Below are 57,671 nucleotides of genomic sequence, written 5' to 3'. Positions count from 1 at the left end.
GCCATCGTCATCGGCGTGATCGTGCTGGCCGTGGTGCTGCGCGCGCTGTACCGCCGCTGGCGCGCACGCCGCGCGAGCCGGCACCTGACCGACGGCCTCATGAAGGCCCCGGCCGCCAAGGCCGATGCGCCTGTCAACGGCGAACAGAAGATCCTCGACACGCGCTTCAGCGAAGCCGTCGCCACGCTGAAGCAGATGCGCATGCACGCCGCCGGCAAGAAGCCGGGCTGGCGCGACTGGATGTCCATCTCGGGCGGCAGCTACCTCTACGACCTGCCGTGGTACGTGTTCATCGGCGCACCGGGCGCGGGCAAGACCACGGCGCTGGTCAACTCGGGCCTGAGCTTTCCGCTCGCCGAGAAGTTCGGCCCCGGCGCCATCCGCGGCGTGGGCGGCACGCGCAACTGCGACTGGTGGTTCACCGACGAGGCCGTGCTGATCGACACGGCCGGGCGCTACACCACGCAGGACAGCCACCAGTCGGAAGACAAGAGCGCGTGGGAAGGCTTCCTGGGCCTGCTCAAGAAGGCGCGCCCGCGCCGCCCGCTCAATGGCGTGTTCCTTACCGTCAGCGTGGCCGACCTGCTGAGCCAGGGGCCGGAGGCGCGCACGCAGCTTGCGGCCTCGATCCGCGCGCGCCTGCTCGAACTCGACGGCAAGCTCACCACGCGCCTGCCGGTGTACGTGCTCGTCACCAAGAGCGACCTGCTCTACGGCTTCACCGACTACTTCGACGACCTCGGCAAGGAGCAGCGCGCGCAGGTCTTCGGCTTCACGCTGCCGGCCGACGAGAACGTGCAACTCGAAGAAAAGGGCCTCTCCACGGCCTTCCACCGCGAGTTCGCGCTGCTGCACAACCGCGTGAACGACGGCCTCATCGCGCGCATGCAGCGCGAGACCGATGGCACGCGCCGCGCGGCGATCTTCGGCTTTCCGGCGCAGTTCGGCTCCATCGGCTCGCTGCTGTCCGACCTGCTGGAACAGGTGTTCACCGGCTCGCGCTTCGCGCAGCCGCCGTGGGTGCGCGGCGTGTACTTCACCAGCGGGACGCAGGAAGGCAGCCCGATCGACCGCGTGATGGGCAGCCTCGCGCGCAGCTTCGGCATCGAGCGCGCGATGCTCGCGCCGCAAAAGTCGAGCGGGCGCAGCTACTTCCTCACCTCGCTGCTGCGCGAAGTGGTGTTCCCCGAGCAGCGCCTGGCCGGCGCCGACGTGAAGCTGGAGCGCCGCCGCCACACGCTGCGCGTGATCGGCGTGACCGCGATGACGCTGGTCACCGTCGGCCTGCTCGCCGCCTGGGGTTACAGCACGCTGCAGAACATGAACTACCTGAAGTCGGTCGAGGCCCGCGTCGAGCCGGCCCGGCAGAACCTCGCGGCGCTGCCCGCTCGCGTGCAGAACCTGGTCGAGGTCGCGCCCGTGCTGCAGGGCCTGCGCGACATCTGGAAGACGCCCGACAACCGACAGGGCGACGAGCCGCTGTCGATGACGCTGGGCCTCTACCAGGGCGACAAGCTCGATGCCGCCGCCATGCTCACGCACCAGCGCGCTCTCAACGACGCCTTCCTGCCGCAGATCGCCAAGCGCATCGAGGACCAGCTGCGAACCGCGCAGAAGGACAACCTCGAGTTCACCTACGAAGCCCTCAAGAGCTACCTGATGCTCTACCAGCCCGAGCACTTCGACGCCGAGGCGCTCAAGGCCTGGATCACGCTCGACTGGTCGCGCAACCTCGACCGCGGCATTCCCGAAGACCAGCGCAGGCAGCTCGAAGACCAGCTCGACGTGCTGATCGCACAAGGTCCGCCGCGCTCGCCGCTCAAGATGGACGAGAACCTCGTGCGCAGCGTGCGCGCCGTGCTCGCAAGCTACCCGCTGGAGCAGCGCGTGTTCAGCCGCCTGAAGCGCCAGCGCGCGACCAAGGACATTCCGGCCTTCAGCGTGGCGACAGCCACCGGCCCCTCGGGTCCGCTGGTGTTCGAGCGCATCAGCGGCAAGCCGCTCTCCGATGGCGTGCCGGGCATGTTCACCTACGACGGCTATCACAAGCGCTTCCAGAACGAAGTGACAGTGCTCACCGGCCTGCTCGCCAACGAAGACCCGTGGGTGCTGGGCCAGGACCGCAACGCCGCCGACCGCCTGCGCGACGTGGCCGCGCTCGGCGCGCTGACCGACCGCGTGCGGCGCCTGTACCTGGAGGAATACGTCAAGCAGTGGGAAGCGCTGCTCGCCGACGTGCGCCTGATCCGCGTGAGCGGCCTGGAGAAGAACATCGAGACCGCGCGCATCCTCTCGGGCGTCGACTCGCCGCTCGCGAACTTCCTGCGCGCCGTGGTCAAGCAGACCACGCTGATCCCCGCGGCCGACGCCAACAAGGACGTGGTCAGCAAGGCCACCGAGACGGTGCGCAACACCCGCAAGGGCCTGGAGGACCTGTTCGGCAGCGACCCCGGCCGCCAGGTGGCGCCGGGCAAGCGCATCGAGAGCATCGTGGACGACCGCTTCGAGTCGCTGCGCCGGCTCGTCACCGCGGGCGGCCCGAACCAGCCCGCGCCCATCGACGACGCGCTGAAGCTCTTCAACGAGGTGTACGTGTACCTCAACGCGGTCGACACGGCCGTGAAGGGCCGTACCTCGCCACCGCCCGGCGACGTGGCCGGCAAACTCAAGTCCGACGCGGGCCGACTGCCCGAGCCGGTGCGCTCGATGGTCGAGAACCTGAGCCAGGCCGGCGCCGCGCAGGCCCAGGTGGCCGAGCGCGGCAACCTGAGCCAGGACCTGCGCCCGGTGGCCGAGTTCTGCGCGCGCGCCATCGCTGGCCGCTACCCCTTCGTGCAGAGTAGCAAGCGCGACGTGCTGCCCGAGGACTTCGGCCAGATGTTCGGCCCTGGCGGCCTGATGGACGACTTCTTCCAGAAGCGCCTGGCCGCGCTGGTCGACACCAGTACGCGCCCGTGGCGCTACAAGCCCGTGGCCGAGCGCGGCGCCATTACCACGCAGGCGATCGCGCAGTTCGAGCGCGCCGCGCGCATCAAGGAGATCTTCTTCCGCGGTGGCGGCCGGGGCCCGTCGATGCGGCTGGACTTCAAGCCGGTGGAAATGGATGCGGGCATCACCCAGTTCATCCTCGACGTCGACGGCCAGCTCGTGAAGTACGCGCACGGCCCCGTGGTGCCGATGGCTGTGCAGTGGCCGGGGCCGAAGGGCAGCAACCAGGTGCGCATCCAGGTCAGCCCGCCGTCGACCACGGGCAGCTCGGGCGCGGCGGTCGATGGGCCGTGGGCGCTGTTCCGTGCGCTCGACGACGGCCAGCTCGAAGCCGGCGATGCGCCGGAGAAGTTCTTCATCACCTTCCAGATCGGCGCGCGCAAGACGCGGTTCGAAGTGACGACGAACAGCGTGCAGCACCCGATCCGCTTGCGCGAGCTGCGCGAGTTTTCTTGTCCGGAGGGGTTGTGAGCGTCGAGTCTTCTTCATCGTCGTCTTCGCTCTTTGCCTCGACTGCGCTGCCGGGGTGGTTCGGCAAGCTGCCGGGCATGGGGGATTTTGCGCACCGGCGTCTGCCCGAGCCGTTCCGCGCCGTGTGGGACCAGTGGCTGCAGCGCGGCATGGCGCGGCTGCGGGATCGGCATGCGGACTGGACCGAACGGTATCTGGAAGCGCCGATCTGGTGCTTTGCGCTGGGGCGGCAGGTGGCGGGAGAGCAGGCGTGGATCGGGGTGTTGATGCCTTCGGTCGATGGGGTGGGGCGGTACTTTCCGTTTGCTTTGGCGATGGAGCTCGATGAGGCGGTGCCTGAACAGCTTCAAGGGGCGGCGCTGGCTGCGGCGCTGCAGTGGTGGGCGCATGCGACTCAGGCTGCGCTCGAGGGGCTGGATGGGGATCTGGATGCGCTGCGGTTCGATGCTGTGCTGCAGAGGTTGTTTGCTGCTGCTGATGCTGCTGCCTCGGTTCGCGAGAACACGGTGGAGTCGTTGATGCTGCCTGTTGCTGGGGCCTCGCTTTGGCTGGGGGATCCTGCTGCTGAGCAGGGGATTCGGATGTTGAGTACCGGGTTGCCTCGGGATGAGCAGTTTGAAGCGCTGTTTCTCGGCTTTGCGGAGGAGGGGTGACGTGAACTTCTCTTCTTGTTTTGCTTTCCGAGGCCGGGTCTCGCCCCGGCGGGCGACTTACTTTCTTTGCTTCGCCAAAGAAAGTAAGCAAAGAAAGGCGACCCCACTGTCTGCGTCCCTACGCTTCGCTTCGGGCAACCTGCGGTGCTCGCGTTTCGCGGGGTCCGCAGAACTCGCTTCGCTCAAACAGCTGCGGCCCTTATCCGCGAAACGCTCCGCTCCTCGGCGCAGCCAGAGGGGAGGGGAACCCTCCCGGGCCTTTGCTTCGCTCGACCCCCATGCGGCTGCAGGCGCGCAGCGCCTGCAGCCGCCCCACGCCGAGCGCAGCGACGGCGCGTTTGGTTTTTCAATCCCTTCTGGCTGCGCCGAGGAGCGCTGCGGTTCGCGGATCAGGGCCCGCCCTTGTTTGAGCGAAGCGAGTTTGGGCGAGACCCCGCGAACCGCGAGCACCGCAGGGACGCAGACAGCAGGGTCGCCTTTCTTTTGCCTACGTTTCTTTGGCGAAGCAAAGAAAAGTAGGTCGGCCGCCGGGCCGAGACCCGGCCCCGGGAAGCAAACTCAAAGCCCAGTCAAAACAGGAGCCAGTCGATGACCGACTCTCCATCAGAAGACGACCGCACTCGCGTAGTGCCCAAGCTTGTCCAGCCGACAACCACCGGCGACACATCAGCCACCGTCATCACAGCCGGCGCAGCCACGAACATCCCCGTCACCAGCCCTGCCACGGGCAGCACCGAAGCCGGCCTCCTCCCCGTAGGCAGCCGCCTCGCAGAATTCGAAGTCACCAGAGTCATAGGCCAGGGCGGCTTCGGCGTCGTCTACGAGGCCTGGGACCACACCCTCGAACGCGTGGTGGCCATCAAGGAGTACCTGCCAACGTCGCTATCGACAAGACAGCAGGACGGCACAGTGGTCCCCCTGTCGGAGCGCCACAGGGAAACCTTCGACCTCGGCATGCGCAGCTTCATCAACGAAGCCCGCCTGCTGGCCCAGTTCGACCATCCGTCGCTGCTCAAGGTCTACCGCTTCTGGCAGGAAAAGGGCACCACCTACATGGTCATGCCCTTCTACCGGGGCGACACGCTGAGAGAGGCCCTGGTGGCCATCCCCGCCGGTGTCGACGAGGCATGGCTGATCCGCATCATGGACGGCGTCACGCAGGCACTGGCCGTGATGCACAGCGCGAACTGCTACCACCGCGACATCGCCCCCGACAACATCATCCTGCTCGAAGGGTCCGGGCGCCCGGTGGTGCTCGACTTCGGCGCCGCGCGCCGCGTGATCACCGACAAGACGCAGGCGATCACCGTCATCCTCAAGCCCGGCTACGCGCCGATCGAGCAGTACGCCGAGATGCCCGACATGTCGCAGGGTGCATGGACCGACGTTTACGCGCTCGCGGCCGTGATGCACGTGGCCGTGTGCGGTCGCGCGCCGCCGCCGTCGGTGGCGCGGCTCTTGTCCGACAGCTACGTGCCGCTCGCGGGCAACGAGATCCTGCGCCAGCGCTACAGCACGCGGCTGCTGGAGGCCATCGATGCGGGCCTCGGCGTGCGGCCCGAGCAGCGGCCGCAGTCGATGGCCGAGCTGCGCGCCGCGCTCGATCTCGAAGTGGGGCACAGCATCGCGCCGACGCCGCGCACGCAGCCGCCATCGGGCGCGCGGGCCACCACGAATGCCGATGCGGCGACGGTCATTGCCAGCGGCAACAAGACCAGCAACGGCAAGGTGCCTTCGCCCGCGCCCGCTCCCGCCAGCGGCGGAAAGGGCGGCAACAAGACTGTCGCCGCACTCGCATCGGTCGCGCTCCTCGCGGCCGCAGCCGGTGGCAGCTGGTGGTGGTTCCAGGGCCGCACCGGTGGTGATGCAGACAGCGGCGGCAAGCAGATCGTCGCCACCACACCGGCCCCGCCGACCGACACGAAGGTTGCAGAGGCACCACCTCCTGCGCCCCCACCACCGCCACCTCCTCCGGCTCCGCGCACGCCCGCCGAGTCGCTGCAATCGCTTGCGGCCGGTGCCGCCCCGGGCTTCGACGTGACGGCCACTCCGAAGAAGGCCGAGGTCGCCATCGGCAAGGACCGCCTGGCCTTCGAGGTGCGCAGCAAGCGCGAAGGCTTCGTCTACGTGTTCCTGCTGTCCAGCGGCGGCGAGATGTTCCTGCTGTTCCCGAACCTGCTCGACAAATACAACAAGATCACCGCCGGCGGCTCGCTTGCGCTGCCGCGCGCCTCGTGGCCGATGGACGCGGGCGGTCCGGCCGGCACCGACCGGTTCGCGGTGCTCGTGAGCGAGCACGAGCGCGACTTCAGCGCCGCCGGCGTGCAGAACGACGGCGTGTTCCCGGTGTTTCCGCTGCCGGTGCTCGCCGCGCTCGAAGCCACGCGCGGCACCGGTCCGTCGCCGCTGCTGGGCAAGCCCGTGTGCGCGCCCAACACCCCGTGCAACGACGTCTATGGCGTCGCGAATTTCAAAATCGTCGAGAAGTAATCGTCTGTAGGGCGTTGGCCTCTTCGGCTGCCACTTTCCGGACAAGGAGACTTTCATGACCGCTTCACAACCGCACTGGCAGCCCGAAGAGCGCCTCGCCTGCGCGCTCCGATGGGCCGTTGCCGCCGCCATCGCCTCGCTGGCGGGCTGCGCCGTACCACCGCCGGCCGCCACGAACACCGGTGCGGCCGCGACTGACACGGCAAGCACGACGACCGCCCCGCGCACGCCGCCGCCTGTTGGCACCAGCGTGGCCGGCCAGGCGCGCACTTTCTCGACGCAACTCGCCACCTACACCTCGGTCGGCTTCGACTCGGTGCCGGGCTGGGCGCGCGACGACTTCTCCGAAAGCTGGCCCGCCTTTCTCGGCAGCTGCAAGGTGCTGACCGGGCGCGGTGCGGAGTGGAAGGATGTGTGCGCCCGCGCGCTGAAGGTCGATGGCAAGAGCAACAACGCCATCCGTGGCTTCTTCGAGGGCGAGTTCTCGGCCTACCAGATCCGCGACGACGACCGCAGGCCCGACGGCGTGGTCACCGGCTACTTCGAGCCCGAGATCGCCGGCGCCCGCCAGTACGGCGCACCCTTCATCTACCCCGTCTACGGCCAGCCCGAGGACATGCTGTTCGCCGACGCGCGCAGGCTGCCCGCCGGCAACGGCACGGTGGCGGCGCGGGTCGATGGTCGCAACGTGGTGGTGCAGACCGGCCTCAGCACGCGCGACATGGGCGCGCCGGGCCTCTATGCGCTCGATCTCTCGGGCATTTCGCGCGACACCCTCGACCGCAAGGTGCGCCTGCGGGTCGAGGGCAAGCAGCTGCTGCCGTACTACACGCGCGAAGAAATCGAGACCAAGGGCGCACCCAACGCCAAGGTGCTGGCCTTCGTGAGCAGTGCCACCGCGCTGTACGAAATGCAGATCCAGGGCTCTGGCCGCATCAGGATGGCCAATGGCGACATCGTGCGCGTCGCCTACGCCGAGCAGAACGGCCAGCCCTTCCGCCCGACGCTGGCGCAGGCCTCCAACGGCAAGCCGCGCAGCCCGGTGAAGGTGCGCGGCTCGTCCATCGAACTTCAGCTGGACGACGGCGATGAGGACGACGTCGGCGCCGTCGACAGCGGCACCATCCGCACGCGCGGCTTCACGCTCGTGCGGCCGGTGGCCAGCGGCCCGGTCGTTGTGCCGGGGCGGCGCGCGGCCGGCGCGGTGAGCGGCTCGGGCATCAAGGACCCGAGCTATGTGTTCTTCAAGGAATCGGCCTCGCCAGTGGGCGGGCCGGTGGGCGCCTTCGGCGTGCCGCTGTCGGCGGGGCGCTCGATTGCGGTCGATCCGCGCAGCACGCCGCTGGGCTACCCGGTGTTCGTGTCGACGCGCACGCCGGGCAGCGGCGCGCCGATGCAGCGCCTGACCATCGCGCAGGACACCGGCGGCGCCATCCGCGGCGCGGTGCGGGCCGACTATTTCTTCGGCAACGGCCAGCAGGCCGCGACCAACGCGCGCCGCATGAAGGAGCGCGGGCAGCTGTGGATTCTTCTGCCGCGCGGCCTCGCGGTGGCGCAGGCCGCGGTGTCGTCGACCATCCGCACGCGCGGCGGGCCGGTGGGTGCCGACTTGCCGCAATGCCTGGTGCCTTCGGAAGGCAGCTGCGTCGACGACTGATCGATCGATCGATCGCGTGCCTTGATTCTTCATGCAGGAAACCCTCTCGTCCGCGGAAAGCGCTGAACTCGTCCGCCTCTGGCGGCGGCGGCAGACGCTGTCCCCGAACGACATGGGCGCCATGTACCGCATCGTGGGCGATGCGCTGGTGGCCTGCAATCCGCCCGAGCTGCAGGTGCTGGGCGAGGGCCGGCAGGAGCTGGTGGCGCAGTTCATCTACGTGAAGGTGCTGCGGCTCGATGCCGATCCCGACGAGGCCGACGAGCGCGCGGGCCACAGCGCGCCGTCCACGGCTTTCGCGCTGTGCGCGTACTTCCGCCGCTATCTGATCGACTGCACGCGCGCCAGTTCGTTTCGCCGCAAGCTGTCCATCGGCGACCAGATCACAGAGGCGCAGCTCGAGGACGAGATCGGCGCTGGCGAAGACCTCGACGGTTGCCTGGCCGAACATGGCCTGAGCGCGCAGGCCGTGCAGCTTGCCGCGCGCGCCTTCATCGCCGGGCTGCCCGAGCCCGAGCGCCTGCTGCTGTGCGAGGGCTTCGGCAAGGAGGCCGAGGGCGGACTGTCGGGCATCGCGTCGCGCCATGCCATTGCGTCGTACCACTACCGTGCGGGGCGGCTGGGCCTCGTGCACAAGCGCGAGGGGCTGACCGCGGACTACGCCAAGACCCGGCTCGGCGGCTGGCTCCAGCAGACGCTGGGCATCGCCATCGAGCCCGGCAACATGGCCGCGATCCTGCAGGTCTTCAAAATCCTCGGTGCTGAAGCGTCTTATGCCTGAAGACATAGCCATTCAGGAACAGACGCCATGACCCACGACCTCTGGCCCCCGCTCAGCGTGATCCGCCACGCGTTCGAAACGGGCGCGGCCGTGCCTGACGATGTGTCGCCGCCGGGCACGGCCACCGTGGCCATGCCGGGTACGGCCACCGGAACGGGCGCCGAACCCCTTGCTGCAGCAGCCGCCGCATCCGACCTGCTGCTGCCCCTCACCGAATTGGCCCGGCGCCGCGAGGCTGTCGCCCAGCGAGCCTTCCCGGCCCGCTGGGCGCCGGGCCGCCTCATCAGCGTGGTGCATGAAGGGCGGCTGCTGGGCGTGCTGCTCGACCGCTGCATCCACGGCGAACTCTGGCAAGGCTGGATGGCCGCCGGCGAGGCCGACTGGGCATCTGCCTTCGACGTGCTGCTGGAGCCCGACGACGAGCCCTTCGAGCCGATGTTCGGCGTGGTCCAGGCCTGGAACATGCTCACGCTCGAGCCGAGCCCGCAGCTGTGCGCGCGCGTGCAGGGCGAGGTGTCGGCCACGCGGCTCGCCGCGATCCGCGCAGTGCATGACGAGTGGGCCGCGCACGCCTCGCTGGCCATTGCGCCCGAACCGGGGCGCATCGCGCTGCGCAGCGTCGGCGGGGTGTTCTCGGTGCTGTCGGGCACGCCGCTCGGTCCGCAGGACCCGCGGGCCGACTACCAGGCGCTGTACCGCGACGCGGGCCTGCGGCTGGGGGCGGCGCTGGCGCGGCCGCAGGGCGATGCATCGGCTTCTTCGCCTTCTTCTTCCTCTTCGCGTGCGCAACCGCAGTCCCGGCCGGAAGACGGCTGGTGGGGCAGCATCCGCCGCTGGTTCGGCGCGGAAGGCTGGGCGCGCCCGGCCTTCGCGGTGCTGGCGCTGTTCGTGGTGATCCAGAACGTCGGGGTGCTGGGCGGCCGCGATGCGTCCGAGGAAGACGAGGTGCGATTCCGCGCCGTCCCCGCCGCACCTGCGCCAACGCGGGCCGACCTCGTGGTGCGCTGGAAATCCGGCGTGCGCATGGACGAGGCCGATCGGCTGTTGCAGTCGATCTCGGCCGACGTGGTGGGCGGGCCGGGCGGCGAGGGCGCGTGGCGCCTTCGGGTGCCGGAGCCCGTCGATGCGCTGGCGGTGCTCGCGGCTTCGCCGCTGGTCGAGTCGGCCGGGCCGGCCACGGGGCAACGGCCATGACCCGCGCCGTGCATTTCTCTTTCTCCCTCCCCTTCCGGGGGAGGGCAGGGGTGGGGGCACGCGGCGTATCCAATGGGCGCTCTGCCCGCCCCCATCCCAGCCCTCCCCCAAAGAGGGAAGGAGCAACACAACTTCGCGTTCTGCAGGTGCTGCTCGTGCTGTGGCTGATCGCCTGCTGCACCCTTGCTTTCGCCACCCCGCGCGCGCTGCTCGTCGGCGTCTCCGAACTCGCCAACCAGCCGCAGGCGCTGTGGCTGCAGGCGCCGCGCAACGACGTGATGCTGATGCGCGATGCGCTGCTCAAGCAGGGCTTCGCGGCGTCCGACATCGCCATGCTCGCCGATGGCGTGAATGGCGCCGCATTGCCCGAATCGCAGGCCATCCACGAGGCACTCGCCAAGCTGCTCGCGCAGTCGAGAAGCGGCGACTTCGTGCTGCTGTATTTCTCCGGCCACGGCACCCGGCTGCGCGACATCGCCAAGCGCTACCAGGAGCCCGATGGCCTCTCCGAGAACTTCCTCGCGCGCGACGTGCGCGGCACGCTGGGCAGCGACAACGTGCTCACGGGTGACCTGCGCGACGCCGACTTCGATGCATGGATCCAGTCCTTCCTCGCGAAGAACGTGTTCGTCGCCTCGGTGTTCGACACCTGCTCTGCCAACTCCATGACGCGCGGCACCGCCGATGCACCCGTCACCGCCGAAGGCCCGAGCGACGACGAGGTGCGCTGGCGCGGCCTGCGCGCAACCCAACTGACTGGCGGTGCAGCGCCGGTGCGGCCCCTGACGCCGCCCACACCGGCCGAAGCCGTGCCGCGCGCCCGCTACGTCGCCTTCTTCGCCTCCGAGAGCCACCAGATCACGCCTGAGCTGCGCCTGCCCCGCAAGGTGCGCAACGCCCGGCCGCAGGGCCTGCTGACCTGGGCCATGGTCGAGGCGCTGTCGCGCAAGCCCGCCACCTGGCGCGACCTGTTCGACGGCGTGCTCGCGCTGTACCCGCCGGTCATCGACGAACTCGCACAGCGCTTTCCCACGCGCGAGCTGCCGTCGCCGGTGGCCGAAGGCAACCTCGATGCGCCGCTGTTCGCCAACAGCGGCGCGCCCGCGTCCACGCGCCCCGTGTGGCGCGCGCAGCGCAGCGGCGACAGCCTGGCCATCAAGGCAGGCCTGCTCGACGGCCTTGCGCAGCAGCAGGAGCTGCGTGTGATCGCGACGCTCGACGACGGCGCCGTGCGCAGCGCGCCGGCCACGGTGGCGCAGATCAAGCTCGGCGGCGCGTGGCTCGCTGTGCCCGCGGCGTTGAAGGACGTGTCGGGCAGCGCATTCTGGAGCGTCACGCCCATGACCGAGCCGGCCGCCACCGCCTTGCGCGTGCGCGCCGACAAGCCCTTGCCCACCGGCCTCAGCCTCGACTATCCGGCGGCGATCCGCCTGGCCGACGACGCAGCCACCGCCGACGTGCGCTGGACCGATCTCGGCTCCTCGGGACAGCGCCTCGAGCTGCTCGCGCCGATGTTCGGCGCGACGGTCTCCACCGTGGTGCTGCCCGACACCGCTGCCCTGCGCCGCCGCCTGCAGGCCCTGGCGCAGCTCAAGTGGCTCGCGCAGCTGCAGGCCTATGGCAAGGACGGCCAGCTCGACGGCTTCGATGCGACGCTCGAAGTCTGGAGCGCCGATCGGCTGCTGCGCAGCGTGCCCGTCGTTCAGGCTGCAGCCATGCTGCCCTCGCTGCGCGCCGGGGAGCGCGTGCGCCTGACCGTGCGCAACACCAGCGGCCGCTCGCTCGACCTCGTCATCGCCGGCATCGATGCGCGCGGCAACCTGCAGTCGGTCTACCCCGACGAGCTCGGCGAAACCAACCGCTTCAAGCGCGGCACGACCGAGCAGCCCTCGGTCAAGCGCTTCGACCTGCCCTGGCTCGACGCCGCCGGCGATGCGCGCCTGCTGGTCATGGCCGTGCCCGCCACGCCCTACAGCGCGCCGCGCCTGTTCGGCGTGGCCTACGCGCAGGCCGAGGTGTCGGAAGTGCGCGTGCGCGGCGGCCAGCCGCCGGCCGAGAGTGGCGAGCGGCAGGTGTTCGCGGCCCTGCTGCGCAGAAGCGGCGTGACAGACAGCGGAGCCCGGCCATGAAGCCGGCGCATGCGATTTCGATTCATCCTTTTTCTTTCGCACCTCGGAGGTGATATGGCATTTCTCGACGACGGCTCCTGGAGCCCTGAAGACGCCCGGCAGTTCTACGACCTGATCGGCACCGGCTCCGCGGAAACCGACCTTGTCATGCTGATCGAGAACAAGGGCGCGCCCGTCGAAGCCGAACTCGACCGCTCCTTCGACGACGGCAAGGCGAGGCTGAACATCGGCGGCTACTACTGGTCGGTGCAGGTGCCCGAGTCGTCCAGCCAGAACCAGGTCGTGCCCAACAACCTGATCGTCGCGCGCCGCAGCGACGCGGCCACCGCCACGCTCGCCAGCCTGCTGCGCACGCAGGAGAAAGACCTGAAGGTCGTCATCAGCGCCTTCAAGGCCGGCGGCGACGAGCGCGCGCCCGATGCGCAGGCTACCTTCGAGCTGGTGCTGGAGAACGCGCGCATCTGCCGGCTGGTGCTCAACTCCGGCGGCCACTGGGGCGTGCCCTCGGAGCTGGTCTCCATCAGCTACCGCACGGTGAAGGTCAAGTCGGCGCCGCAGAAGACCACCGGCCTGCGCGGCGCGGTGCGCGAATGCCAGTTCACCCGCGCCTGAACGCCGCCACATCCAGGAGCCTCACACCATGACGACCGCCGCCGAACTCCTCAAGGCCGCCGACCCGGCCGCCGCCCTCAAGGCCCTGAGCGACGACGTGCGCGCCAGGCCCGCAGACAGCAAGCACCGTGTCTTCATGGCGCAGCTGCTGTGCGTGCTCGGCCAATGGGAGCGCGCGCTGAATCAGCTCAGCGTGGCGGCCGAACTCGACGCGCTCGCCGTGCCCATGAAGCAGGTCTATGGCGAGGCCGTGCGCTGCGAGGGCCTGCGCGCCGAGGTGTTCGCCGGCACGCGCACGCCGATGATCTTCGGCCAGCCCGACGAATGGCTGGCGCTGCTCATCGAGTCGCTGCTGCGCCAGGGCCGCGGAGAAAGCGAGCTGGCCGAGGACCTGCGCCAGCGCGCCTTCGACGGTGCGCCCGCCATCAGCGGCACCATCGACGGCACGCCCTTCGAGTGGCTCGCCGATGCCGACATGCGCCTGGGGCCGGTGCTCGAAGCCTTCGTCAACGGCAAGTACTACTGGATTCCGTACGCGCGCCTCGCGCACATCAAGATCGAGCCGCCCGAGGACCTGCGCGACTGCGTGTGGATGCCCGCCCACCTGCAGTTCGAGAACGGCGGCGAAACGCTCGCGCTGATTCCCACGCGCTACGAAGGCACCGAGAAGACCGAGGACGGCGAGCTGCTTCTTGCGCGCAAGACCGAGTGGCGCGAGCTGCGCCCCGAGGTCTGGGCCGGCCATGGCCAGCGCGTGCTCGGCAGCGACGCGGGCGAGTACGCGCTGATGGACGTGCGCGAGATCCTGTTCACGCCCGAGGGCGGCGAAAGCGGCGCCGGTGGCTGAACTCACCGCGCAGGAGCGGCTGCAGCCTTCGCTGCTCGACCGCCTCGTCGACAACGCGCCCGACGAGAAGCGCGAGAGCGACGAGAAGCGCACGCTGACCAAGCAGGCGCTGCGCCAGGCCGTGCTGCGCGACCTCGGCTGGCTGTTCAACGCCACCGGCTACGGCCTTGCGATGGACGACAGGCAGTACCCGAACGCCGCACGCTCGGTCATCAACTACGGATTGCCTATGCTGTCTGGCCAGTTCACCTCGTCGGTGCAGCGTGTCAGCATGGAACAGGCTTTGAAGAACGCAATCCTGCAGTTCGAGCCGCGCATTTTGTCCCGCACACTCGAAGTGGAACTCGTCATGGAAGGCCCGGCACTGGACTCCCACAACAGCATCGGCCTGCAGATCCGCGGCATGCTGTGGGCGCAGCCGGTACCGCTCGAGTTCCTGATGCGAAGCCGCGTAGATCTTGAAGAGGGCCGCATAGAGATCGTGGACATGGCGCAAAACCCAAGGTAAGTCCGACATGGACCCTCGGCTGCTGAGCCTGTACGAACAGGAACTGCGCTACTTCCGCGAAAGCTCTGCCGAGTTTGCGCGCGCGTTCCCGAAGATCGCGCACCGCCTGGGCATCGAGGGCCAGGAAGTGGCCGACCCGTATGTGGAGCGGCTCATCGAGGCCACGGCGTTCCTGTCGGCGCGCGTGGGCCTGAAGCTCGACGCCGAGTACCCGCGCTTCACAGGGCACCTGCTCGACATCGTCTATCCGCACTTCCTCGCGCCGACGCCGGCGATGGTGGTCGTGTCCTTCGTGCCCGACCCCGACGACGCGAACCTCGCGACCGGCCCGAGCCTGCCGCGCGGCAGCGGCCTGCGTGCGCGGCAGGCCGTGGGGCAGAACACGCATTGCGAGTTCCGCACGGCCAGCGCGCTGCGCGTGTGGCCCATCGAGGTGCAGCGCGCGCAGTACTTCACCTACGCCCCCGACCTGCCGCTCAACACGCATCCGCAGTCGCGCGCCATCCGCGGCGGCCTGCGCATCGCGCTGCGCGCCACGGCCGGCCTGAACTTCAGCCAGATCGCGCTCGACGACCTCGTGCTGCACTTCGGAGGCGCCGAAGACGTGGCCTGGCAGCTGCACGAATGCGCGCTGGGCCAGCCCGTCGGCGTGCTGGTGCGGCCGCTGGCACCGAGCGGTGCCTTGCAAGGCGCGGCGCAGAGCCTGCCCGCCAGCGCCATCGGCGCGGTCGGCTTCGAGGACGACGAGGCGCTGCTGCCCGCCACCGCCACCGGCTTCTCGGGCTTTCGGCTGCTGCAGGAGTACTTCGCGTTTGCGCAGCGTTTCCAGTTCGTGCGCATCGGCGGGCTCGAGGCGCTGCTGGCCACGATGCCGGTGACCGATGTCGAGATCGTGCTGCTGTTCTCGCGCGGCGACGCGGCGCTCGAAAAGCTCGTGAGTGCCGAGAACGTGCAGCTGCACTGCGTGCCCGCCGTCAACCTGTTCACCAAGCGGCTCGACCGCGTGGCCATGACCGAGGGCGTGAGCCAGTTCCACCTGGTGCCCGACCGCACGCGGCCGCAGGACTTCGAGGTGCACACCGTCACCGAAGTCATCGGCCATGGCGCGCCCGGTGCCGATGCGGCGGCGGTCGAGCAGCCGTTCCGGCCCTTCTACTCGGCCTTCCACGGCAGCCGCACGAGCCACCCGGCCTACTTCACCACCACGCGCGAGCCGCGCATGCTGTCGGTGCGCCAGCGCACCGAGGGCAACCGCAGCAGCCACATCGGCTCCGAGGTCTACATGCAGATCGTCGATCCGCAGCAGGCGCCGTATGCGGCCACGCTGCGGCAGCTGGCGGTGACCGCGCTGTGCACCAACCGCGACCTGCCGCTGCTCATGCCGCTGGGCCGCGAGAACGACTTCGACTGCGTCGATTCCTTCCCCGTGCAGCGCGTGCGCATGGTGCGCGGGCCGTCGCGGCCGGTGTCGCCGGTGGTGAGCCAGGGGCTGGGGTGGCGCGTGGTCGATCACCTCGCGCTCAACTACCTGTCGCTGTCCGACAGCACGCCGGAGCAGGGCGCCGCCGCATTGCGCGAGACGCTGATGCTCTATGCCGTGCATGCCGACGAGATGCGCCAGGGCCAGGTGCGCGGGCTGCTGTCGGTGAAGTGCAAGCCCGTCGCGCGCAGGCTGCCGCTTAAGGGGCCGATCGCCTTCGGGCGCGGGCTCGAAGTGACGCTCGAAGTCGACAAGGACGCCTTCCACGGCCACAGCGCGTTCCTGTTCGGTGCCGTGCTCGCGCGCTTCCTGTCGCGCCACGTGGAGGTCAATCATTTCGTCGAGACCGTGCTGCGCATCGCGGGCAAGGGCGAGACCATGCGCTGGAGGCCGCTGTGCGGGACGCGCCAGATTTTGTGAATGCGCGGGTCGATGCCGCACTGCGCGAGTGGTCGGCGCAGCCGTGGGCCTTCGACTACTTTGCCGTGATGCGCCGGCTCGAGTCGGTCGCGAAGACCACGCCGCGCTGGGGCCGCGCCCTGCTGCCCAGCGCCGAGCCTGTGCGCGTGGGGCAGGAGCCTTCGCTGTCGTTCGCGCCCGCGAGCTTCAGCCGCTTCGAGCCCGCCACCGCGCATTCGCCGCCGCGCCTGCGCCAGCAGTTCTTCGGCTACATCGGCCCCAACGGGCCGCTGCCGGTGCACCTGAGCGACTTCATCCGCGAACGCAGCCTGAATCACGGCGACCCGACGTGGCTGGCTTTTCTCGACAGCTTTTCGCACCGCTTCTCGCTGCACTTCTACCGCGCGTGGGCGCAGTCGCGGCCGGCCGTGGCGCTCGACCGGCCAGGCGAGGACCGCTTCCGCCTGCAGATCGGCGCGCTGGTCGGCATCGGCACGCCGGGCCGCGTGGACCGCGACGAGATCCATGACGACGCACGCCTTCATTTCTCGGGCTGGCTCGCGCGCCGCGTGCACAACGTGGAGAGCGTGGAGTCGGTGCTGTGCAGCTACTTCGGCGTGCCCGTGAAGCTGGAGCGCTGGGTCGGCCACTGGATGAGCCTGCCGTCCGCGGAACTCACGCGGCTGGGGCAGGGCGAGAGTTCGCGCTCGATGGGCATGGGCGCCATGCTCGGCACGCGCGCCTGGGACCGCCAGCACCGCGTGCGCCTGCACCTGGGGCCGCTCACGCTCGATCAGTACCGCATGTTCCTGCCGATCGGCAATGCAAGGCCCGTGCTGCAGCGCTGGATGCAGCAGCTGCTGGGCGACGAGCTGGAGTGGGACGCCGAACTCGTGCTCGAAAAGGCGCAGGTGCCGCCCACGCGCCTCGGCGATGCGAAGGGCAACGGACCGCGCCTGGGCTGGGTCTCGTGGCTCGGGCAGCGCACACGCTCGCGCGATGCGGCGGACGTGCGCATCGGCAGCCAGCCTTTCAATCAACCCATCTTCATTCGTTCAGAAGAGATACGGAGTCCCTCATGAGTGAAATCAGCCGCACCGCCCTTTTCGGCAAGCTCAATTCGCTGGCCTACAAGGCCATCGAGGGCGCCACCGTGTTCTGCAAGATGCGGGGCAATCCGTACGTGGAGCTGGAGCACTGGTTCGCCCAGCTGCTGCAGGCGCAGGACTCCGACCTGCACCGCGTGATCCAGCACTACGGGCTCGACGTGTCGGTCATCGCGAAAGACATGACCGCCGCGCTCGACCGCCTGCCGCGCGGCGCCACCGCGATCAGCGACTTTTCGCCGCACATCGAGAACGCCATCGAGCGCGCCTGGACCTACGCCACGCTGCAGTTCGGCGAGGCGCAGGTGCGCACCGGCTACATCCTGATTGGCATGCTCAAGACGCAGAGCCTGCGCAATCCGCTGTTCGGCTTTTCGAAGCAGTTCGAGAAGGTGAAGGTCGAGGACCTGGCCGACAACTTCGCCAAGATCTGCGACGCCTCGCCCGAGGCGCAGATGCGCGCGCAGGACGGCACCGGCATGGGCAGCGGCGCACCGGGCGAAGACTCGGGCGCGATGGCGCCGGCCGCGATGGGCAAGGGCGATGCGCTGAAGAAGTTCGCGGTCGACCTCACGGAGAAGGCCAAGAAGGGCGAGATGGACCCGATCACCGGCCGCGACGAGGAGATCCGCCAGATCGTCGACATCCTCATGCGCCGCCGCCAGAACAACCCGCTGCTCACGGGCGAGGCCGGCGTCGGCAAGACGGCCGTGGTCGAAGGCTTCGCGCAGCGCCTCGCGCGCGGCGACGTGCCGCCGCAGCTGAAGGACGTGAAGCTGCTCACGCTCGACATCGGCCTGCTGCAGGCCGGCGCCAGCATGAAGGGCGAGTTCGAGCAGCGGCTGCGCCAGGTGATCGACGAGGTGCAGAGCTCGCCCACGCCCATCATCCTGTTCATCGACGAGATCCACACGCTGGTGGGCGCGGGCGGCGCGGCCGGCACCGGCGACGCGGCCAATCTGCTGAAGCCGGCGCTCGCGCGCGGCAACCTGCGCACCATCGGCGCCACGACGTGGGCCGAGTACAAGAAGTACATCGAGAAAGACCCGGCGCTCACCCGCCGTTTCCAGGTCGTGCAGGTGCCCGAGCCCGACGAGACCAAGGCGATCCTGATGCTGCGTGGCGTGGCCAGCGTGCTCGAGAAGCACCACCGCGTGCAGCTTCTCGACGAGGCCATCGAGGCGGCGGTGAAGCTGAGCCACCGCTACATTCCCGCGCGCCAGCTGCCGGACAAGGCGGTGAGCCTGCTCGACACAGCCTGCGCGCGCGTGGCCGTGTCGCAGCACGCGACGCCGCCCGAGGTGGAAGACTGCATGCGCCGCATCGAGGGGCTCACGGTCGAGCAGGAAATCATCGGGCGCGAGGAGGCCATCGGCATCGATGTGACCAAGCGCGCGGCGCAGGTGTCTGCGCTGCTCGACGAATCGAAGACGCAGCTCGAAGGGCTCGATGCGCGGTGGAAGGAAGAGAAGGGGCTGGTCGACCGGTTGCTCGAGTTACGGGCGAAGTTGCGGGCGGGAAACAAGCCGGTGGACTCCGCATCGCTCCCTCTCCCTCCGGGGGAGGGCAGGGGTGGGGGCAGCGGCGCATCAAGGGCCAGCAGTGATGTCCACGCCGTCGTGCCCCCACCCCAACCCTCCCCCAGCGGGGGAGGGAGCGAAGACAGGGCGGGGCTGTTGGAAGAACTGCACACGCTGCAGGCCAAGATCCATGCGGTGCAGGGCGAGTCACCGCTGATCCTGCCTTCGGTCGACGAACAGGCCGTGGCCTCGGTCGTCGCCGACTGGACCGGCATTCCCGTCGGCCGCATGGTCAAGAACGAAGTCGAAGCGGTGCTCAAGCTCGCCGACACGCTCAACCAGCGCGTCATCGGCCAGAAGCACGGCCTGGAAATGATCGCGCGGCGCATCCAGACCTCGCGCGCGCGGCTCGACAACCCGCAGAAGCCCATCGGCGTGTTCATGCTCTGCGGCACTTCGGGCGTCGGCAAGACCGAGACCGCGCTCGCGCTGGCCGAGGCGCTGTACGGCGGCGAGCAGAACATCATCACCATCAACATGAGCGAGTTCCAGGAGGCGCACACGGTCTCCACCCTCAAGGGCGCGCCGCCGGGCTACGTGGGTTACGGCGAGGGCGGCATCCTGACCGAGGCGGTGCGCCGCCGGCCCTACAGCGTGGTGCTGCTCGACGAAGTGGAGAAGGCGCATCCCGACGTGCACGAGATCTTCTTCCAGGTGTTCGACAAGGGATGGATGGAAGACGGCGAGGGCCGCATGATCGACTTCAAGAACACGATCATCCTGCTGACCACCAACGCCGGCAGCGAACTCGTGATGAGCATGTGCCGCGACCCCGAGCTGCTGCCCGATTCCAACGCATTGGCCGACGCGCTGAAGGCACCACTGATGAAGGTGTTCCCGCCCGCGCTGCTGGGCCGCATCGTCACCATTCCCTACTACCCGCTGTCGCCCGAGATGATGAAGAAGATCGTGCGGCTGCAGCTCGGCCGCATCAAGAAGCGCGTGGAGACCAACCACGGCGTGCCCTTCGAGTACAGCGAGGCGGTGGTCGAGCAGGTGGTCGCGCGCTGCCAGGACCCGGAGTCGGGCGGGCGTGTGATCGATGCGATCTTGACGAACACCGTGCTGCCGACGATCTCGGTCGAGTACCTGCAGCGGCTGGCTTCCGGTGGAGAGATCCGCCGTGTGGCACTCGACGTGAAGGATGCCGATTTCACCTATGCGTTCGACTGAAATGAAAGACCGCTCTTCAGTTTGCGTTGTGCGTTGGTCGGGGTTTGATCCCGCCGACGCGGTGACCTTTTTCGCGAATGTCCCCCGCTTCGCTCCTCCTTTATTTCGCGAAAAAGGCCCCCGCATCGCCGTGATCGTTCAGAGCACTTGTCGATCGGCCGCGGACCAGCAGCGTGCCCTCGTGCGCAGGGCACCGGGTGCTCCCCGCAGCGAAATAAAGGAGGAGCGAAGCGGGGGACATTCGCGCAGGGGAGTACCCGGTGGCCTGTGCACGCGCCCCGAACAAAGCACTCCAAACAAAAGCGCCCCAAACCAGAACACCTAAAAGCCTGAGAAGAAAAATGGCCGACCACGAGTTCCGCATAGAAAGCGATTCACCCGCCAAGGACGACCTGATGTTCTGGCGCATCGCCGGCCACGAGGCGCTGGCGCGTCCGTCGGCCTACGAGCTCACCGTGATCTCGACGAACAGGGCCATCGACGCCAAGGACATCCTGGGCCATGCCTTCGACGTCGTCATCGAATTCAAGGACGCCGATGGTGGAACGCACGAACGCCACTGCCAGGGCCATGCGATGCGTTTCGTGCGCGCGGGCCACGTGGGACGGCACTGCGAGTACCGCATCACCCTGCGTTCGTGGTTCTGGCTGCTTACCAAGCGCGCCAATTCACGCATCCTGCAGGAAAAGAAAGTGCTCGAAGTGCTCGACGCGGTGTTCGAGGACAGCCCCATCAGGCGCTTCAAGAAAACCAAGGCCGACAACGTCGTCGGTACGCACAACCCGCGCCGCTACTGCGTGCAGCACCAGGAAAGCGACTACAGCTTTCTCTCGCGCCTGCTGGAGGACGAGGGCATCTACTACTGGTTCGACGCGCACGACGCGCCCGGCACCATGCATCTGTCGGACGCCAGCGACATGGCGCACGACAAGCTGCCCGCCGCCGACACGCTGCGCCACATGGCCACCAACGCCGCCGAGGCGCGCTTCAACGAAATCTCGCGCTGGGTCAGCGGGCGCCAGTTCGACACCGGCAAGCACGCCTCGCGCGACAGCGACTTCAAGGCCATCAAGAAGAAGCTGGGTTCGGACATCGACGCCTCGGCTCCGCACGAACTGGCGGGCCTGGAAATCTTCGAATTTCCCGGCGGCTACTTCACAGGCGACGACGCCGAGAACCGCGCCAAGCTGCGCGGCGACGAACTCAACGCGCGCCGGGATCGCCATTGGGCACTCACCCCCTGGCCCGACGCTACCGCTGGCCGGGGCTTCAAGTTCGAGGGTGATCCCGACGGCACGCGCAATGGCGAATACATCATCGCGGCCTGTACCTTCGTCGCCAGCCACAGGGGCTACGAAGGCGTCAGCGCGGGCGCGGTGGCACAGCCGGTGCGCAGCGCGTTGGCCGAGGTGCTGCGCGACGACGCCGTCAACGCCGACACGCTCCAGGTGCTGGAGGAACTGATCGCCGGCACGCCCGCGCTCCATGCCGCGCAGACCGGCAGCAGCGCCTTCCTGCTCACCGTGATCCCGGCGGACCGGTTGTTCCGCACGCCGCGCCTCACGCCGCGTGTCACCATGCCGGGCCCGCAGATTGCCACCGTGGTCGGCCCCAAGGGCGACGAGCTGCATGTGGACGATCACGGCCGCGTGAAGGTGCACTTTCCGTGGGACCGCTACGACGAGAGCAACGAGAAGTCGACTTGCTGGGTGCGCGTGTCGCAGCCCTGGGCTGGCAAGGGATGGGGCGGCTACTTCGCGCCGCGCATCGGCCAGGAGGTGATCGTCGACTTCCTCAACGGCGACCCCGACCGCCCGGTGATCGTGGGGCGGGTCTACAACGACGACCAGCCGATTCCGTACAAGTCGCCCACGCAGAGCGGCTTCAGGACGCGCTCCACGCCGGGCGGCGGCGTGAACAACTACAACGAGATCATGTTCGAGGACAAGAAGGGCAGCGAGGCCCTGAACATCCACGCCGAGAAGAACATGAGCACCGTGGTGGAGAACGACCAGAGCCTGACCGTCCAGCACGACCGGACCATCACCGTCGAGGGCAAGGAAAGCCACACGGTCCTCAAGACCCAGATGAACCACGTGGTGAAGGCGCAGACCAACAAGTTCGACGACAACACCTTCACCACCACGCTGGGCAACCAGACCATCGGCACCAAGGGCACGCAGAGCACGGTGGTCAACGGCGCGGTGTCGATGCACACCAATGCCACGTATGCGCTGACGAGCGTGGGCGCCTATTCGCAGACTTCGCAGTCGATCACGATCAACTCCGTGGCGGCGGTCAACCTGACATCGGGCGCCGGCGTCGCGATGGCTTCGGTCGGCGCGATGAAGATGACCACCAATGCCGACCGCACCGACGCATCGGCCGGAAGCCACAGCATCTTTTCCAATGCGATCAAGGCGGTGTCGAACTCCGACCTGAACCTGATCGCCGTGGGCAACATCAACGCCACGTCGGCCGGCTCCAACACCACGGTGCTCGGCCCCAACTCCAGCGGCTACATCGGCGTGAACAGCGAAGCCAACATGGGAATGGCGCGCTCGACCTTCATGGGGCTGTCCATCGACACCATGATGGGCTTGAGCATGGCCTCCTGCCTGGCCTTGCAGATGGAGACGGCGGCGGCCCTCAAGCTCGGCTTCGCGGGCGTGGACCTGAGCATCTCGCCGGTGGACGTGGAGCAGCGGGCCACGAAGGTCATCATGCCGGGCGGAGGTGCCGGCGGCGGCGCGGGCGGGGCGTTTGCCATGGGCGCGTCCATCGGAGCCGCGATCGGAGCGGTGGCCTACTCGGCCGTGTCCTCGGTGGTCGACATCAACGCGACCTACGAGCAGTACGAGAACGCCTCGAAGGCATTGAACGAGGCGGCGGCGCAGGCGCAAGCCCTCGGGCTCAGCAGCCTGTCGGCGCGGCTGTCGGCCGCCAAGTCCATCACCGATGCGCGGCGCGACCGAGCCTGGTACGACCCGGACAACATGAGGCTGCATTCGGACCCCGCCGATCGCGCCGCGGCGTTCACGACCGACGGGAACCCGCTGAGCGCGCCGGCCAACGCCGTGTCGGGCCCCGCGGCACCGCCCGGCAGCACCGTGCCGGCGCCGCCGATGCCGGTCTCGGCCCCCGCCGCGGCCGGCAACCAGGCGCTGCCCTCGGCGCCCGAATAGCGAGGTCGTCCCGAGATGCAGATACAGAAGCCGAACACCGCCGCGCTGAGCTTCAGGCCGATCGAGTACCGGTCGAAGGCCGGCCTGTGCCTGAGCACGATGCTGTTCGTTCCGATGTCGGCCACTGGCGGCCTGCTGCGCGAGCAGTCGATGTGGGACTGCGTGGCGAAGCACATGGCCGTACCGCTGCTCGACGAAGGCGTCGCGAAGCTGACGCCCGAGTTCCTGGTTGTCGGCCGCGTCCATGCCGCCGACCCGCAGGCACGGGGCGCCGTGGCGCGCGCGCGGCTTGGCAATGCAGTCAAGTCGGTGCTGGCGTTTTCACCGCGCCACTGGGACGACGACCGCGTCGTGCAGTCCGAGGTCTACAAGCCGGTGGCGCTGGACTGGGCCCATGCCTATGGCGGGCCCGGCTTTGCCGACAACATGCAGGGCATGGGGGCGGCTGCAGTAGACGGCGTGCATGCGCTGCCCCTGCTCGAATTGCCGGACTCGCGCGTCGGTGCACCCGGCGACGTGGTGCGGCCCGCGGGTTTCGGCTCACTGGATGTGATGCACCCGCAGCGCGCCGCGCTGCGCGGCACTTACGACGACAGCTACCTGAAGACGCACGCACCGGGCTTTCCACCCGATGTCGACTGGCGCCACTTCAACATGGCACCGCGCGACCAGTGGCTCGACGCGCCCCTGCGTGGCGACGAAGCATTCGCGCTGGAGAACATGCACCCCGCCAAGCCTTTGCTGCAGGGCAACCTGCCGGGCCTGAAGGTGCGGGTGTTCGCCAACTACAGGCTGCCGTCGGAGCAGGTCGCTTCGGGCGCCGAGGTGCACAAGCTCAAGGAAGTGCCGATGCGCCTGACCACCGTGTGGTTCTTCCCTGCGGCCGAGCGCATGGTGCTGGTCTGGCACGGCCTGGCCGAAGTGGCCGAGCACGACGGCACCGACATCGCGCACCTGATGAGCGCCGTCGAGCGCCTGGGCGAGCCGCGCGGCGACGCTCACTACGCCGACGTGCTCGCGAAGCGGCTGGACCCGGTGCATGGCGGTATCGAAAGCCTGAGCGATTCCGATCTGCTGCCCGACGGCATCGACACCACCGACCCCGACTTCGAGCAGGCCAGCGCCGTCTTCAAGATGGACGGCCTGCAGGGCGATGCGCAGTTCCGGCGCGCCGAGATCGACGTGGCCCTGGCGCGCGAGAAGCTGATTGCCGGTGGCAAGGACCCCGACGCCATGGGCCTGAAGATGCCGGTGCGCGAAAAGCCGCCGGGCATGGGTGAACTGCCTGCGTACATCAAGGCGAAACAGAAAGAAGCCGACCAGCAGCACTGGGCTGCGGTGGACGACATGGTCACCCAGCTCGAGAAGGTCTTGCGCTTCGAGGACGAGCACAAGGTGAAGCTGGCCGACCTTGTGCATCGCGGGCCGCCGCTCTACACCGCTGACAGGCATCTCGCCGAACTCAAGGCGTCGGGAGGCAGGCTGCCGATGCCCGAAGCACAACTGCTGGCGAAGCTGCGGCAGAAGGAAGGCACCGAGCGCCTGGGCTATCTGCAGTCGGCCCACATGCAGCCGCCGGCGCATCCGTTGCAAGGCAAGGAAGGGGCGGGGCGCAGGCAGGAGGCGCAATGGCTGGCGGAGCACGGGCACCGCACGTTGCCGTGCATGGACCTCACGGGCGTCGACCTCTCCGGGCTGGACCTCAGTGGTTTTGATTTTTCCGGCGCGTGGCTGGAAAGCACCGACCTGCGCGGCGCCAACATCTCGGGCTGCAATTTCACGGGTGCCGTGCTGGCCCATGCCGACATGCAGGGCTGCGTTGCCGTGGCATCGGATTTCACCGGCGCGAACCTGGGCCGCGCCAGGCTGGCCGGCGCGGTGTTCGACCGGTCCAACCTGGGCGGCGCGATGCTGATGCACACCGCGCTGGCGCAGACACAAATGCGCCACGCCAGCCTGGCCGGTGCGAACCTGCTCGAAACCACCTGGGGCCCCGCCGATTGGGGCTGCGCGCAACTGGCCGGCGGCATTTTCTACAAGCTGGACCTGCAAGGTCTCGACCTGCGCGAAGCAGACCTGAGCGGCGCCAGCTTCATCGAGTGCGATGCGCGCGGGGTGGATTTTTCGGGTGCCACGCTGCAGTCCGCCTCCTTCGTCACCTGCCGGCTGCAAGGCGCGCGCATGGTCGGCGCGCAGGCCAAGGGCGCGGTGTTCGCGAAAGGCACTGTCCTTGACGGGCTGGACGCCAGCGGCGCGGACTTGACCGGCGCCAATCTGGGAGAGTGCAGCGCAGTCGGACTGCGCGCACCCCGGGGCAAGCTCGATGCCGCGAACCTGGGCATGGCCGACCTGCAAGGCGCCGACCTGCGCCTGGCTTCCGCCAAGGGCACGCTCTTTCGCAAGGCGCGGTGCGCCCAGGCACGCATGGCGGGCACCGATTGCCAAGACGCGATCTTTTCGCATGCCGACCTGATCGGCGCGGACTTTCGCAAAGCCAATCTGTTCGCCGCCGATCTCACCCGCGCGGCCCTGAGCGGCGACACGCAGTTCGACGGCGCGCTGCTCACGCGCTCGCGCACCTGGCCGCGCCTGACGCCCGAGCAACAGGCGCTCGCCGCGGCCCGCAGCGCTGCCCGAGGCGGTGCGCCATGAGGGTGAGCGCCGAACTCCTCTCGCTGGGCGCAGGCTTGGGCGAAACCTTCGAGGCGCAGGACTTCAGCGGCGGCCACTATGCCAAGGCTTTCCTGGGCGGTGGCATCTTCACGCGCTGCAACTGGGGCGGTGCCGACCTGCGCGAAGCCGATGCGCGAGAAGCCGTGTTCGACCAGTGCGACCTGGGCGGCGCCCTCTTTGCCGGCGTCAACCTGCGTCATGCGGTGTTCAATCGCTGCAAGCTGGACCATGCGGACTTTCGTGGCGCCAATCTGCATGCCACCACCTTCAACGAGTGCGACCTGACCCACGCGCAGTTCGGCGATGCATGGATGGGCATGGCCAAGCTGCATGCCTGCGTGCTCGACCATGCCGGCATGCAGCGCGTGCAGTTCGATGCCACCCTGCTGTCGAAATGCCGGCTGATCGATGTCAACGCCGACCAGTCGCGCTGGACGCACACGGTGGTGAGCGAATGCGACCTCGATCAGATGACCTGGATGGGCGCGCCGATGACCCGGGTTGTCTTCTCCAATGTGAGCCTGCGCAACAAGCACTTCGGAGGCGGTAACTACGCGTCCTGCCAGTTCTCGCGCGCCGACCTGAGCGGCAGCAGTTTTGCCGGTGCCCATCTCGCGCAGTGCAACTTCCAGGGCAGCACCCTGGACGGCTGCGACTTCAGCGAAGTGGATGCGCCGCATGCCGTTTTCTGCGAGGTCGCGGGCGAATCGGTGCGGTTCGGGAAAGCCCGGCTGCATCAGGCGCTGTTCACGCAGGCCGCGCTGCCGGGCGCCAACTTCGCCGCAGCCCATTTGCACCAATGCCATTTCGCGCAGGCCAGGCTGCCGCGCGCGTTGTTCGTGCAGGCCGATTGCACCTATGTCGACTTCAAGCACGCCGACCTGCAAGGCGCAGACCTGCGCGACGCGAAGCTGTTTCGCACCGCCTTCCATGGTGCGCTGCTGCAAGACGCGCAGATCACGGACCGCACCCAGGCGCTGGGCACCGACGCCGATCTGGCGCGCGCCGAGCAGTGGGCGCCTGCCTGACCGATCGCATCGATCGAATGCCATTCACACCGAGGCCATCATGAGCACCACCTTTTCCACCCGCCGTGCGGCCTCCGCGCCGCACAAGCCGCCCTCCACGCAAGCCGGTTGGCACCGGGCCTCGGTGCACGAGGTTTCCGCTCAAGCCGTTTCGCTGCGCGTCGGCGACCGGGTGGTCCAGGCACGCCAGGCCTTCAGCTGCCTGGTCGCACTGCAAACGGGCGATGGCGTCGCTGCCCTGGTTGACGACCAGCAGCAATGGTGGGTGATGGCCGTGCTGGAACGCAGCGGTGCGCAGGACATGCAGTTGCAAAGCCAGGGCTCGCTCGAATTGAATGCTGAACGGGTCGGCGTCAACGCACGGGACACCCTGTCGCTGGCCGCGCCACAGGTGCGCCTGAGTTGCGAGCAGGCCGATGCGATGGGTGAGCGCCTCAACCTCGTGGGCAGCGCGGTCAAGGCCATCGGCGCCACGCTCTCCACGCTGTTCGATCGCGTGCAGCACCACAGCCAGCAGCACATGCGCAGCACCGAAGGGCTGGACCGCACACAGGCCGGGCACATGGAGCTGCAGGCCAGGCAACTGCTGCAGATCCACAGCGAACATGCCCTGATCGACGGCGAGAAGCTGGTCAAGGCGCGCGGCGCGCAGATCCACCTGGGCTAGGAGCACCCCATGTTCGCCAACACCCAGATGATGGGCACCGACATGGGCTTTCCCGACGTGTGCCTCACCCCCACGCCGGCGGGCCCGGTGCCCATTCCGTACCCCAACATCGCGATGGGGCCGATGGCCATTCCAAACTGCCCCACCATTCTTTTCATGTGCACGCCGGCGCACAACATGGGCACCACCATCCCGATGACCAATGGCGACAACGCGGGCGTGAACATGGGCGTGGCTTCGGGCTCGGTCATGGGGCCTTCGCGCCATCTGACCGGTGCGTTCACGGTGCTGCTCAACGGCATGCCCGCCACGCGCCTGACCAGCGTATCGCTGCAGAACAGCACCAACTGCCCGGGCGTGCGCGTGGTGCCCAGCCAGACGCTGGTGCTGCTGCTGGCGCCCTAGAGGAAACGGAAAGAGCGAAACCGCGCCACCGTACCGGCGCAAGGGGAGAAAGGCCACCAATGGCTGATCATGAGTTCCGCATCGAGAGCGACTCGCCCGTGAAGGACGAGCTGATGTTCTGGCGCATCGTGGGTCACGAGGCACTGGCACGCCCGTCGACGTATGAACTCACCGTGCTTTCGGAGAACAAGGCCATCGACGCCAAGGACATCCTCGGGCGCGCCTTCGACATCGTCATCGGCTTCGAGGATTTCGACGGCGCCAGGCATGAGCGGCACTGCCAGGGCCACGCGGTGCGCTTCGTGCGCGCGGGCCATGCAGGCCGGTACCACGAATACCGCTTCACGCTGCGCTCGTGGTTCTGGCTGCTCACCAAGCGCAGCAACTCGCGCATCCTGCAGGAAAAGCCCGTGCTCGACGTGCTCGACGCGGTGTTCGAGGACAGTCCGATCAAGCGCTTCAAGAAGACCCGCACCGACAACGTGGTGGGTACCCACAAGCCGCGCCGCTACTGCGTGCAGCACCAGGAGAGCGACTACCAGTTCCTGTCGCGGCTCTTGGAAGATGAGGGCATCTACTACTGGTTCGACGCGCATGACGCGCCCGGCACCATGCACATGTCGGACGCCAGCGACATGGCGCACGACAAGCTGCCCGCAGCCGGCACCCTGCGCTACGTTTCGAGCGACGCGGCCGAGGCGCGCTTCAACGAAGTCTCGCGCTGGGTCAGCGAGCGGCAATTCGACACCGGCAAGTACGCCTCCGCCGACAGCGATTTCAAGGCCATCAAGAAGAAGCTCGAAGCGGACGGCGGCACGCCCGACAAGCACGAACTGGCCGAGTTCGAGGCCTTCGAGTTCGCGGGCGGCTACTTCACCGGCGGCGATGCCGACGACAAGGGCAAGCTGCGTGGCGAGGAGATAGGCGCGCGCCGCCAGCGCCACTGGGCGCTCACGCCCTGGCCCGACGTGGCCGCGGGCCGCAGCTTCAAGTTCGAGAACGACCCCGACGGCACGCGCGACAGCGACTACGTGATCGCTGCCTGCACCTTCGTCGCGAGCCACCCGGGCTACGAAGGCGCCGACATCGAAGCGCCGCGCAGCACCGTGACCGGGCTGCTGCACGAAGCGCTGGCCGACGATGCCGTGCTGGCCGACACGCTGGGCGCTTTCGATGCCGTGGTCTCGCGCATGCCGGCGCTGATGAATGCGAGCCAGCCGGGTGCCTGCGCCTTCCTGCTGACCGTGTTTCCGGTCGACATGCCGTTCCGCCCGCCACGGCTCACGCCGCGCGTGGTGATGCCTGGGCCGCAATCGGCCATCGTCGTGGGCCCGTCGGGCGAGGAGATCCACGCCGACGACTTCGGCCGCGTGAAGGTGCACTTCCACTGGGACCGTTACGACAAGAGCAACGAGAAGTCGACCTGCTGGGTGCGCGTGTCGCAACCGTGGGCCGGCAAGGGCTGGGGCGGGTACTTCTGCCCGCGCATCGGCCAGGAGGTGATCGTCGATTTTTTGAACGGCGACCCCGACCGCCCCCTGATCGTGGGCCGCGTCTACAACGACGATCAGCCGATTCCTTTCGGTTCGCACACCCAAAGCGGTTTTCGCACGCGCTCCACGCCCAAGGGCAGCGCAGCCAACTGCAACGAGTTCCGCTTCGAGGACAAGAAGGGCGCGGAGCAGGTGTACCTGCATGCCGAGAAGAACCAGGACATCGAGGTCGAGAACGATGAGTCGCACTGGGTCGGCCACGACCGCGTCAAGACCATCGACCACGACGAGACCACGCACGTGAAGCACGACCGCACCGAGACGGTCGACAACAACGAAACGATCACGGTGCACGGGCAGCGCACGGAAACGGTGGACAAGAACGAGACCATCACGATCCACCAGAACCGCACGGAGACGGTGGATCTGAACGAGACGATTTCCATCGGCCAGAACCGCGCGATCACGGTCGGCGCGAGCGAGACGGCCACGGTGGCGCTGCAGCGCACGCACACGGTGGGGATCAACGAGACGATCACCGTCGGGGCGGCGCAGGAGATCACGGTGGGGGCGATGCAGGCCATCACCGTGGGGGCGAGCCAGACCGTCACGGTCGGCGCGAACCAGTCGAGCACGATCGGAGCGAACCGGTCGGTGGATGTGGGGGCCAACCTGTCGACCAACGTGGGCGCGGACGAGTCGCGCACCGTGGGCGCGGGGCGGACCGCCAGCGTGGCCAAGGACGATTCGCTGTCCGTGGGCAAGAACCTCGTCATCAGTGCGGGCGACTCCGTCTCCATCACCACCGGCAGCGCCAGCATCACGATGAAGAAGGATGGAACCATCGTGATCAAGGGCAAAGACATCACGATCGACGCCTCCGGAAAGATCAACCAGAAGGCGGGCGGGAACATCCTCATGAAGGGTTCGAAGATCCTTCAGAACTGAGCGTGGCCGAAGACATTCAAGGAGAGAACCCATGAGCGGCAGGGACCTGATCGAGGAAGAGCTGGGGGTTGGAACGAGCGAGCCTGCGTCCATCGCGCTCTGGAGGCCGGTGGCAACCGGAGAGCTGATCGCCATCGCGGACGAGGGGCAGACACCGCTCGTCGTGTTCGGAGGGCAGCCCGGCACGGCCGCGGTGCGCGCGCGCAGTGTGGTGGATCTGCATGGTGCGCACATCGGCCGGCAGGTGGTGCTGATGTTCGAAGACGCCGATCCAGCGCGTCCAATCGTGATGGGGGTGCTGCGCGGCGCGCAAGGTTGGCCGTTGCCGGATGCGCCGGCGCAGGTGGAGGTCGATGCCGATGGCGAGCGCATGCTGGTGAGTGCGAAGGACGAACTGGTCCTGCGCTGCGGCAAGGCCAGCATCACGCTCACACGGGCTGGCAAGGTACTGATTCAGGGCAGCTATGTGTCGAGTCGCTCGACGGGGGTGAACCGGGTCAAGGGCGGTTCCGTGCAGTTGAACTGAGCGTGGAGGTCGGGTACGTGGAACTCCTCAATGCCACCCGCATGGTCGCGGGCTTCAACCTGGGCGTCGAGCCGAGCGGGCGCGAACTGCTCGTCGTGGTCGCCAAGGGCACTTTCCGCATCCCGCCGCCCGATGCACCGGACAGCATCGCGCTGCACGAAACGCAGTTGCCGCTGGTGATGGCCGACACTTTCACCGGCGCCCCGGGGCTGTCGGCACCGGTCTACGAAGTGGACTTCGCGCCGCGCAAGCCGCGCTGCGACATCCTGCTGCTGGGCAGCGCGTACGCGCCGCACGGCCGGCCCGCGACGCGCGTCGAGGTGGGCTTGCGGGTCGGCAACTGGAGCAAGACTTTCGCGGTGATGGGGCCGAGGCAGTGGGAGTGCGGGCTGGCCGGCGTGGGGGCCACGCCGCCGGGTGTGTTCGTGCAGCAGCCGATTTCGTATGACGTGGCCTTCGGTGGCTCCGACCTGCTGCATGAGGACCCGGCCCAGCACGCCGCCTTCATGGCCAATCCGGTCGGCCGCGGCTTCCACAGACACATGCGGGTGGAGTGGATCGAGGGGCGGCCGCTGCCGGCCACGGAGGAGATCGATCAGGCCGTGCGCGCGCCCGATGGCAATTACCGACCCATGGCCCTCGGGCCCGTCGGGCGCGGATGGGATCCGCGCCATCGTTTCGCAGGCACCTACGACGACGCATGGCGGGAGAAGCACTTTCCCTTCCTGCCGCCCGATTTCGACGAGCAGTATTTCCAGGCGGCGGCGCTCGACCAGCAGGTGCCGCTCGATCACTTCCGCAATGGTCCTGTCGAGGTGCTCCTGGCCAACCTGACACCCGAGGGGCTGACGCGCTTCACCATTCCTCATCTGGTGGCTCCGGTGCATGTGTTCACCCGCGACGGCGAACGCGAGGACCATACGGCCACGTTGGACACGGTGGTCGTCGAGCCCGACGAGGGGCGCTTCAGTTTGACCTGGCGCATGACGCGGCCGCTGAAGAAGGACATTTTCGAGATCGCGCAGGTCATGGTCGGCAAGAAGGGGCGCGAATGGTGGCAGCAGCGCGATGCCGCGCCGTTCCCCATTCCCGTCATCATGGTGCCGATGGAGCCGCATGACGAAGAGATGGACGAGGTCGCATGAGCATTTCGCCATCAGCCGTCGCCATCCGGTGCACGGGCCTTGTCACCAGCGTGGGACTGAACGCGGCTGCATCTTGTGCGGCGATTCGCGCCAAGGTCACCAACCCGAGCGAGACGCGCTTCATCGATTCGGAGGGGGAGCGGATCATGGCTCACGCCGTGCAGCTGGAAAAGCCATGGCGCGGGCGAGCCAAGCTCGTCCGCATGGCCGCGCTGGCGGCGCAGGAATGCCTGGCTGGAGTGGCGCGCGAGCGATGGGGCGAGATTCCCTTGCTGCTGTGCGTGGCCGAGCATGAGAGGCCGGGGCGCCTGCAAGGACTGGACGATCTCCTCTTCGACGAACTGCAGGATCTGTTGGGAGCCCGTTTTTCGGGCGATTCGCTCGTGGTCGCGCACGGCCGCGTGAGCGCGCTGGTGGCGCTGGCTCAGGCGCAGCGGCTGATCGGCGGCGAGGGCGTGCCATTGGTGCTCGTGGTCGCCGTCGACAGCTTGCTCGAGTGGCCGACGCTCGGGGTCTACGAGCGCGGCAATCGCCTGCTGACGGCCGAGAACTCGAATGGCTTCATTCCCGGCGAAGGCGCGGGCGCGCTGCTGCTCGAGACTCCTGGCGGCGAGGGCGGTCTGCTGTGCGCCGGCGTCGGCTTCGGCGTCGAGAAAGCGCACATCGACACCGAGGAACCGCTGCGCGGCGATGGCCTGAGCGCGGCCATCGAGGCAGGATTGGCTCAGGCCGGTTGCGCCATGCACGACGTCGATTACCGCATTACAGATCTTTCGGGCGAGCAGTACTACTTCAAGGAGGCGACGCTCGCGCTTGCGCGCACGTTGCGCCAGCGCAAGGAGAGCTTCGACATCTGGCACCCAGCGGAATGCATTGGCGAAGCAGGGGCGCTGGCTGGAGTCGCCGTGCTCGCGGTGGCGGATGCCGCGTGCCGTCGCGGGTATGCGCCCGGGCCGTCGGTGCTGGTGCACATGGCGAACGACGCGGGGCAGCGGGCTTGCGCCGTGATGCGGTTCGAAGAGGCCGTGGCATGAGGAACGGGCGATGAGCAACAAGGTCTTTGCCAACGCCATGGAGATCTCGTGCAAGGCTGCGAGCGGAAAGACGATGTGTGCCTTTCCCGACGTCTGTTTCACTCCGCCGCAGACGCCCGCTACGCCGCCGGGGGTGCCGCTTCCGTATCCGAACACCGGCTTCTCGTCGGACACGACCGACGGATCGACCAGCGTCGAGATCTCGGGCCAGCAGGTGATGCTCAAGAACAAGAGCTACTTCAAGAGAAGCAGCGGCGACGAAGCTGGCTGCGCGCCCAAGAAGGGTCTGGTCACAAGCACCAACATGGGAAAGATCTATTTCTCGCGCTGGTCGATGGACGTGCTGGTGGAAGGCGAGAACGTGGTGCGCCACCTCGACATCACCACGCACAACCACAGCTCGTATCCGGGCAACGAGTCGATTCCCTGGCCGCACCTGGAATCGATGGCACCCGGCGCGGCCAAGGCGGCGTGCGACAAGGAAGTCAAGCGCGAGAAGGCTGCCTGCAAGGATTTCAAGAAGCAGGGCACGAAGAACGTGTGCGCTTCCGCCGGCATGAACATCGGCATCAAGAAGCAGCGCGGGCGCGGTGCCGACTGGAACAAGATGTCGCTCGATGCCATCAAGGGCAAGGAGGCGGCCGACAAGTGCCTGCGCGCGCGCAAGTGCCGGCTCGCGCCCTACAACGCGCAGAAGGACGGCGTGCAGGGCTGCTGCCCGAGCCAGACGCCAGACCACGTGATTCCGAAGAGTTCCTTCTACACGGGCTCGGTTTCCAAGGGAAAGAAGCTGCCGGGCTGGAAGAAGTACAAGATGAGCGCCGCACCCTGCATGTGCGCCGAGGGGCCGAGCAACACCGAAGGCAGCCACGGCCTGCGCCATGCCGCCCATAAGTTCATGGGCAAGAAGGTGGGGGCCGGCACGACGCAGTCCTTCGCCAAGGAACTCAACCTGTGCGTGAAGAGCGCGCAGAAGGTGTTCAAGTCGTCCAACTGCAGCAACAAGTGCCTGAAGGCGCAGTTGAACGAAGGGCACAAGGACATGTGCTCGAAGGATCTGAAGGACGCCGAGGTGAAGCATTCGCCCTCGGGGTCGGACGTCGCAAGCGAAGCGAAGCTGAATCCGCTCAAAGCGCTGGGTCCGCCGCTTCCCTGATTCAACGGAGATCGAACGATGGCGAAACCACAGACGTTGCAGATGGCCAAGGACAATCTGTTCAGCCGCGCGGCGGCACGCACGGCGGAACTTGTCTACGTGGCGATGCAGGACAAGAAGCTGCGAAAGAAAGAGGTGCCGCACACCCGCATTGGCGGCATCTACAAGGGGGCAGTCGGCGGTGCCGGTGATGTGCAGTGGCGTGCCGCGGGCATGTGCTTCGTGAGGAAACCGAGCGAAAGGCTCGTTGTCGTCTCAGGCGACGGCCAGGTCTTCACCTACGTGGGTGGACAGGATGGCAGCGAAAAAATCCGCGATGCCTTCGACCTGCGCGCCTGCGCGGCCATCGACGGATACGCCTACGCCTGCGGCATGAACCGCGAGGTGTTCAGGCGCGGGGGCGAAGGGAAATGGACAGCCATGCATGCACCGCCTGCTGAAGGCGACGACGAGGTCGCCGGCTTCGAAGCCATCGACGGCTTCGGCGCTGGCGACATCTATGCCGTGGGCTGGGAAGGCGAGGTGTGGCACTGGCTGGGCAGTGCCTGGATGCAGGGGCCGAGCCCGGTCAATGTGGTGCTCAGCGGCGTGTGCTGTGCGGGCGATGGGAAGGTCTACGCCTGTGGCCAGTCGGGCACGCTGTTGCGCGGCCGGGAGCAGGACTGGGAAGTGCTCGAGACCGAGGGGCTGATCGATGACTTCTGGGATCTGCGCTGGTTCATGGGCCGCCTGTACGTGGCGAGCATGAGTGCGTTGTACGAGTTGCGGGGCGATGTGCTGGTGCCGGTCGATTTCGGCCGCGACGCTCCCGACAGCTGCTACAGGCTCACCGATGCGGAGGGCGTGCTGTGGTCGGTCGGGCAGCAGAACATCTGTTCCTTCGACGGCGCCGCGTGGCGCCGCTGGGAATGAGCACAAGGCCATGAACGCCGTCGTGGCGAACACCGTCGACGTGGCCTTGAACAGGCCCGTGCAGGCTGTCGTCGCGCAGCATGTGGAAGAGAGCGCCGTGCTCTTCCATGTGCGGACGCGGGTGGTCGATGCACCGCATGTCAGGCTGCACCACCTGCGTCGCCTCGACGACCGGATGGCCGCGCACCTCGACGGGTTGGCCGTGGCGGGCGCGTACGGCGCACACCTGTGCGCGAAGGCGCTGGCCACGCCCGGCCCCGGAGAGCTCTTCGCGGCCACCGCGCTGGCACTCAGCACGCACGACGAGTCCTGCCTCGACAAGGTCCTAGCATTGGCGGAAGCCTTGCCTGAGTGCCGGCCCGGCGTGCTGGCGGCCTTTGCCTGGGTCCCCGCGCCGTCGCTGCGTGGAATCGTGGGCGAGTTGCTGGCCTCATCGGTGGCGTTCCGGCGCATGGTCGGCATCCTGGCGTGCGGCGCGCACCGCGTCGATCCGGGCGCGGCGCTGGCGGTGGCGCTGGGTGACCCCGATCCATTGTTGCGGACGCAGGCCCTGCGCACCGCCGGCGAGTGCGGCAGGCTGGAACTGCGGAACGCCTGCGTGCATGCCCTGGCCGACGAGGACACCGGTTGCCGCTTCCAGGCTGCGCGCGCGGCGGTCCTGCTCGGAGACCGGCATGCGGCGATCCGTGTGCTGCACCAGGAAGCGCAGGCCGGCCGCTCGCATCGAGTGCACGCTATCGGGCTGCTGCTTAGGCTCACTTCGCCGGAGCAGGCGGTGCCGATCCTGAAGTCGCTGCTCGAGACGGATGAGGATGTCCGTGCGCTGATCCGCAGCCTTGGCGTGAGCGGTGATCCGCAGTGGGTGCCGTGGCTGATCGACCGGATGGAAGATCCGGCGCTGTCGCGCCTGGCCGGCGAGTCCTTCACTCTGATCAGCGGCCTTGATCTCGCGGTCCACGACCTGGAGCGCAGACCGGCCGAGGGCATCGAGACAGGTCCGGTGGACGACCCCGCGGATGGTGATGTCGCCCTGGATGACGACGACGGCCTGCCCTGGCCCGATGCAGGAAAGGTCGCCGAGACATGGGCCATCCGCGCGCAGAGCTTCCCGGCGGGCGTTCGCCATTTCATGGGGGCGCCACTGTCATGGGACCACGCCATGCGGGTGCGCGGGGAAGGCTGCCAGCGTCAACGTCGTGCGGCGTCGGAATACCTGTGCCTGCTGCGGCCTGGCACGATGCTTTTTCCGACCAGCGCGCCGGCGTGGCGCCAGCAGCGCTGGCTCGGCGAGCCGGGGGCCTGAGTACCGTGCGCGCGATGTACATCCTTGCTGCGTTGGCTGTCGGGTTCGCAGCCGCGGCTGCCGCGCGATGGCTGCGAAGCGTGCCGCGCCGGGCCGATCCCGCCATTCGCACCTGGCTGTTCATCGCCCTCGTCTTCACAGCCATCGCCGCCTTGCTGCAACGGCATACCTCTTAAGGCGAGATTGCCAACATGCCCCACGGAATGAATACTCCTTGCGAGGTTGTTCGGGCGTATTCAGGCACAGAGCCTTCGGGGGCCGATTCATGATCCATATCGCTGTCATCACCCAGCAAGGCGCTCCGGCGGGGCAGTCCATCGCCGCGGACTTCGGACCCAATGGCGGCACCATCGGCCGCGCCGACACCAACACGCTGGTGCTCGTCGACCCCGACCGCACGGTCTCGCGCGTGCACGCGCAGGTGCTGTGCCGCGACGGGCAGTACTTTCTGATCGACCGCGGCAGCAATCCGATGCAGTGCAACGGCGTGTCGCTGGGCTCGGGCAAGGAAGTCGCGCTGGCCGATGGCGCGCGGCTGGTGGTCGGCAGCTTCGAGCTCGCGGTGCGCGTGATGGCCGCCGCCGCGCCGCCATCGCTGGCCATCCCGAACACAGTGCTGGGTGGGTCTCCCGCAGCAGCAGCTGCCGCACCGTCGAGCGACGATCCCTTCGCCGACCTGCTCGCGGGCCTCGCGCCGCCGCCTGCACCGGCTGCATCTGCGCCTGCCTCCGCTCCCGCCGCGGCGCCGGCCGATTCGCTGCTGTTGTTCCCCGACCCGATGGAAAGCGGCTCGCGCAATGCGCAGGCCGCGCAGATCGATCCCTTCGCGAACCTGCTCGGCCCCACGCCGTCGTCTGCGCCCGCGGCCGGCCTCGGCGCGCTCGACGATTTCTCCGACCTCGGCGCGCCGCCCGCGCACGGCCGGGCCGCGGGCATCGACGAGCTGTTCGGCGGCATGGGCGGCGGTGGCGGCATCGGTGGCGATCCGCTCGCGCTGTCGCCGCTGGCCGATCCGCTGCTGCAGCCCAACACCGCGTCCAATGCCGATCCGCTGGCGGCCCTGCAGCAAGCGGCGCCTCCCACGCCCACGCCGCGCTCCGACCATCTTCCGATCGACCAGTTCGGCTTCACGCCGCCGAAGGCCATCACGCCGCCACCGCCGCCGCCGCCCGTGCAATCCGTGACGCAGTTCGATGACGAGACCGGCCAGCCGATCCGCATCAGCGGGCCCGAGGGAGCTGCCAAGCCGTTCGAGCCGCCTGCGCCCGCAGTCCACGTTGCACCGCCGCCGCCGGCTCCGCGCCCCTCCGTGCCGCCGGCCGCGCGCACCGCCACCGACGACGAGCTGCTCGCCGCCTTCCTGCGCGGCCTCGCCAGTGCGCACCAGCCGCCCGAGATGCTCACGCCCGGCCTGATGGAGCGCATCGGCGCGATGCTGCGCAGTGCCACCGAAGGCACGCTGCAGCTGCTGCTCACGCGCCAGGAGTTCAAGCGCGAGGTGCGCGCCGAGGTCACGATGATTGCGTCGCAGGCCAACAATCCGCTGAAGTTCTCGCCCACGGTCGAGGTGGCGCTGGCCCATCTGCTGGGCCCCGGCGTGCGCGGCTTCATGCCGCCCGAGGCCGCGATGCGCGATGCCTACAACGATCTGCGTGCGCACCAGTTCGGCGTGATGGTGGGCATGCGCGCGGCGCTGGCCCATGTCATCGCGCGCTTCGAGCCGGCGGAGCTGGAGAAGAAGATCAGCGCGAAGTCGGCGCTCGACGCGCTCTTCAGCGCCAACCGCAAGGCCAAGCTCTGGGACCAGTTCGTGTCGCTCTACGGCGGCATCGCGAGCGAGGCGGAGGACGACTTCCACAGCCTCTTCGGCAAGGCCTTCCTCGAAGCCTACGAAGAGCAGATGGCGCGCCTCAAGTCCGAGGCCTGACGACAACCACAACTGCATCACCCGCGAGGCACCCGCTTGGAAATCGAAATCGTCACGCTCTCCCGCCAGGGCGGCCGCAACTACAACGAAGACGTCCACGGCCACTGGCACGACGAGCGCTATGTCGCCTGCCTGGTGGCCGACGGCGCGGGCGGGCATGGCGGGGGCGACGTGGCTGCGGCCACCGCGCGCAGCAGCGTGCTGGGCGGCTTCTCGGCCACGCCGGGGCTCGACGAGCCCACGCTGCGCCGGCTGGTGGAGCAGGCCAACATCGACGTGGTGGCGCGGCAGGCCGAGGGCGGCAAGCTCGCGGGTATGCGCTCGACCATCGTGTTCGCGGCCATCGACCTCGAGGACCATGCACTGGCCTGGGTGCACAGCGGCGACAGCCGGGCCTACCTGTTCCGCGGCGGTGCCATCGTGGCGCGCACCACCGACCACAGCCTGGTGCAGCAGATGGTGGCCGGCGGCATGCTCGACGAGGAGGGCGCGCGGCTGCATCCGCAACGCAACATGCTGCTGTCGGCGTTGGGCTCGATCGAGGAGGCGCCCGACATCGCCGTGTCCGACCGCATGCGCCTGCTGCCAGGCGACGTGCTGCTGTTGTGCAGCGACGGCGTGTGGGAGCCGTTGGGCGACGAGCGCCTGATCGACACGCTGCATGCCTCGCGCACGCCCAGCCAGTGGACCGAGCTGATCGACGCACAGGTGAAGGCCAACGCCAAGCCGGGATACGACAACTACACGGCGCTCACGCTGTGGGTGATCGAGGATGAAGGCGATGATGCGACGCGGCTGTTGCCCGAGAGCGTTGCGTCGGCCGACTGACTTCTGAATTGCCTCGAACAAAAGGCAAGGGCCTGAAGCGCCGTCCATCGGACGATCGCTCCAGGCCCTTGTCTGTTGCCGAGGGGCCGTGGCTGAAACTCAGATGCCGCCCGTGACCGGCACCCTCGCGGGTGCGCCGCCGTAGGCGTACTTGCTGGCCGTCTTCTTGACCCGCTTCAATGCGCTGCGCAGCAACAGCGGCATGTCTTCCCGGTTGGGCAGGTTGGTGTAGTTGTCGATCCCCTGCTCCTTGCAGAAGTTGGCGCAGCCGTTGTTGAGCAGGTCGAGCGCGTAGCGCGACTGGCTGATCGTGCTGGACGTGCCGGGGTCCCGGAACGGGTCGAAGATGCCGTCCGCCAGGACCTTGCGCCCGCCCGCAACCATCTGCTGCTGGAAGTGCGTGATGTGCTTTTGCGTGGTCGGTCCGTAGTAGCCGTCCACCGCGATCACTTCGGTCTGGCCGGGCGGCGGGTCGAAGTCGTGGTTGAAGCCCATCAGCTCGTAGTAGAAGATCTTGAACAGCGCCTGCACCAGCATCACGTCTTCACGCGTGTTGGAGCCGATCCGGCCGACCGACCAGTCGATGTTGTAGGTGGCGAGCAGCGCGCCGCTGTCGCCGATGATTGGGGTGCTGAATGCCATCGCATTGCTCCGGTGGAGGACACGCAAGGAAGCGGACCGGGCGCGGCAGCCGCGCCTGATTCCGCACTCGACGAATCCGCCGTCCGTCAGCGGGTTTCGGTGGTCGGCACGTTCCAGCCGAACTTCACTTCGCCAGCTCCGGCGCCCTTGTCGTCCTGGGCCTTGTAGGCGAACTCGATGTCCTTGAACGAGCACGAGACCTGTTCCTGCACATCGCCGCCCTGTGCGCCGCCAGGAGCGACGCTGGAGATGAAGACTTCCTTCAGCGTGACCTTCAGGTACTCCTGCTGGCCTTCGCCCGACTTGCGGCAGGTCATGACCATGTCCTTGAAGTGCTTGCCGCCCACGCAGTTCTTGGCCAGCACCGGAGAGGCCTTGTCGTAGCCGTGCACGAAGTGGAAGTCGCCAGGCGTGGCCTTGCCCTTGCCGGAGCCGCCGCCCGAGCCCGCGCCCGAGGCGTTGCTCACGTTCCACGACCACGACGAGATCTCGATCTCGTCCTTGTGGTCCTTGTGGGAAGACTCGCCCTTGACGCCGTCGAGCTTGATGTGAAAGTCAGATGACATGTTCCTACTCCTTGGGACCCGATTTGCGTTCGGGCGGTTGATGACTGGGTTGAAGACGAAGGCTGCCGGCGGTTTGAAAACACGACCGGTACGCGGCAGCTACAGAGAGAACGAAACGGAACCGGGAATTTCAAGAAAACCCGGGGGACTTTTCAGGTGCCTCCCTTGGCCGAAGGCAGCTTCGAGACCAGGCGCAGCGAGACCGTGAGGCCCTCGAGCTGGTAGTGCGGGCGCAGGAAGAACTTGGACGTGTAGTAGCCCGGGTTGCCTTCCACTTCCTCGACGATCACCTCGGCGGCGGCCAGCGGCTTCTGGGCCTTGGTGGTCTCCGACGAGTTGGCGGGGTCGCCGTCCACGTAATTCATGATCCACTTGTTGAGCCAGCGCTGCATGTCCTCGCGCTCCTTGAAGCTGCCCACCTTGTCGCGCACGATGCACTTGAGGTAGTGCGCGAAGCGATTGCAGGCAAAGAGGTAGGGCAGGCGCGCCGCCAGGTTGGCGTTGGCCGTGGCGTCGGGGTCGTCGTACTCGGCCGGCTTGTTGAGCGACTGGGCGCCGATGAAGGCCGCGAAGTCGGAGTTCTTGCGATGGATCATCGACAGCAGCCCGGCCTTCGACAGCTCGGCCTCGCGCCGGTCGCTGATGGCGATCTCGGTCGGGCACTTCTGATCCACGCCGCCGTCGTCGCTCGGGAAGGTGTGCAGCGGCAGGTTCTCCACCGCGCCGCCCGACTCGATGCCGCGGATGCGCGAACCCCAGCCGTAGAGCTTGTAAGAACGGTTGATGTTGGTCGCCATCGCATAGGCGGCATTGGCCCAGGCGTACTTGCTGTGGTCGGCGCCGGCCGTGTCTTCCTCGAAGTCGAACTCTTCCACCGGGTTGGTGTTGGCGCCGTAAGGAGTGCGCGCCAGGAAGCGCGGCATGCACATGCCGAGGTACTTGGAATCGTCCGACTCGCGCAGCGAGCGCCAGCCGGCGTACTCGGGCGTGAGGAAGATCTTGGTCAGGTCGCGCGGGTTCGCGAGTTCCTGCCACGACTCCATCTGCATCAGGTTGGGACTGGCGCCGGTGATGAAAGGCGCATGGGCCGAGGCCGCGATCTTGGCCATCTCGCCGAGCAGTTCCACGTCGGGCGGGCTCTGGTCGAAGTGATAGTCGCCCACCAGCGCGCCGAAGGGCTCGCCGCCGAACTGGCCGTACTCCTGTTCGTAGATCTTCTTGAACATCGGGCTCTGGTCCCAGGCCGCGCCCTTGAACTTCTTGAGGTTCTTGGCCAGCTCCTGCTTGGAGATGTCCATCACGCGGATCTTGAGGTTCTCGTCGGTCTCGGTGTTGTTCACCATGTAGTGCAGGCCGCGCCATGCACTCTCGAGCTTCTGGTAATCGGGGTGATGGATGATCCTGTTCACCTGGTCGGTGAGCTTGGCGTCGATCGCGGCGATCATGGCCTGGATCGACCGGGTCACGTCCTTGCCGATGATGGTGCTGTTGGCCAGCGCCTGCTGCGCCAGCGTGAGCACGGCGGCTTCGACGGCGCTCTTGGCTTCGTCGCTGCGCGGCTTGAATTCCTTCTGCAGCAGCGACGAAAAATCGCTGCCCGCATACGCGACATCTTTCAGCGCGCTCTGTTCGAGTGCTTCGGCCATGGTGGTTTACTCCTCGTTGCTCAAGTGGGGTTCAGGCGGCCGGCGTGGCGCCGTCCTCGGGCTTCTTGCTCGCGGCCAGCGTCTGCAGCAGGGCCGGGTCTTCGAGCACCTTGGCCAGCAGGTCCTCGGCACCGCCCTTGCCGTCCATGTAGGTGACGAGGTTCGACAGCTGCGTGCGCGCCTCGAGCAGCTTGTTGAGCGCACCGACCTTGCGCGCCACGGCGGCGGGCGAAAAGTCTTCCATGTTCTCGAAGGTGAGCTCCACCTTCAGATCGCCTTCGCCGGTGAGCGAGTTCTCCACCGCGAACGCCGCGCGCGGTTTCATGGCCTTCATGCGCGAGTCGAAGTTGTCGACGTCGATCTCCAGGAACTTGCGGTCGACCACCGGCGCGAGCGGGTCGGCGGGCTTGCCCGACAGGTCGGCCAGCACGCCCATCACGAAGGGCAACTGCACCTTCTTCTCGGCCCCGTAGAGTTCCACGTCATATTCGATCTGGACCCGGGGCGCCCGGTTGCGGGCGATGAATTTCTGACTGCTCTTGGCCATGGAGATGCTCCTTGCGGGTGTGAATGGGTGCGGTGTCGGGAAGGGCGGGCTTATTCGGACGGGCGGCGGCCCGTGACCGTTTCGATGGTGTCCATCGCGTTCGGCGCGAGGTTGGCCATGATCTCGAGAAAGCTCACGCCGATGAGCTTCTTGGCGCGCTCGATCAGCAGCGGCGCGGGGTTGCCGGGCTCGGCCTGCTCGAGGTAGCGGATCACGCGGTCGAGCATCTGCACCGCGTCCTGGCGGTTCTGGATCTCGCCGCGCATGGCGGCGGGACGGGCGGTTGTACTGGCCGCCTGCGATTCGCCGGCTTCGGCATTCGCACTCGCCGGCGCTTCGTCAGGCGCGCCAGCGGCGGCGCCGCACGCTTTCTTCAGCACGTGGGCAACGGTGCGAAGCGGGGCCAGGTCGATGGCGTCGGCGCGGCCGGTGCGATCGACCAGCAAGGCCCGCAGTTTCTCGAGGAGGACGGGCACGTCCATCGCGGTTTGAAGCGGTTCGGGCTGGGACGCGTGGATGGCCTCGAGGCCGCCCTTGACCTGCGAGGCCGAATAGGTGGCCTCGCCGCTGACGGCGCCCAGTGCGTTGTGGGCGACGGCGATGTCGCGCACGCGTATCGGCCCCACGCCGGGTGCCACGCCCACCTGTGCGTCGTACAGCTCGCGCAGCATCGTCTGGCTCTCGTCGCAGAAGGGCGCGAGCGCGTTCAGGCGCATCGTCGGGTCGTTGCCGTCGTCGGCATCCAGCTTTGGATGTATGCCTTCCCAGAAGGTGTCGAGCAGACCCGTCAGCAGTTGCAGCCCGGCAACGAAGCCGGGCACGCCTTGCAGGTGCGTCGATGCGCGCAGCAGCAGCACCGCGGCACGCACGTCCTTGCTGCGGCGCAGGATGCTCCCGGCCTGCTCGCCCACTTCGCGCCACTCGGGTTCGACCGCGGGGATGACGGTGTCGCCGAACTGCTGCTCGGGCTTGCCCTGCGCGGCCGCCACCAGCGCCATGAAGTCCGCGTCGTACTCGAGATCGTCGCCGCACGGCGAGGCCTCGCCGATGGGCGCGAGCAGTGTGGCTGCAAGTTCGTTGGTCAGCATGTTGCCTGTTGGAGTTCGCTGGTGATAATCAAAGATGCGTCTTGACCGGTCAATGCAACGAAGGGAATAGCATGCGCACGCTGGGTACATACCATTCGTCCTATGAAGGCTTCCTTGCCGCTGCAACGCGGCGCCGCATCGCGGTCCTTGGCCTTGCTGCAGCGGGTCTTTTCATCGCGGGCTGCGCAAGCAAGCCGGTCGTCACCACGGTGGCCGTCACGCTCACGGCGGGCGCCGACGCCAACCCCGATGCGCGCGGCCGCGCCTCGCCGCTCACCGTGCGCGTGTATGCACTGAAGTCGCCAGGTCCCTTCGAGGGCGCCGATTTCTTCTCGCTGTTCGAGAAGGACCAGGCCACGCTCGGCGCGGAGCTGGTGCAGCGCGAAGAAGTTCTGCTGCGGCCCGGCGAGACGAAGAAGCTCGACTTCAACCTGCCGCCCGATGCGAAGTCCATCGGCGTGATGGCGGCGTTCCGCGATCTCGACCGCGCGCGCTGGCGCGAAGTGCGGCCCGTCACCACCGGCAAGGCGCAGGCGCTCGACGTGAACTTCGGCGCCCGCGCGATCCGCGTCGACGCGAAGTAGGCGCAGCGCCGCATGGCCGCCGAGCCGCCAGAAGCGGTGGGCGGGCGACGGCAATGTGTTCAACGCGGAACGGTTTCGAGGAACACGAAGTCCGCGATCAGCCGCTCGCTGTTCTTGCTCGCCGCGAGCGCCTCGCGCAGTCGCAGCAGGTAGGCCGAGGCCAGCTCGAACGGCGGCCGGCCGGATGTTTCTCCAAAAGGCGCCGGCGACGACAGCACCGTGATCAGCACGCTGCCGAAGGGCGGGCTCACCAGCCAGCTCGATGGCACGTCGCGGCCCAGCTCCAGCGTCTCGCCGGCCGGCAGCCGCGTGGGCGCCTGTCCGGCGTTGAGGTGCATGACCGAGCCGTCGGCGGTGTAGTAGTCGACCCAGACGTAGCTGTCGTGGCGCGGCGCCACCACCTGCACGCGCACGGCGTCGCCCTCGCGCAGGTTGCCTTCGCGGGCCGAGGGTGCTTCCACGTCCAGCCCGTAAGCCTTCTCGCGGTTGCGCGCCTGGTAGGGCTTGAGGATGGCGAACACCTCGCAGTGGGGCCACACGCGCAGGCCGACGTCGAAGCGCGGTGCCTGCACGCCGGGTATCGCGCTCACTTCGCTCTCGACCCGCGGCAGGTCGCCGGGCACCGAGACGAAGCCGGTGACGTGCGTGCGGCCCTCGGGGTCGATGCCGGCCGTGAGGTCGGCGCAGGCGAAAGTCTGCAGGTGCTGCTCCACGCGCTGGGCCGGGCCGGTGGCCATGGCCGGCGGCCCGGTGGACCACAGCCACAGCAGGTAGAGCAGCGGCAGCATCAGCGCCAGCGCGGCACTGCTGCGCAACAGCGTGCGGTCGCGCCGGCGCGTGTCGCCGGGGCCGGGCGGGTCGGGCACGTCGCGGGGCTGCGGCGCGATGCGCTCCTGCACCGGACCGCCGGTCGACGGCGGGCGCAGTTGAAGTTGGCGGCCGTGCAGTTCCTTGAGCTTGCCGAGCTCGCCGTGATCGCCATCCTCGAAGTAATACTGGCCCTTGAAGCCGAGCACCAGCGCATGCCAGTACACCTCGCGCACGGGGTCGTCCTGTGGGGTCAGGGCAGACAGGTGATGGAAGAACTCGCTGTGTGCGTTGTTGGAGTTGAAGAGCTGCACCTGCAGCGGGGCTGCGCCAGCAGTGTTGGCGACAGCGGTTGCGCCGGGATGGCGCGCGAGGATCTCGTCGATCCAGGCCACCATTGCGAAGGCCGCCGATTCGATCTGTGGTGCGGGCGTGCCCGCGGCCTCGGCGGCGGCGCGCGCCGCGTCGAGCAGCTGGCGGGCCTGCTGCTGCGCCGCATCGTGCGGCAGCAAGGGCGCGCCGGCCGCAATCGATGCGTCCAGTGCGAGACCGAACGAGATGAAGTTGGAGAAGCAGTCGAGAAGGCGGGCCATGCGTGGGCTCGCTCAACCATGCGTTGCGAAGGATGCCTTGCGCCGGAGTCTGCTGCGATGGCACATGCCCATGTCCCCGGTTTCTTCGAACAGGCGTTCATTCTTTCAAACGGCTTGCGCCCGGCGCCATACCGCTTGGGGTCTATGCCGTTGGTGGGGCCGCCGGCCTTGCTGTGCGGGGCATTCGCCGGTATCTTCAGCGCCTGCAAGTCACTGCACGCTGGGACACGGGGAAAAGACATCATGAAAATCCTGATCGCCGACGACCACCGGCTCGTCATCGAGGCGGTCAAAGCCAAGTTGTCGGAGCTGGAGCCTCGCATCGAATTCGTTCTGGCGATGAGCGTCGACGAATTGCTTGCCGGAGCCACCGACGACCTCGACCTGGCCCTGATCGACCTCAACATGCCCGGCGCTGACGGCCAGGCCCACATCGACGAAGTCCGCCGCCGCCATCCGGCCGTGCCGGTGATCGTGCTGTCGGGCTACGAAGACCCGGCCATCATGCGCAGCGCGCTCGAACGCGGCGTGCTCGGCTTCATTCCCAAGGCCTACTCGCCCGAGGTCATGCTCTCGGCCGTGCGGCTGGTGCTGGCCGGCGGCGTGTATGTGCCGCCGATGATGCTGACGGCACTGCCGCCCGGCATCGTGGCCGGCGTGGCGCCGCAGGCCGGCGCCGAGGCGCTTGTGCGCAGCGGTGGCAATGGCGGCGCTGGCAGCCAGACGCTGGAGCACCTGCGCAACGTGCTGACGGAGCGGCAGGTCGAGGTGCTGCAGTTGCTGTCGCAGGGCAAGCCCAACAAGCTGATCGGGCGCAGCCTCGGCATCAGCGAGGGCACCGTGAAGATCCACCTTGCGGCGATCTTCCGTGCGCTGAACGTGCGCAACCGCACCGAGGCGGTGGTGGCAGCGCAGGCACTGACCGAAGCGCAGCAGGCCTGAGCCCGGAGGCGCATGGCGTTCAGCGCTTGGCGAACACGCCGTTCCATGCGAACACCGAGTTCGGCGCATTCACGCGCATCGGCGTGACGGCGGAGATCTGCGGGGTTTGTCTCTTCGTCGGCGGTTCGTGCTCGACGCGCACGCCCTTGGCGAGTTGCTCTTCGACCAGGCTCTGCAGCGTGACGGAGCCCAGGAACTCCATGACGTGGTGCTTGGCGGAGGCCCACAGCGCGTCGGTCGAGTAGCAGCCCATGCTGCCGGCGTCCTTCTTTTTCGGCGAGGCACCGGTGTCCGCCACGGGCTGGCCATCGACCGAGGCGAGGATGTCAGCGACGGTGATTTCGGACGCCCTGCGCGTCAGTGTGTAGCCGCCTCCGGGGCCGCGCGTTGCCTTGATCAGCGCATGCTGGCGCAGCTTGCTGAAGAGCAACTCCAGCGATGAACGGGCAATGTGTTGTCGCTGGCTGATCGACGCCAAAGGCACGGGGCCGTCCCGCTCGCGCATCGCGACATCGATCATGGCCGTCAAGGCGAAGCCGCCCTTCGTCGTGAGACGCATGGAGTGTTCCTCGGTAGTGAGTTTTGCAAACGATGGACGGTAGGTGTGCAAAAGACCGGGAAAAGTTTCCGACGCGCGGTGGCGGCATTTTTGAAACAATATGCAGAACGCCGTGGGCTCTCGCCGTTGAGAGGTGCGGCCGCTCCCGATTTCCTTGTTGCTCTCTGCCTTGAACTCTTTCCACATGGACCCAACCCACTTCGACGCAGCCATCGTCGACCTTGACGGCACCATGGTCGACACGCTCGGCGACTTCGCCGCGTCGCTGAACCGCATGCTCGAGGACCTCTCGCTGCCGCATGTGGCGCCTGCCGCCATCGAGGCGATGGTGGGCAAGGGCTCGGAGCACCTGATCCATTCCACGCTCGTGCATGTGATGGCGCCACCGGGAGCCGACGCTGCCGAGGCGAAGGCCCGTGCGCTGTTCGATCGCGCGTGGGAGCGCTATCAGCATCACTACCTTGCCATCAACGGACAGCACTCGGCTGTGTATGCCGGCGTGATCGAGGGGCTGAAGGCGCTGCGCGCGCGAGGCCTCAGGCTGGCCTGCCTGACCAACAAGCCGACGTCGTTCGCCAAGCCGCTGCTGGCCGTCAAGGGCCTCGACGGCTTCTTCGATCTGGTGTTCGGCGGCGATGCCTTCGAGCGCAAGAAGCCCGATCCGCTGCCGCTGCTGAAGACCTGCGAAGCACTGGGCACCACGCCCGCGCGCACGCTGATGATCGGCGACTCGAGCAACGACGCACGTGCCGCACGCGCCGCGGGCTGCCCCGTCGTGCTCGTGACCTACGGCTACAACCACGGCGAGCCGGTGCGCGGCGTCGATGCCGATGGCTTCGTCGATTCGCTGGCCGAACTCGCGCCGGCCACGATGCGATAGCGACGCGTCTTACTGCTTGCCGAGCAGTGCGTCCTTCAGCTTCCAGTCGGCCGGATTCGGCCCCAGCCAGATGCGCAGCAGCGCGTTGAAGAAGGCCTGCTCCTTGATTGGATCAGGCTGCGGCACGCCGCGTACGGTGATTACCGTGCCGGTGCCGGGCAGCCAATCGACGGTGAAGGTGTCGCCGGTCTTCAACTGCTTTTGGTCCGCGAACATCGTGCCCATGCGCAGCAGGCCCGGAATGAGGTTGACCATCTCGCTCTTGGGCGAGTTCTCTTCCACGCCCTTGATGAAGAGCTTGCCGAGTTCGTTCGCGTCGATGTCGCGCAGCATGGTGATGGCCACGCGCTTGGGGCCCGGCGCGGCCAGTGCTTCTTCGGTGGTCGATACCTTCCTGCCCACGTACAGGCCGGCCGTGTAGACCTTGAAGATGGCCTTGTAGCGAATGCCCGCGCCATTGAGCACCAAGGGGGTGCCGCGCAGATCCATCTGGTCTTCGAGCTTGACGCCGGCCACGTCGACCTGCGCGGCCAAGGCGCCGAGGGCTGCGGTGGCCAGGCAAGCGGCCAGGGCGAGGCGCGAGAAGAACGCGCCCGGAAGCGAAAGAGCGGTCAACGGGGACTCCTTGGATTTTTGCGAACGGTCGTGCGAATGTATCTTTTTGTTTTACGTTTCGCTCTCGGGGGGAACCCTCAAAACCCAGGTTCGCAGCATCCCCATGCACGCTTGCGCGTTTTCGTGGGCTAAACTCCGCGCCTCATATGTTCGTTCATCACATCATTCAAACAGGTGAAGGCAGCCGGGGAGCCTGGCCCTGGCGTCGCCATACTTCGCTGACTGTTTGATTGCACGGCGCACGCCGTGCGCCCGCGGTTCCGGATCGACACACACGACGACGCCGGGCCACCCGTGAATGACCTTGCCATCGGCCAAAGAAGCGCCGGCCGGCAACTGGAGAACGAATCCGTGATTACCGAACTTGAATTCAAGAGCCTCAGCGCCCAGGGCTACAACCGCATTCCGCTGATGGCCGAGGCCTTTGCCGACCTCGAAACGCCTCTGTCCCTGTACCTCAAGCTGGCCCATTCGCAAGGCGGCGGCAAGCACAGCTTTTTGCTCGAATCCGTGGTGGGCGGCGAGCGCTTCGGGCGCTACAGCTTCATCGGACTGCCGGCTCGCACGCTGTTGCGCGCCAGCGGCTTCGGCGCCGAGGCCGTCACCGAGGTGGTGACGGACGGCCAGGTCGTCGAGACCGCCAAGGGCAATCCGCTGGAGTTCGTGGCCGACTACCAGAAGCGCTTCAAGGTCGCGCTGCGGCCCGGCCTGCCGCGCTTCTGCGGCGGCCTGGCCGGCTACTTCGGCTACGACACCGTGCGCCACATCGAGCGCAAGCTCGAGAACAGCTGCCCGCCCGACACGCTGGGCTGCCCCGACATCCTGCTGCTGCAGTGCGAGGAACTGGCGGTCATCGACAACCTCTCGGGCAAGCTCTACCTCATCGTCTATGCCGACCCCAAGCAGCCCGAGGCCTATGCCGCGGGCAAGCGCCGCCTGCGCGAGCTGAAGGACAAGCTCAAGTACTCGGTGAGCGCGCCCATCGTGAAGCCGACGCAGGCGCACCCGCCCGAGCGCAGCTTTGCCAAGGCCGACTACCTCGCGGCCGTGGAGCGCGCCAAGGAAATGATCGCCGCCGGCGACTTCATGCAGGTGCAGGTGGGCCAGCGCATCAGCAAGCGCTACACCGAGTCGCCGCTGTCGCTGTACCGCGCGCTGCGTTCGCTGAATCCGTCGCCCTACATGTACTACTACAACCTGGGCGACTTCCACGTGGTGGGCGCCTCGCCCGAGATCCTGGTGCGCCAGGAGAACACGGGCGACGGCGAGCAGAAGATCACCATCCGCCCGCTGGCCGGCACGCGACCGCGCGGCGCGTCGATCGAGCTCGACAAGGCGGCCGAGGTGGAGCTCATCAACGACCCGAAGGAGCGCGCCGAGCACGTGATGCTCATCGACCTCGCGCGCAACGACATCGGCCGCATCGCCAAGACCGGCACCGTCAAGGTGACGGAAGCCTTCGCGGTGGAGCGCTACAGCCACGTGATGCACATCGTGAGCAATGTCGAAGGCACGCTGAAGGACGGCATGACCGCCATCGACGTGCTCAAGGCCACGTTCCCGGCCGGCACGCTGACCGGCGCGCCCAAGGTGCATGCGATGGAGCTCATCGACCAGCTGGAGCCCACCAAGCGCGGCCTGTACGGCGGTGCTTGCGGCTACATCAGCTATGCGGGCGACATGGACGTGGCCATCGCCATCCGCACCGGCATCGTGAAGGACCAGATGCTGCACGTGCAGGCCGCGGCCGGCGTGGTGGCCGACTCGGTGCCCGAGCTGGAGTGGAAGGAAACAGAGGCCAAGGCGCGCGCATTGCTGCGTGCCGCCGAACTGGTCGAGGAAGGCCTGGAATGAGCAACGCACCCGATATCCAGAACGACTTTTCGCACGAGATCATCGGCGCGGCGGTCGAAGTGCAGCGCGTGCTCGGCACGGGGCTTGACGAGGGGGCCTACGCCGCTGCGTTGGCCATCGAACTCGCCGAGCGCGAGATCGGCTTCACGCGCGACGTGGCGCTGTCCGCCAGCTACAAGGGCCGCTCGCTCGGCGAGGTGTACCGCGCGGGCTTCGTGATCGAGCAGTCGGTCATCGTCGAGCTCAAGGCGGTCGACGTGCTGACCGACCTGCACCGCGCGCAGGTGCTCGCCGCGCTGCGTCTGTCGGGCCTCAAGCTGGGCCTTTTGATCAACTTCAACGTGTTCCCCGTCGTCAAGGGCGTGCACCGGATTGTGAGCAAGCCATGAAACTGCTGATGATCGACAACTACGATTCCTTCACCTACAACATCGTCCAGTACCTCGGCGAACTGGGTGCGGACGTGCAGGTGCACCGCAACGACGAGATCACGGTGGCGCAGATCGGCGAGCTGATCGCTGCGGGCGTCACGCGCCTCGTGGTGTCGCCGGGGCCGTGTTCGCCGGCGGAGGCGGGCGTATCTGTCGCGGCCATCGAGGCGTTCGCGGGCAAGCTGCCTATTCTTGGCGTGTGCCTCGGCCACCAGGCGATCGGCGCGGCCTTCGGCGGCAAGATCGTGCGCGCGCAGCAGCTCATGCACGGCAAGACCAGCGAGATCACGACCACGCAGGAAGGCGTGTTCGCGGGGTTGCCCCAGAGGTTCGTCGTCAACCGCTACCACTCGCTTTCCATCGAGCGCGAGAGCTGCCCCAAGGCCCTGGCTGTCACCGCCTGGACCGACGACGGCGAGATCATGGGCGTGCGGCACACCGGCTTCGCGCACGACGTGCGCATCGAAGGCGTGCAGTTTCACCCGGAGTCCATCCTGACCGAGCACGGCCACGCCATGCTCAAGAACTTCCTCGATTGATCCCGCCATGACAGACCGCTCTTCTCTTGTCGACCTGCGCAGCGACACCGTCACGCAGCCCACGCCCGCGATGCGCGAGGCCATGATGGCGGCGCCGCTCGGCGACGACGTCTTCGGCACCGATCCGAGCGTGAACGCGCTGCAGGAAAAGATCGCAGGCATGTTGGGCTTCGAGGCGGCGCTGTTCGTGCCCACAGGCACGCAGAGCAACCTGTGCGCGATCCTTTCGCACTGCGGCCGCGGCGACGAGTACATCGTCGGCCAGCAGGCGCACTGCTACCGCTGGGAAGGCGGCGGCGCCGCGGTGTTCGGCAGCGTGCAGCCGCAGCCGCTCGACCACGCGCCCGATGGCACGCTGCCGCTCGCGCAGATCGAGGCGGCCATCAAGCCCGACGACGCGCACTTCGCGCGCACGCGGCTGCTGGCGCTGGAGAACACGCTGGGCGGCAAGCTGCTGCCTTTCGAGTACGTGCAGGCCGCGACCGATCTGGCGAGAAGCAGGGGGCTGCAGCGGCATCTCGACGGCGCACGCCTCTTCAATGCGGCAACCGCGCAGGCGACATTGAACAATCGCAGCGACATCCGCGCGGAAGCCCGCCGCATCGCGCAATGTTTCGACAGCGTGTCGGTGTGCTTCAGCAAGGGTCTCGGCGCACCCATCGGCTCGGCGCTGGTGGGGTCGCGGGAGTTCATCGCGCGGGCGCACCGCATCCGCAAGATGGCGGGCGGCGGCATGCGGCAGGCGGGGCTTCTGGCGGCAGCGGCTTCGCATGCGCTCGATCATCATGTCGATCGTCTCGCCGACGACCACGCACTGGCGCAGCGCCTGGCGCAGGGGCTCGAAGGCATCGAAGGGCTGAAGGTCGAGGCGCCGCACACGAACATCGTATTCGTCGATCTCGCCGGCGCCGCGCAGGCGCGTTCTTCGGAACTGCTCGCGAGCCTCAACCAGCAGGGCGTCCTTGCGACAGAGCTCTACCGCCTGCGCTTCGTGACGCATCTCGATGTCGATGCCGCCGGCGTCGACCGGGCCATCGGCGCGATCCGCGCTTTCTTCGACAAGTCCTGAGTGCTGCGAGAACGCGATGCCTGATCTTCCCCATCTGCTCGCCTTCATCGCCGCCGGCTGGCTGCTGAACCTGACGCCGGGCCCCGACGTGCTGTACGTCGTGACCAACTCGCTGCGCTCGGGCGTGCGCGCCGGCATCGTGGCGGGGCTCGGCATCACGGCGGGCTGCTTCGTTCACATCTTCGCCGCTGCGGTCGGTGTCGGCACGCTGGTGGCGACGTCCGCCACGGCCTTCACCGTGCTCAAGTACATCGGCGCGGCATACCTGCTGTACCTCGGCGTGCGCATGCTTCTGTCGCGTGCGAAGCCGCCGGCCGACCTGGAAGCCGTGGCCGCCGTGAGCGAGGCGCGCAGCCTCAAGGCGATCTTCCTTGGCGGCTTCTGGACCAACGTGCTGAATCCCAAGGTTGCGCTTTTCTTCCTGGCCTTCGTGCCGCAGTTCATCGCGCCGGGCACCGAGAGCAAGGCATTGGCCTTCGTGTTGCTGGGCGTGCTGTTCAATCTCAATGCCATCCCCGTCAACGTCGGATGGGCCATGGCCGCGAGCTGGATGGCGCACCGCGACGCCGTGCAGAAAGGCATGCACTGGCTCGACCGCGTCGCCGGCGTGCTTTTCATCGGCTTCGGCCTCAAGCTCGCGTTCACCGACGCGCCTGCCGTTCGCGTCGGTTCCTGATTCATCCCGAGGAGACTTTTCATGATCACCCCCCAGGAAGCGCTGCAGCGCACCATCGAACACCGCGAAGTCTTCCACGACGAAATGCTGCACATCGTGCGCCTCATCATGAGCGGCGAGTGCTCGCCCGTGATGATGGCCGCGCTGATCACCGGCCTGCGCGTGAAGAAGGAAACCATCGGCGAAATCACCGCCGCCGCGCAGGTGATGCGCGAGGTGTCGACCAAGGTGCCCGTGACGGACACGACGCACCTCGTGGACATCGTCGGCACCGGCGGCGACGGCTCGCACACTTTCAACATCTCGACCTGCTCGATGTTCGTCGCGGCCGCCGCGGGTGCCAAGGTGAGCAAGCATGGCGGGCGCAGCGTATCGAGCAAGTCGGGCAGCGCCGACGTGCTGGAGTCGCTGGGCGTCGACATCAACCTGAAGCCCGAGCAGATCGCGCGTTCCATCGAGCAGGTGGGCATCGGCTTCATGTTTGCGCCGAACCACCATCCCGCGATGAAGAACGTCGCGCCGGTGCGCAAGGAACTCGGCATCAAGACGATCTTCAACATCCTCGGGCCGCTGACGAATCCGGCCGGTGCGCCGAACATCCTGATGGGCGTGTTCCACCCTGACCTCGTGGGCATCCAGGTGCGTGCGCTGCAACGGCTCGGCGCCGAGCACGCGCTGGTGGTCTACGGCCGCGACGGCATGGACGAAATTTCGCTCGGCGCGGCCACCATGGTGGGCGAACTGAAGGACGGCGAAATTCGCGAATACGAACTGCATCCGGAAGACTTCGGCTTCCAGATGTCGAGCAACCGTGCACTGCGCGTGGAGACGCCCGAGCAGTCGAAGGCGATGCTGTTGGGCGTGCTCGACAATCACGCCGGCCCCGCGCTCGACATCGTGCTGCTGAATGCCGGTGCGGCGCTGTATGCGGCGAACGTGGTCGATTCGGTGGCGGCGGGCATCGAGCGCTCGCGCGCCGCCATCGCGTCGGGCGCGGCGAAGGCCAAGCTGGCCGAGCTGGTCAAGGCCTCCGCGGCCGTCTGAGCCTCCAGAAAACGGAACCCCCAAGCTATGTCCGACATCCTCGACAAGATCGTTGCCGTCAAGCACCAGGAAGTGGCCGCGGCCCTGAAGCGCGCGCCGCTCGAAGCCGTTCGCTTCGACGCCGAGAGCCGCGTGCTGACGCGCGACTTCGAAGCCGCGCTGCGCGCCAAGATCGCCGCCGGCCATGCCGCCGTGATCGCCGAAGTCAAGAAGGCCAGCCCGAGCAAGGGCGTGCTGCGCGAAGACTTCATTCCCGCCGACATTGCGCAGAGCTACGCCGAAGGCGATGGAGAGATCAGTGCGGCCTGCCTTTCGGTGCTGACCGACAAGCAGTTCTTCCAGGGCGGCGTGGACTACCTCAAGCAGGCCCGCGCCTCGTGCGACCTGCCGGTGCTGCGCAAGGATTTCATCATCGACGCGTACCAGGTGTACGAATCGCGCGCGATGGGCGCGGATGCGATCCTGCTGATCGTCGCGTGCCTCGACGATGCGCAGATGAAGGACTACGAAGCCATCGCGCGCGGGCTGGGCATGGCGGTGCTGGTGGAGGTGCACGACGCCGCCGAACTCGACCGCGCGCTCAAGCTGAAGACCGCGCTGATCGGCGTCAACAACCGCAACCTGCGCAACTTCGAGGTGTCGATCCAGGCGACCATCGACCTGCTGCCCAGGTTGCCGGCGGATCGCCTGCCCGTCACCGAATCGGGCATTGCCACGCGTTCAGATGTCGCTGCGCTGCGCGCGGCCGGCGTCAATGCCTTCCTGGTCGGCGAGGCGTTCATGCGCGCCAAGGAGCCCGGCGAGGCCCTCGCTGCGTTGTTCACATGAGCCGGCCCGATCAGCTGTCGAGCAGCGATCCTGCCGACTGGCCGGTAGCGCCCGGCTGGCAGCCGCTGGTCGACGACTTTTTCGGCGGCGCCGTCGGGCAGAAGTTGCTGGGCTTCCTGCGCGAACGCCTCGATGCGGGAGCCGTGATCTTTCCGCCGCAGCCGCTGCGGGCGCTGGAACTCACGCCGCCCGACGAGGTGCGCGTGGTGATCCTGGGCCAGGACCCGTACCACGGACGCGGCCAGGCCGAGGGGCTGGCATTCTCCGTGGCGCCCGGCGTGGCGCTGCCGCCGTCGCTGCGCAACATCTTCAAGGAGCTTCAGCGCGACTTGGGTGCGCCGCAGCCGCCGTTTCCGAACCCGGGCGGCAGCCTGGTGAAGTGGGCGACGCACGGCGTGCTGTTGCTCAACACCTGCCTGACGGTCGAAGAAGCGCAGCCCGCCAGCCATTCCGGCCGGGGCTGGGAAGTGCTGACGGACGCCGTCATCCATCATGTTTCAGATGGCGCCAAACCTGTTGTTTTTATGCTCTGGGGCTCGCACGCACAGAGTAAACGGGCGTTGATCGATGTTGGGCGCCATAAGGTGCTGATGTCGAATCATCCGTCGCCTCTTTCGGCGCTGCGCCCGCCCGTGCCGTTCATTGGCTGCGGTCATTTCGGCGAAGCGCGCGCATGGCGGGAGGCGCAGCGGCCGGAGGGTTGAACTTCGGAGATAATCGTGGGCTCACGCCTCGGGCAGTTCTTCCGCATCTTCTTGATGCCGGGATTTCTGGGTAGTCACAAAACCGTGCTATATTTCGAGGTTCGCCGGAGAGGTGGCCGAGTGGTTAATGGCAGCAGACTGTAAATCTGCCCTCTTACGAGTACGCTGGTTCGAATCCAGCCCTCTCCACCAGCGATGAATTTGGTTTCTAGGAGCGATTGGATCTAGCGCTTTGGGTGCCTTGAAGTGCCCCTGATGCGGGAGTAGTTCAATGGTAGAACCCCAGCCTTCCAAGCTGATGACGCGGGTTCGATTCCCGTCTCCCGCTCCAGAGATCCGGTTCGGCGCAGGAATGCGATTTGGTTAGACAAAGCCCTTTTGGCTCAGTGGTAGAGCACTCCCTTGGTAAGGGAGAGGTCGCGGGTCCGATTCCCGCAAAGGGCACCAGTTTTTGGGGGTTGCAACGGCAGCTTTGCAACCCATCTGCATACGTTGAAAACGTTTTTTTCGGAGTCGAAAAATGGCAAAAGGTAAATTCACCCGCACCAAGCCGCACGTGAACGTGGGCACGATCGGTCACGTCGACCACGGCAAGACCACGCTGACGGCGGCGANGAAAAATGGCAAAAGGTAAATTCACCCGCACCAAGCCGCACGTGAACGTGGGCACGATCGGTCACGTCGACCACGGCAAGACCACGCTGACGGCGGCGATCGCCACGGTGCTGTCGGCCAAGTTCGGCGGCGAAGCCAAGGCCTACGACCAGATCGACGCTGCGCCCGAAGAAAAGGCCCGCGGCATCACGATCAACACCGCGCACGTCGAGTACGAAACGGCCAACCGCCACTACGCACACGTCGACTGCCCCGGCCACGCCGACTACGTGAAGAACATGATCACCGGCGCCGCCCAGATGGACGGCGCCATCCTGGTGTGCTCGGCCGCTGACGGCCCGATGCCCCAGACCCGTGAACACATCCTGCTGGCTCGCCAGGTGGGCGTGGGCTACATCATCGTGTTCCTGAACAAGTGCGACATGGTCGACGACAAGGAGCTGCTCGAGCTGGTCGAAATGGAAGTCCGCGAACTCCTCGACAAGTACGAATTCCCCGGCGACGACACCCCCATCATCCACGGCTCGGCCAAGCTCGCCCTCGAAGGCGACAAGGGCGAACTGGGCGARGGCGCCATCATGAAGCTGGCCGAAGCCCTGGACACCTACATCCCGACGCCCGAGCGCGCCGTGGACGGCACCTTCCTGATGCCCGTCGAAGACGTGTTTTCGATCTCGGGTCGCGGCACCGTCGTGACCGGCGCTGTCGAGCGCGGCGTGATCAAGGTCGGCGAAGAAATCGAGATCGTCGGCATCCGCCCGACCGTCAAGACCACCTGCACCGGCGTGGAAATGTTCCGCAAGCTGCTGGATCAGGGTCAGGCTGGCGACAACGTCGGCGTGCTGCTGCGCGGCACCAAGCGCGAAGAAGTCGAGCGCGGCCAAGTGCTGTGCAAGCCCGGCTCGATCAAGCCGCACGTGCACTTCACCGCCGAGGTGTATGTCCTGTCGAAGGACGAAGGCGGCCGTCACACGCCGTTCTTCAACAACTACCGTCCGCAGTTCTACTTCCGCACGACGGACGTGACCGGCGCGATCGAGCTGCCCGCGGACAAGGAAATGGTCATGCCCGGCGACAACGTCAGCATCACCGTGAAGCTGATCAACCCGATCGCGATGGAAGAAGGCCTGCGCTTCGCCATCCG

48 protein-coding genes, 3 tRNA genes and 1 pseudogene (1 of these 52 running past the window's edge) are annotated in these 57,671 nt (G+C 67.5%); 44 read left to right on the top strand and 8 right to left on the bottom strand.

Going from position 1 to position 57,671, the window contains the following annotated elements; translation table 11 throughout:
- The 28 genes from tssM to ASC92_RS11160 all read left to right on the top strand — a co-directional run.
- Positions 1-3,459: the 3' portion of a type VI secretion system membrane subunit TssM gene (gene tssM / locus ASC92_RS11290; RefSeq protein WP_056514852.1), read on the top strand. 144 nt of this gene lie to the left of the window's left edge; only the last 3,459 of its 3,603 coding nucleotides appear in the window; the start codon falls outside the window, past its left edge; its stop codon occupies positions 3,457-3,459.
- A complete protein-coding gene (gene tagF / locus ASC92_RS11285; protein WP_056514849.1) occupies positions 3,456-4,112 on the top strand; it encodes a type VI secretion system-associated protein TagF in 657 nt (218 codons plus the stop codon). The genes tssM and tagF overlap by 4 nt, the downstream gene beginning before the upstream one ends.
- 588 nt (positions 4,113-4,700) lie before the next feature.
- Positions 4,701-6,602, top strand: coding sequence for a serine/threonine-protein kinase (locus ASC92_RS11280; protein WP_056514847.1), 1,902 nt, complete (start codon positions 4,701-4,703; stop codon positions 6,600-6,602).
- A 55-nt stretch (positions 6,603-6,657) separates the two neighbouring features.
- Entirely contained in the window at positions 6,658-8,259 is a 1,602-nt protein-coding gene (locus ASC92_RS11275) for a murein transglycosylase A (RefSeq protein WP_056514844.1), read from the top strand.
- Between the two features lie 31 nt (positions 8,260-8,290).
- Complete coding sequence (locus ASC92_RS11270) at positions 8,291-9,040, top strand: hypothetical protein (protein WP_056514841.1); 750 nt, start codon at positions 8,291-8,293, stop codon at positions 9,038-9,040.
- A 27-nt stretch (positions 9,041-9,067) separates the two neighbouring features.
- Complete coding sequence (locus tag ASC92_RS11265; protein WP_056514837.1) at positions 9,068-10,234, top strand: hypothetical protein; 1,167 nt, start codon at positions 9,068-9,070, stop codon at positions 10,232-10,234.
- Positions 10,235-10,389: 155 nt separating this feature from the next.
- Positions 10,390-12,363, top strand: coding sequence for a caspase family protein (locus ASC92_RS11260; RefSeq protein WP_056516318.1), 1,974 nt, complete (start codon positions 10,390-10,392; stop codon positions 12,361-12,363).
- 54 nt (positions 12,364-12,417) lie between these two features.
- On the top strand, positions 12,418-12,975 hold the full coding sequence (locus tag ASC92_RS11255) for a type VI secretion system tube protein Hcp (RefSeq protein ID WP_056514834.1): 558 nt from the start codon (positions 12,418-12,420) through the stop codon (positions 12,973-12,975).
- Positions 12,976-13,003: 28 nt separating this feature from the next.
- On the top strand, positions 13,004-13,822 hold the full coding sequence (locus ASC92_RS11250; RefSeq protein ID WP_056514831.1) for a type VI secretion system accessory protein TagJ: 819 nt from the start codon (positions 13,004-13,006) through the stop codon (positions 13,820-13,822).
- Positions 13,815-14,330 carry a type VI secretion system baseplate subunit TssE gene (gene tssE, locus ASC92_RS11245; RefSeq protein WP_056514827.1) on the top strand — a complete coding sequence of 172 codons (516 nt, stop codon included), beginning with the start codon at positions 13,815-13,817 and terminating at the stop codon, positions 14,328-14,330. The genes ASC92_RS11250 and tssE overlap by 8 nt, the downstream gene beginning before the upstream one ends.
- Before the next feature lie 7 nt (positions 14,331-14,337).
- A complete protein-coding gene (tssF, locus tag ASC92_RS11240) occupies positions 14,338-16,230 on the top strand; it encodes a type VI secretion system baseplate subunit TssF (protein ID WP_056514821.1) in 1,893 nt (630 codons plus the stop codon).
- Positions 16,227-17,291, top strand: a complete 1,065-nt coding sequence (tssG, locus tag ASC92_RS11235) for a type VI secretion system baseplate subunit TssG (protein ID WP_235505792.1) — start codon at positions 16,227-16,229, stop codon at positions 17,289-17,291. Before tssF ends, tssG begins: the two co-directional genes overlap by 4 nt.
- Entirely contained in the window at positions 17,288-20,068 is a 2,781-nt protein-coding gene (tssH, locus tag ASC92_RS11230; protein WP_056514815.1) for a type VI secretion system ATPase TssH, read from the top strand. The genes tssG and tssH overlap by 4 nt, the downstream gene beginning before the upstream one ends.
- Before the next feature lie 341 nt (positions 20,069-20,409).
- The gene (locus ASC92_RS29600; RefSeq protein WP_056514811.1) at positions 20,410-23,253 is read left to right on the top strand and encodes a type VI secretion system Vgr family protein; all 2,844 of its coding nucleotides are present in this window, start codon (positions 20,410-20,412) and stop codon (positions 23,251-23,253) included.
- Between the two features lie 15 nt (positions 23,254-23,268).
- Complete coding sequence (locus ASC92_RS11220; RefSeq protein ID WP_056514808.1) at positions 23,269-25,905, top strand: DUF2169 domain-containing protein; 2,637 nt, start codon at positions 23,269-23,271, stop codon at positions 25,903-25,905.
- Complete coding sequence (locus ASC92_RS11215; protein WP_235505789.1) at positions 25,902-26,954, top strand: pentapeptide repeat-containing protein; 1,053 nt, start codon at positions 25,902-25,904, stop codon at positions 26,952-26,954. The genes ASC92_RS11220 and ASC92_RS11215 overlap by 4 nt, the downstream gene beginning before the upstream one ends.
- Positions 26,955-26,994: 40 nt before the next feature.
- Positions 26,995-27,621 carry a DUF3540 domain-containing protein gene (locus ASC92_RS11210; RefSeq protein ID WP_056514803.1) on the top strand — a complete coding sequence of 209 codons (627 nt, stop codon included), beginning with the start codon at positions 26,995-26,997 and terminating at the stop codon, positions 27,619-27,621.
- Between the two features lie 9 nt (positions 27,622-27,630).
- Complete coding sequence (locus ASC92_RS11205; RefSeq protein ID WP_056514800.1) at positions 27,631-28,026, top strand: DUF4150 domain-containing protein; 396 nt, start codon at positions 27,631-27,633, stop codon at positions 28,024-28,026.
- Between the two features lie 59 nt (positions 28,027-28,085).
- Positions 28,086-30,467 (top strand): type VI secretion system Vgr family protein, encoded by a 2,382-nt coding sequence (locus ASC92_RS11200; RefSeq protein ID WP_056514797.1) that lies wholly within the window; start codon positions 28,086-28,088, stop codon positions 30,465-30,467.
- 31 nt (positions 30,468-30,498) lie between these two features.
- The gene (locus ASC92_RS11195) at positions 30,499-30,993 is read left to right on the top strand and encodes a DUF6484 domain-containing protein (RefSeq protein ID WP_056514795.1); all 495 of its coding nucleotides are present in this window, start codon (positions 30,499-30,501) and stop codon (positions 30,991-30,993) included.
- 17 nt (positions 30,994-31,010) lie between these two features.
- Complete coding sequence (locus ASC92_RS11190) at positions 31,011-32,138, top strand: DUF2169 domain-containing protein (RefSeq protein ID WP_056516315.1); 1,128 nt, start codon at positions 31,011-31,013, stop codon at positions 32,136-32,138.
- On the top strand, positions 32,135-33,172 hold the full coding sequence (locus ASC92_RS11185) for a beta-ketoacyl synthase N-terminal-like domain-containing protein (RefSeq protein WP_056514792.1): 1,038 nt from the start codon (positions 32,135-32,137) through the stop codon (positions 33,170-33,172). The genes ASC92_RS11190 and ASC92_RS11185 overlap by 4 nt, the downstream gene beginning before the upstream one ends.
- 10 nt (positions 33,173-33,182) lie before the next feature.
- A complete protein-coding gene (locus ASC92_RS11180) occupies positions 33,183-34,328 on the top strand; it encodes a PAAR-like domain-containing protein (protein ID WP_056514788.1) in 1,146 nt (381 codons plus the stop codon).
- An 18-nt stretch (positions 34,329-34,346) separates the two neighbouring features.
- Positions 34,347-35,240: a hypothetical protein gene (locus tag ASC92_RS11175; RefSeq protein ID WP_235505786.1), complete on the top strand. Its 894-nt coding sequence runs from the start codon at positions 34,347-34,349 to the stop codon at positions 35,238-35,240.
- 10 nt (positions 35,241-35,250) lie between these two features.
- Positions 35,251-36,543, top strand: a complete 1,293-nt coding sequence (locus tag ASC92_RS11170) for a TIGR02270 family protein (protein WP_056514779.1) — start codon at positions 35,251-35,253, stop codon at positions 36,541-36,543.
- Positions 36,544-36,557: 14 nt separating this feature from the next.
- Entirely contained in the window at positions 36,558-36,719 is a 162-nt protein-coding gene (locus ASC92_RS28900; protein ID WP_162245722.1) for a hypothetical protein, read from the top strand.
- 89 nt (positions 36,720-36,808) lie between these two features.
- Entirely contained in the window at positions 36,809-38,470 is a 1,662-nt protein-coding gene (gene tagH / locus ASC92_RS11165; RefSeq protein ID WP_056514776.1) for a type VI secretion system-associated FHA domain protein TagH, read from the top strand.
- 36 nt (positions 38,471-38,506) lie between these two features.
- Positions 38,507-39,298, top strand: coding sequence for a PP2C family protein-serine/threonine phosphatase (locus ASC92_RS11160; protein WP_056514773.1), 792 nt, complete (start codon positions 38,507-38,509; stop codon positions 39,296-39,298).
- Positions 39,299-39,397: 99 nt separating this feature from the next.
- Here the strand turns inward: ASC92_RS11160 and ASC92_RS11155 are convergent, their stop codons facing one another.
- From ASC92_RS11155 to tssA, 5 genes are all read right to left on the bottom strand, one after another.
- On the bottom strand, positions 39,398-39,940 hold the full coding sequence (locus tag ASC92_RS11155; protein WP_056514770.1) for a peptidoglycan-binding domain-containing protein: 543 nt from the start codon (positions 39,938-39,940) through the stop codon (positions 39,398-39,400).
- A gap of 86 nt (positions 39,941-40,026) precedes the next feature.
- On the bottom strand, positions 40,027-40,506 hold the full coding sequence (locus ASC92_RS11150) for an Hcp family type VI secretion system effector (protein ID WP_056514767.1): 480 nt from the start codon (positions 40,504-40,506) through the stop codon (positions 40,027-40,029).
- 152 nt (positions 40,507-40,658) lie between these two features.
- Complete coding sequence (tssC, locus tag ASC92_RS11145; RefSeq protein WP_056514763.1) at positions 40,659-42,152, bottom strand: type VI secretion system contractile sheath large subunit; 1,494 nt, start codon at positions 42,150-42,152, stop codon at positions 40,659-40,661.
- Between the two features lie 31 nt (positions 42,153-42,183).
- Entirely contained in the window at positions 42,184-42,699 is a 516-nt protein-coding gene (gene tssB / locus ASC92_RS11140; protein WP_056514760.1) for a type VI secretion system contractile sheath small subunit, read from the bottom strand.
- A 50-nt stretch (positions 42,700-42,749) separates the two neighbouring features.
- A complete protein-coding gene (tssA, locus tag ASC92_RS11135; protein ID WP_056514758.1) occupies positions 42,750-43,787 on the bottom strand; it encodes a type VI secretion system protein TssA in 1,038 nt (345 codons plus the stop codon).
- A gap of 71 nt (positions 43,788-43,858) precedes the next feature.
- Here tssA and tssJ point away from each other — a divergent pair, with 71 nt between their 5' ends.
- Positions 43,859-44,371, top strand: a complete 513-nt coding sequence (gene tssJ, locus ASC92_RS11130; protein WP_056514754.1) for a type VI secretion system lipoprotein TssJ — start codon at positions 43,859-43,861, stop codon at positions 44,369-44,371.
- A gap of 59 nt (positions 44,372-44,430) precedes the next feature.
- On the opposite strand, the gene ASC92_RS11125 is transcribed toward tssJ, so the two are convergent.
- Complete coding sequence (locus ASC92_RS11125) at positions 44,431-45,771, bottom strand: DotU family type IV/VI secretion system protein (RefSeq protein ID WP_056514751.1); 1,341 nt, start codon at positions 45,769-45,771, stop codon at positions 44,431-44,433.
- A gap of 243 nt (positions 45,772-46,014) precedes the next feature.
- On the opposite strand from ASC92_RS11125, the gene ASC92_RS11120 reads away from it, so the two are divergent.
- Complete coding sequence (locus tag ASC92_RS11120; protein ID WP_056514749.1) at positions 46,015-46,713, top strand: response regulator transcription factor; 699 nt, start codon at positions 46,015-46,017, stop codon at positions 46,711-46,713.
- A gap of 19 nt (positions 46,714-46,732) precedes the next feature.
- Here the strand turns inward: ASC92_RS11120 and ASC92_RS11115 are convergent, their stop codons facing one another.
- Positions 46,733-47,272 (bottom strand): Rrf2 family transcriptional regulator, encoded by a 540-nt coding sequence (locus ASC92_RS11115; RefSeq protein ID WP_056514747.1) that lies wholly within the window; start codon positions 47,270-47,272, stop codon positions 46,733-46,735.
- A gap of 184 nt (positions 47,273-47,456) precedes the next feature.
- Between ASC92_RS11115 and ASC92_RS11110 the strand changes: the two genes are divergently transcribed.
- Positions 47,457-48,152: a phosphoglycolate phosphatase gene (locus ASC92_RS11110; RefSeq protein WP_157609045.1), complete on the top strand. Its 696-nt coding sequence runs from the start codon at positions 47,457-47,459 to the stop codon at positions 48,150-48,152.
- 9 nt (positions 48,153-48,161) lie between these two features.
- Here ASC92_RS11110 and ASC92_RS11105 read toward each other — a convergent pair whose 3' ends face one another.
- Positions 48,162-48,767, bottom strand: coding sequence for a chalcone isomerase family protein (locus ASC92_RS11105; protein WP_056514744.1), 606 nt, complete (start codon positions 48,765-48,767; stop codon positions 48,162-48,164).
- 351 nt (positions 48,768-49,118) lie between these two features.
- Here ASC92_RS11105 and trpE point away from each other — a divergent pair, with 351 nt between their 5' ends.
- The 13 genes and pseudogenes from trpE to tuf all read left to right on the top strand — a co-directional run.
- The gene (gene trpE / locus ASC92_RS11100; protein WP_056516307.1) at positions 49,119-50,621 is read left to right on the top strand and encodes an anthranilate synthase component I; all 1,503 of its coding nucleotides are present in this window, start codon (positions 49,119-49,121) and stop codon (positions 50,619-50,621) included.
- Positions 50,618-51,010 carry a GxxExxY protein gene (locus ASC92_RS11095; RefSeq protein WP_056514741.1) on the top strand — a complete coding sequence of 131 codons (393 nt, stop codon included), beginning with the start codon at positions 50,618-50,620 and terminating at the stop codon, positions 51,008-51,010. Before trpE ends, ASC92_RS11095 begins: the two co-directional genes overlap by 4 nt.
- The gene (locus ASC92_RS11090; protein WP_056514738.1) at positions 51,007-51,591 is read left to right on the top strand and encodes an anthranilate synthase component II; all 585 of its coding nucleotides are present in this window, start codon (positions 51,007-51,009) and stop codon (positions 51,589-51,591) included. The genes ASC92_RS11095 and ASC92_RS11090 overlap by 4 nt, the downstream gene beginning before the upstream one ends.
- 7 nt (positions 51,592-51,598) lie before the next feature.
- Positions 51,599-52,660 (top strand): low-specificity L-threonine aldolase, encoded by a 1,062-nt coding sequence (gene ltaE, locus ASC92_RS11085; RefSeq protein WP_056514735.1) that lies wholly within the window; start codon positions 51,599-51,601, stop codon positions 52,658-52,660.
- 16 nt (positions 52,661-52,676) lie between these two features.
- Complete coding sequence (locus tag ASC92_RS11080; RefSeq protein WP_056514732.1) at positions 52,677-53,336, top strand: LysE family translocator; 660 nt, start codon at positions 52,677-52,679, stop codon at positions 53,334-53,336.
- 21 nt (positions 53,337-53,357) lie between these two features.
- A complete protein-coding gene (trpD, locus tag ASC92_RS11075; RefSeq protein ID WP_056514728.1) occupies positions 53,358-54,380 on the top strand; it encodes an anthranilate phosphoribosyltransferase in 1,023 nt (340 codons plus the stop codon).
- 27 nt (positions 54,381-54,407) lie between these two features.
- Positions 54,408-55,208 (top strand): indole-3-glycerol phosphate synthase TrpC, encoded by an 801-nt coding sequence (trpC, locus tag ASC92_RS11070; protein WP_056514725.1) that lies wholly within the window; start codon positions 54,408-54,410, stop codon positions 55,206-55,208.
- The gene (locus ASC92_RS11065; protein ID WP_056514723.1) at positions 55,205-55,912 is read left to right on the top strand and encodes a uracil-DNA glycosylase; all 708 of its coding nucleotides are present in this window, start codon (positions 55,205-55,207) and stop codon (positions 55,910-55,912) included. Before trpC ends, ASC92_RS11065 begins: the two co-directional genes overlap by 4 nt.
- Before the next feature lie 106 nt (positions 55,913-56,018).
- Positions 56,019-56,104: transfer RNA gene (locus ASC92_RS11060), tRNA-Tyr, on the top strand.
- A gap of 65 nt (positions 56,105-56,169) precedes the next feature.
- Positions 56,170-56,243 (top strand) — tRNA-Gly (locus tag ASC92_RS11055).
- Positions 56,244-56,284: 41 nt separating this feature from the next.
- Positions 56,285-56,359 (top strand) — tRNA-Thr (locus ASC92_RS11050).
- 73 nt (positions 56,360-56,432) lie between these two features.
- Positions 56,433-56,526: pseudogene (locus tag ASC92_RS29645) on the top strand (GTP-binding protein); the annotation flags it as partial.
- 6 nt (positions 56,527-56,532) lie between these two features.
- The coding region (gene tuf, locus ASC92_RS11045; RefSeq protein ID WP_056514720.1) for an elongation factor Tu at positions 56,533-57,671 on the top strand (1,139 nt) is incomplete at its 3' end.

The sequence above is a fragment of the Variovorax sp. Root411 genome, assembly GCF_001425205.1.
GTDB lineage: Bacteria > Pseudomonadota > Gammaproteobacteria > Burkholderiales > Burkholderiaceae_C > Variovorax.
The sequence above is the reverse complement of the archived record's forward strand: the minus strand, read 5'-3'. Positions and strand labels throughout refer to the sequence as shown.

Bases quoted from the DNA above. Each gene is read 5' to 3' on its own strand.
- tssF (WP_056514821.1), top strand. From the start codon at position 14,338: ATGGACCCTCGGCTGCTGAGCCTGTACGAACAGGAACTGCGCTACTTC.
- ASC92_RS11170 (WP_056514779.1), top strand. From the start codon at position 35,251: ATGAACGCCGTCGTGGCGAACACCGTCGACGTGGCCTTGAACAGGCCC.
- ASC92_RS11205 (WP_056514800.1), top strand. From the start codon at position 27,631: ATGTTCGCCAACACCCAGATGATGGGCACCGACATGGGCTTTCCCGAC.
- ASC92_RS11270 (WP_056514841.1), top strand. From the start codon at position 8,291: ATGCAGGAAACCCTCTCGTCCGCGGAAAGCGCTGAACTCGTCCGCCTC.
- ASC92_RS11200 (WP_056514797.1), top strand. From the start codon at position 28,086: ATGGCTGATCATGAGTTCCGCATCGAGAGCGACTCGCCCGTGAAGGAC.
- ASC92_RS11250 (WP_056514831.1), top strand. From the start codon at position 13,004: ATGACGACCGCCGCCGAACTCCTCAAGGCCGCCGACCCGGCCGCCGCC.
- tssB (WP_056514760.1), bottom strand. From the start codon at position 42,699: ATGGCCAAGAGCAGTCAGAAATTCATCGCCCGCAACCGGGCGCCCCGG.
- tssH (WP_056514815.1), top strand. From the start codon at position 17,288: ATGAGTGAAATCAGCCGCACCGCCCTTTTCGGCAAGCTCAATTCGCTG.
- ASC92_RS11195 (WP_056514795.1), top strand. From the start codon at position 30,499: ATGAGCGGCAGGGACCTGATCGAGGAAGAGCTGGGGGTTGGAACGAGC.
- ASC92_RS11180 (WP_056514788.1), top strand. From the start codon at position 33,183: ATGAGCAACAAGGTCTTTGCCAACGCCATGGAGATCTCGTGCAAGGCT.
- ASC92_RS11115 (WP_056514747.1), bottom strand. From the start codon at position 47,272: ATGCGTCTCACGACGAAGGGCGGCTTCGCCTTGACGGCCATGATCGAT.
- trpC (WP_056514725.1), top strand. From the start codon at position 54,408: ATGTCCGACATCCTCGACAAGATCGTTGCCGTCAAGCACCAGGAAGTG.
- ASC92_RS11150 (WP_056514767.1), bottom strand. From the start codon at position 40,506: ATGTCATCTGACTTTCACATCAAGCTCGACGGCGTCAAGGGCGAGTCT.
- ASC92_RS29600 (WP_056514811.1), top strand. From the start codon at position 20,410: ATGGCCGACCACGAGTTCCGCATAGAAAGCGATTCACCCGCCAAGGAC.
- ASC92_RS11175 (WP_235505786.1), top strand. From the start codon at position 34,347: ATGGCGAAACCACAGACGTTGCAGATGGCCAAGGACAATCTGTTCAGC.
- ASC92_RS11265 (WP_056514837.1), top strand. From the start codon at position 9,068: ATGACCCACGACCTCTGGCCCCCGCTCAGCGTGATCCGCCACGCGTTC.
- ltaE (WP_056514735.1), top strand. From the start codon at position 51,599: ATGACAGACCGCTCTTCTCTTGTCGACCTGCGCAGCGACACCGTCACG.
- ASC92_RS11280 (WP_056514847.1), top strand. From the start codon at position 4,701: ATGACCGACTCTCCATCAGAAGACGACCGCACTCGCGTAGTGCCCAAG.
- ASC92_RS11090 (WP_056514738.1), top strand. From the start codon at position 51,007: ATGAAACTGCTGATGATCGACAACTACGATTCCTTCACCTACAACATC.
- tagH (WP_056514776.1), top strand. From the start codon at position 36,809: ATGATCCATATCGCTGTCATCACCCAGCAAGGCGCTCCGGCGGGGCAG.
- ASC92_RS11065 (WP_056514723.1), top strand. From the start codon at position 55,205: ATGAGCCGGCCCGATCAGCTGTCGAGCAGCGATCCTGCCGACTGGCCG.
- trpD (WP_056514728.1), top strand. From the start codon at position 53,358: ATGATCACCCCCCAGGAAGCGCTGCAGCGCACCATCGAACACCGCGAA.
- ASC92_RS11255 (WP_056514834.1), top strand. From the start codon at position 12,418: ATGGCATTTCTCGACGACGGCTCCTGGAGCCCTGAAGACGCCCGGCAG.
- tssA (WP_056514758.1), bottom strand. From the start codon at position 43,787: ATGCTGACCAACGAACTTGCAGCCACACTGCTCGCGCCCATCGGCGAG.
- ASC92_RS11125 (WP_056514751.1), bottom strand. From the start codon at position 45,771: ATGGCCCGCCTTCTCGACTGCTTCTCCAACTTCATCTCGTTCGGTCTC.
- ASC92_RS11095 (WP_056514741.1), top strand. From the start codon at position 50,618: ATGAGCAACGCACCCGATATCCAGAACGACTTTTCGCACGAGATCATC.
- ASC92_RS28900 (WP_162245722.1), top strand. From the start codon at position 36,558: ATGTACATCCTTGCTGCGTTGGCTGTCGGGTTCGCAGCCGCGGCTGCC.
- ASC92_RS11080 (WP_056514732.1), top strand. From the start codon at position 52,677: ATGCCTGATCTTCCCCATCTGCTCGCCTTCATCGCCGCCGGCTGGCTG.
- ASC92_RS11155 (WP_056514770.1), bottom strand. From the start codon at position 39,940: ATGGCATTCAGCACCCCAATCATCGGCGACAGCGGCGCGCTGCTCGCC.
- ASC92_RS11120 (WP_056514749.1), top strand. From the start codon at position 46,015: ATGAAAATCCTGATCGCCGACGACCACCGGCTCGTCATCGAGGCGGTC.
- ASC92_RS11210 (WP_056514803.1), top strand. From the start codon at position 26,995: ATGAGCACCACCTTTTCCACCCGCCGTGCGGCCTCCGCGCCGCACAAG.
- tssC (WP_056514763.1), bottom strand. From the start codon at position 42,152: ATGGCCGAAGCACTCGAACAGAGCGCGCTGAAAGATGTCGCGTATGCG.
- ASC92_RS11275 (WP_056514844.1), top strand. From the start codon at position 6,658: ATGACCGCTTCACAACCGCACTGGCAGCCCGAAGAGCGCCTCGCCTGC.
- ASC92_RS11110 (WP_157609045.1), top strand. From the start codon at position 47,457: ATGGACCCAACCCACTTCGACGCAGCCATCGTCGACCTTGACGGCACC.
- tssJ (WP_056514754.1), top strand. From the start codon at position 43,859: ATGCGCACGCTGGGTACATACCATTCGTCCTATGAAGGCTTCCTTGCC.
- ASC92_RS11185 (WP_056514792.1), top strand. From the start codon at position 32,135: ATGAGCATTTCGCCATCAGCCGTCGCCATCCGGTGCACGGGCCTTGTC.
- ASC92_RS11220 (WP_056514808.1), top strand. From the start codon at position 23,269: ATGCAGATACAGAAGCCGAACACCGCCGCGCTGAGCTTCAGGCCGATC.
- ASC92_RS11215 (WP_235505789.1), top strand. From the start codon at position 25,902: ATGAGGGTGAGCGCCGAACTCCTCTCGCTGGGCGCAGGCTTGGGCGAA.